This window comes from Streptomyces sp. NPDC127068 (genome assembly GCF_042724695.1).
Classification (GTDB): Bacteria; Actinomycetota; Actinomycetes; order Streptomycetales; family Streptomycetaceae; genus Streptomyces.
Genome location: NZ_JBHXEN010000026.1, coordinates 38,038 through 95,487, shown reverse-complemented (window position 1 = coordinate 95,487; position 57,450 = coordinate 38,038). Strand labels below are relative to the sequence as shown.

The 57,450-nt window shown below is 70.7% G+C and carries 47 protein-coding genes and 1 pseudogene (1 of these 48 only partly in view); 22 read left to right on the top strand and 26 right to left on the bottom strand.

What is annotated here, in order from left to right:
- Positions 1 to 167, top strand: the 3' end of a protein-coding gene (locus tag ACFWIA_RS18370; RefSeq protein ID WP_387006007.1) for an MFS transporter. The gene continues 1,108 nt to the left of window position 1, outside the view; the window shows 167 of its 1,275 coding nt (coding positions 1,109-1,275); the start codon falls outside the window, past its left edge; it ends in the stop codon at positions 165 to 167.
- A 41-nt stretch (positions 168 to 208) separates the two neighbouring features.
- Here the strand turns inward: ACFWIA_RS18370 and ACFWIA_RS18365 are convergent, their stop codons facing one another.
- Both ACFWIA_RS18365 and ACFWIA_RS18360 read right to left on the bottom strand, forming a co-directional pair.
- Positions 209 to 532, bottom strand: coding sequence for a hypothetical protein (locus ACFWIA_RS18365; RefSeq protein WP_387006004.1), 324 nt, complete (start codon positions 530 to 532; stop codon positions 209 to 211).
- Positions 533 to 593: 61 nt separating this feature from the next.
- A complete protein-coding gene (locus tag ACFWIA_RS18360; protein ID WP_387006001.1) occupies positions 594 to 1,475 on the bottom strand; it encodes an endonuclease/exonuclease/phosphatase family protein in 882 nt (293 codons plus the stop codon).
- A gap of 514 nt (positions 1,476 to 1,989) precedes the next feature.
- Between ACFWIA_RS18360 and htpG the strand changes: the two genes are divergently transcribed.
- Together htpG and ACFWIA_RS18350 are read left to right on the top strand one after the other, a co-directional pair.
- On the top strand, positions 1,990 to 3,819 hold the full coding sequence (gene htpG, locus ACFWIA_RS18355) for a molecular chaperone HtpG (RefSeq protein ID WP_387005998.1): 1,830 nt from the start codon (positions 1,990 to 1,992) through the stop codon (positions 3,817 to 3,819).
- Positions 3,820 to 4,180: 361 nt separating this feature from the next.
- On the top strand, positions 4,181 to 4,516 hold the full coding sequence (locus ACFWIA_RS18350) for an NIPSNAP family protein (RefSeq protein ID WP_387005995.1): 336 nt from the start codon (positions 4,181 to 4,183) through the stop codon (positions 4,514 to 4,516).
- 179 nt (positions 4,517 to 4,695) lie between these two features.
- On the opposite strand, the gene ACFWIA_RS18345 is transcribed toward ACFWIA_RS18350, so the two are convergent.
- Positions 4,696 to 5,874 (bottom strand): N(5)-(carboxyethyl)ornithine synthase, encoded by a 1,179-nt coding sequence (locus tag ACFWIA_RS18345; protein ID WP_387005992.1) that lies wholly within the window; start codon positions 5,872 to 5,874, stop codon positions 4,696 to 4,698.
- 479 nt (positions 5,875 to 6,353) lie between these two features.
- Between ACFWIA_RS18345 and ACFWIA_RS18340 the strand changes: the two are divergent.
- Positions 6,354 to 7,393 (top strand): annotated as a pseudogene (locus tag ACFWIA_RS18340) (vWA domain-containing protein).
- Positions 7,394 to 7,555: 162 nt separating this feature from the next.
- The gene (locus ACFWIA_RS18335) at positions 7,556 to 8,086 is read left to right on the top strand and encodes a hypothetical protein (protein WP_387005990.1); all 531 of its coding nucleotides are present in this window, start codon (positions 7,556 to 7,558) and stop codon (positions 8,084 to 8,086) included.
- Positions 8,087 to 8,297: 211 nt separating this feature from the next.
- Here the strand turns inward: ACFWIA_RS18335 and ACFWIA_RS18330 are convergent, their stop codons facing one another.
- Positions 8,298 to 8,720, bottom strand: a complete 423-nt coding sequence (locus tag ACFWIA_RS18330) for a secondary thiamine-phosphate synthase enzyme YjbQ (protein ID WP_387005987.1) — start codon at positions 8,718 to 8,720, stop codon at positions 8,298 to 8,300.
- Positions 8,721 to 8,952: 232 nt separating this feature from the next.
- On the opposite strand from ACFWIA_RS18330, the gene ACFWIA_RS18325 reads away from it, so the two are divergent.
- Positions 8,953 to 10,062 (top strand): NAD(P)-binding domain-containing protein, encoded by a 1,110-nt coding sequence (locus ACFWIA_RS18325; protein ID WP_387005986.1) that lies wholly within the window; start codon positions 8,953 to 8,955, stop codon positions 10,060 to 10,062.
- Between the two features lie 41 nt (positions 10,063 to 10,103).
- Here ACFWIA_RS18325 and mltG read toward each other — a convergent pair whose 3' ends face one another.
- Positions 10,104 to 10,958, bottom strand: a complete 855-nt coding sequence (gene mltG / locus ACFWIA_RS18320; RefSeq protein ID WP_387005983.1) for an endolytic transglycosylase MltG — start codon at positions 10,956 to 10,958, stop codon at positions 10,104 to 10,106.
- Between the two features lie 43 nt (positions 10,959 to 11,001).
- Positions 11,002 to 12,801: an ABC transporter ATP-binding protein gene (locus ACFWIA_RS18315; RefSeq protein ID WP_387005980.1), complete on the bottom strand. Its 1,800-nt coding sequence runs from the start codon at positions 12,799 to 12,801 to the stop codon at positions 11,002 to 11,004.
- 164 nt (positions 12,802 to 12,965) lie between these two features.
- Here ACFWIA_RS18315 and ACFWIA_RS18310 point away from each other — a divergent pair, with 164 nt between their 5' ends.
- Together ACFWIA_RS18310 and ACFWIA_RS18305 are read left to right on the top strand one after the other, a co-directional pair.
- Entirely contained in the window at positions 12,966 to 13,433 is a 468-nt protein-coding gene (locus ACFWIA_RS18310) for a MarR family winged helix-turn-helix transcriptional regulator (RefSeq protein ID WP_387005978.1), read from the top strand.
- Positions 13,434 to 13,627: 194 nt separating this feature from the next.
- Positions 13,628 to 16,567 (top strand): FAD-binding and (Fe-S)-binding domain-containing protein, encoded by a 2,940-nt coding sequence (locus ACFWIA_RS18305; RefSeq protein WP_387005975.1) that lies wholly within the window; start codon positions 13,628 to 13,630, stop codon positions 16,565 to 16,567.
- A gap of 27 nt (positions 16,568 to 16,594) precedes the next feature.
- Here the strand turns inward: ACFWIA_RS18305 and ACFWIA_RS18300 are convergent, their stop codons facing one another.
- Positions 16,595 to 17,356, bottom strand: a complete 762-nt coding sequence (locus ACFWIA_RS18300) for a L,D-transpeptidase family protein (RefSeq protein WP_387005972.1) — start codon at positions 17,354 to 17,356, stop codon at positions 16,595 to 16,597.
- A 255-nt stretch (positions 17,357 to 17,611) separates the two neighbouring features.
- Between ACFWIA_RS18300 and ACFWIA_RS18295 the strand changes: the two genes are divergently transcribed.
- Both ACFWIA_RS18295 and ACFWIA_RS18290 read left to right on the top strand, forming a co-directional pair.
- Positions 17,612 to 19,441, top strand: coding sequence for an ABC transporter transmembrane domain-containing protein (locus ACFWIA_RS18295; protein WP_387005970.1), 1,830 nt, complete (start codon positions 17,612 to 17,614; stop codon positions 19,439 to 19,441).
- A complete protein-coding gene (locus ACFWIA_RS18290) occupies positions 19,438 to 21,228 on the top strand; it encodes an ABC transporter ATP-binding protein (RefSeq protein ID WP_387005967.1) in 1,791 nt (596 codons plus the stop codon). The genes ACFWIA_RS18295 and ACFWIA_RS18290 overlap by 4 nt, the downstream gene beginning before the upstream one ends.
- A gap of 80 nt (positions 21,229 to 21,308) precedes the next feature.
- On the opposite strand, the gene ACFWIA_RS18285 is transcribed toward ACFWIA_RS18290, so the two are convergent.
- On the bottom strand, positions 21,309 to 22,103 hold the full coding sequence (locus ACFWIA_RS18285; RefSeq protein ID WP_387005964.1) for a metal-dependent hydrolase: 795 nt from the start codon (positions 22,101 to 22,103) through the stop codon (positions 21,309 to 21,311).
- Between the two features lie 213 nt (positions 22,104 to 22,316).
- Here ACFWIA_RS18285 and ACFWIA_RS18280 point away from each other — a divergent pair, with 213 nt between their 5' ends.
- Entirely contained in the window at positions 22,317 to 24,830 is a 2,514-nt protein-coding gene (locus ACFWIA_RS18280; protein ID WP_387005961.1) for a DEAD/DEAH box helicase, read from the top strand.
- Here the strand turns inward: ACFWIA_RS18280 and ACFWIA_RS18275 are convergent.
- Both ACFWIA_RS18275 and ACFWIA_RS18270 read right to left on the bottom strand, forming a co-directional pair.
- Positions 24,808 to 25,857, bottom strand: coding sequence for a DUF6397 family protein (locus ACFWIA_RS18275; protein ID WP_387005958.1), 1,050 nt, complete (start codon positions 25,855 to 25,857; stop codon positions 24,808 to 24,810). The two genes, ACFWIA_RS18280 and ACFWIA_RS18275, sit on opposite strands and share 23 nt — an antisense overlap.
- A gap of 141 nt (positions 25,858 to 25,998) precedes the next feature.
- A complete protein-coding gene (locus ACFWIA_RS18270; protein ID WP_387005955.1) occupies positions 25,999 to 26,412 on the bottom strand; it encodes a roadblock/LC7 domain-containing protein in 414 nt (137 codons plus the stop codon).
- A gap of 109 nt (positions 26,413 to 26,521) precedes the next feature.
- Between ACFWIA_RS18270 and ACFWIA_RS18265 the strand changes: the two genes are divergently transcribed.
- Positions 26,522 to 26,950 carry a PPOX class F420-dependent oxidoreductase gene (locus tag ACFWIA_RS18265; protein ID WP_387005952.1) on the top strand — a complete coding sequence of 143 codons (429 nt, stop codon included), beginning with the start codon at positions 26,522 to 26,524 and terminating at the stop codon, positions 26,948 to 26,950.
- 210 nt (positions 26,951 to 27,160) lie between these two features.
- Here the strand turns inward: ACFWIA_RS18265 and ACFWIA_RS18260 are convergent, their stop codons facing one another.
- Positions 27,161 to 27,343, bottom strand: coding sequence for a hypothetical protein (locus ACFWIA_RS18260; RefSeq protein ID WP_385493734.1), 183 nt, complete (start codon positions 27,341 to 27,343; stop codon positions 27,161 to 27,163).
- 109 nt (positions 27,344 to 27,452) lie between these two features.
- Positions 27,453 to 28,508, bottom strand: coding sequence for a fatty acid desaturase family protein (locus ACFWIA_RS18255; protein WP_387005949.1), 1,056 nt, complete (start codon positions 28,506 to 28,508; stop codon positions 27,453 to 27,455).
- A gap of 238 nt (positions 28,509 to 28,746) precedes the next feature.
- Between ACFWIA_RS18255 and ACFWIA_RS18250 the strand changes: the two genes are divergently transcribed.
- The 4 genes from ACFWIA_RS18250 (at position 28,747) to ACFWIA_RS18235 (ending at position 34,995) form a co-directional block, all read left to right on the top strand.
- Entirely contained in the window at positions 28,747 to 31,608 is a 2,862-nt protein-coding gene (locus ACFWIA_RS18250; protein ID WP_387005946.1) for an SNF2-related protein, read from the top strand.
- Positions 31,609 to 31,676: 68 nt separating this feature from the next.
- Positions 31,677 to 32,963, top strand: a complete 1,287-nt coding sequence (locus tag ACFWIA_RS18245; protein WP_387006061.1) for an SWF or SNF family helicase — start codon at positions 31,677 to 31,679, stop codon at positions 32,961 to 32,963.
- A 217-nt stretch (positions 32,964 to 33,180) separates the two neighbouring features.
- Positions 33,181 to 34,212 carry an acetamidase/formamidase family protein gene (locus ACFWIA_RS18240; protein WP_387005943.1) on the top strand — a complete coding sequence of 344 codons (1,032 nt, stop codon included), beginning with the start codon at positions 33,181 to 33,183 and terminating at the stop codon, positions 34,210 to 34,212.
- 183 nt (positions 34,213 to 34,395) lie between these two features.
- A complete protein-coding gene (locus tag ACFWIA_RS18235) occupies positions 34,396 to 34,995 on the top strand; it encodes an N-acetylmuramoyl-L-alanine amidase (protein ID WP_387005940.1) in 600 nt (199 codons plus the stop codon).
- 72 nt (positions 34,996 to 35,067) lie between these two features.
- Here ACFWIA_RS18235 and ACFWIA_RS18230 read toward each other — a convergent pair whose 3' ends face one another.
- The 12 genes from ACFWIA_RS18230 to ACFWIA_RS18175 all read right to left on the bottom strand — a co-directional run bounded on the left by ACFWIA_RS18230 (position 35,068) and on the right by ACFWIA_RS18175 (position 48,928).
- Entirely contained in the window at positions 35,068 to 36,447 is a 1,380-nt protein-coding gene (locus ACFWIA_RS18230; RefSeq protein ID WP_387005938.1) for an FAD-binding oxidoreductase, read from the bottom strand.
- Positions 36,448 to 36,594: 147 nt separating this feature from the next.
- Positions 36,595 to 37,509, bottom strand: a complete 915-nt coding sequence (locus tag ACFWIA_RS18225) for a LysR family transcriptional regulator (RefSeq protein WP_387005935.1) — start codon at positions 37,507 to 37,509, stop codon at positions 36,595 to 36,597.
- 75 nt (positions 37,510 to 37,584) lie between these two features.
- Positions 37,585 to 39,180 carry a polyamine aminopropyltransferase gene (locus ACFWIA_RS18220; RefSeq protein WP_387005932.1) on the bottom strand — a complete coding sequence of 532 codons (1,596 nt, stop codon included), beginning with the start codon at positions 39,178 to 39,180 and terminating at the stop codon, positions 37,585 to 37,587.
- Between the two features lie 7 nt (positions 39,181 to 39,187).
- On the bottom strand, positions 39,188 to 39,625 hold the full coding sequence (locus ACFWIA_RS18215) for a DUF350 domain-containing protein (RefSeq protein WP_387005930.1): 438 nt from the start codon (positions 39,623 to 39,625) through the stop codon (positions 39,188 to 39,190).
- A gap of 51 nt (positions 39,626 to 39,676) precedes the next feature.
- A complete protein-coding gene (locus ACFWIA_RS18210; protein WP_387005927.1) occupies positions 39,677 to 40,078 on the bottom strand; it encodes a DUF4247 domain-containing protein in 402 nt (133 codons plus the stop codon).
- Positions 40,075 to 40,575: a DUF2617 family protein gene (locus ACFWIA_RS18205; protein ID WP_387005925.1), complete on the bottom strand. Its 501-nt coding sequence runs from the start codon at positions 40,573 to 40,575 to the stop codon at positions 40,075 to 40,077. The genes ACFWIA_RS18210 and ACFWIA_RS18205 overlap by 4 nt, the downstream gene beginning before the upstream one ends.
- A gap of 227 nt (positions 40,576 to 40,802) precedes the next feature.
- Positions 40,803 to 43,541, bottom strand: coding sequence for a DUF5682 family protein (locus tag ACFWIA_RS18200; RefSeq protein ID WP_387006059.1), 2,739 nt, complete (start codon positions 43,539 to 43,541; stop codon positions 40,803 to 40,805).
- A 44-nt stretch (positions 43,542 to 43,585) separates the two neighbouring features.
- Entirely contained in the window at positions 43,586 to 44,698 is a 1,113-nt protein-coding gene (locus ACFWIA_RS18195) for an AAA family ATPase (protein ID WP_387005922.1), read from the bottom strand.
- A 10-nt stretch (positions 44,699 to 44,708) separates the two neighbouring features.
- The gene (locus tag ACFWIA_RS18190) at positions 44,709 to 46,169 is read right to left on the bottom strand and encodes a VWA domain-containing protein (protein WP_387005919.1); all 1,461 of its coding nucleotides are present in this window, start codon (positions 46,167 to 46,169) and stop codon (positions 44,709 to 44,711) included.
- Positions 46,166 to 47,584, bottom strand: coding sequence for a hypothetical protein (locus tag ACFWIA_RS18185; protein ID WP_387005916.1), 1,419 nt, complete (start codon positions 47,582 to 47,584; stop codon positions 46,166 to 46,168). Before ACFWIA_RS18185 ends, ACFWIA_RS18190 begins: the two co-directional genes overlap by 4 nt.
- Positions 47,554 to 48,057: a hypothetical protein gene (locus tag ACFWIA_RS18180; RefSeq protein WP_387005913.1), complete on the bottom strand. Its 504-nt coding sequence runs from the start codon at positions 48,055 to 48,057 to the stop codon at positions 47,554 to 47,556. Before ACFWIA_RS18180 ends, ACFWIA_RS18185 begins: the two co-directional genes overlap by 31 nt.
- A gap of 133 nt (positions 48,058 to 48,190) precedes the next feature.
- Positions 48,191 to 48,928 carry an SAM-dependent methyltransferase gene (locus tag ACFWIA_RS18175; RefSeq protein WP_387005910.1) on the bottom strand — a complete coding sequence of 246 codons (738 nt, stop codon included), beginning with the start codon at positions 48,926 to 48,928 and terminating at the stop codon, positions 48,191 to 48,193.
- A gap of 309 nt (positions 48,929 to 49,237) precedes the next feature.
- On the opposite strand from ACFWIA_RS18175, the gene ACFWIA_RS18170 reads away from it, so the two are divergent.
- Positions 49,238 to 49,666, top strand: a complete 429-nt coding sequence (locus tag ACFWIA_RS18170; protein ID WP_387005907.1) for an ATP-binding protein — start codon at positions 49,238 to 49,240, stop codon at positions 49,664 to 49,666.
- A 123-nt stretch (positions 49,667 to 49,789) separates the two neighbouring features.
- Here ACFWIA_RS18170 and ACFWIA_RS18165 read toward each other — a convergent pair whose 3' ends face one another.
- Complete coding sequence (locus ACFWIA_RS18165; RefSeq protein WP_385493757.1) at positions 49,790 to 50,143, bottom strand: ArsR/SmtB family transcription factor; 354 nt, start codon at positions 50,141 to 50,143, stop codon at positions 49,790 to 49,792.
- A 383-nt stretch (positions 50,144 to 50,526) separates the two neighbouring features.
- On the opposite strand from ACFWIA_RS18165, the gene ACFWIA_RS18160 reads away from it, so the two are divergent.
- Positions 50,527 to 51,009 carry a GNAT family N-acetyltransferase gene (locus tag ACFWIA_RS18160; RefSeq protein WP_387005904.1) on the top strand — a complete coding sequence of 161 codons (483 nt, stop codon included), beginning with the start codon at positions 50,527 to 50,529 and terminating at the stop codon, positions 51,007 to 51,009.
- A 651-nt stretch (positions 51,010 to 51,660) separates the two neighbouring features.
- Entirely contained in the window at positions 51,661 to 53,757 is a 2,097-nt protein-coding gene (locus tag ACFWIA_RS18155) for a SulP family inorganic anion transporter (RefSeq protein ID WP_387005901.1), read from the top strand.
- Positions 53,758 to 53,878: 121 nt separating this feature from the next.
- Here ACFWIA_RS18155 and ACFWIA_RS18150 read toward each other — a convergent pair whose 3' ends face one another.
- Positions 53,879 to 54,370, bottom strand: coding sequence for an ATP-binding protein (locus tag ACFWIA_RS18150; RefSeq protein WP_387005899.1), 492 nt, complete (start codon positions 54,368 to 54,370; stop codon positions 53,879 to 53,881).
- Between the two features lie 103 nt (positions 54,371 to 54,473).
- On the opposite strand from ACFWIA_RS18150, the gene ACFWIA_RS18145 reads away from it, so the two are divergent.
- The 3 genes from ACFWIA_RS18145 to ACFWIA_RS18135 all read left to right on the top strand — a co-directional run.
- Complete coding sequence (locus ACFWIA_RS18145) at positions 54,474 to 55,289, top strand: SAM-dependent methyltransferase (RefSeq protein ID WP_387005896.1); 816 nt, start codon at positions 54,474 to 54,476, stop codon at positions 55,287 to 55,289.
- 463 nt (positions 55,290 to 55,752) lie between these two features.
- Positions 55,753 to 56,913 (top strand): phosphodiester glycosidase family protein, encoded by a 1,161-nt coding sequence (locus ACFWIA_RS18140; protein ID WP_387006056.1) that lies wholly within the window; start codon positions 55,753 to 55,755, stop codon positions 56,911 to 56,913.
- Positions 56,914 to 57,010: 97 nt separating this feature from the next.
- A partial coding sequence (locus ACFWIA_RS18135; protein ID WP_387006053.1) for a response regulator transcription factor occupies positions 57,011 to 57,450 on the top strand: 440 nt, incomplete at its 3' end.

The following is a 57,450-nucleotide window of genomic DNA, read 5'->3' as shown; positions in this document are numbered from 1 at the left end:
GCTTCGCCCTCGCCTGGTCCGTCCTCGCCGCCCTCGCCGGAGCGGGCGCCGTCGGCGCACTCCTCCTGTGGCCGCGCCACGGTGGACAACGGGTGGCGACCGCGCCCTCGACGCACGACCGGCCCGTGTCCCGGATGGACAGGTCGGCCCTGTCCAAGGCCGCGTAAGTCGCCTGTACGGTCCGGGCCGCACGCACACAGGTTCCTGGTCAGGCGTCCGGAAAGGCAACGGCCGTGGCCGCCGCCCCGCTTCGTTGGGGCGGCGGCCACGGTTCTTTCTCGACGAAGCACCAGGCTGCGGGGGTGTGACGAAGGGGGGCGTGGGGTCGGGGTTCCAGCAGCATGTTCACGCGTTCACCATCGGCCACCAGGATGCGGATGCCGTAGCCCTCGTCCGGCCGGTAGAACAGCAGTGCCGGGCTGCCCCTCAGTGGGAGCGAGACGGACAGCGCAGCAGGATCCAGGAGGTCCGAGGAGGCTGCGCGTACCGATGTGCCTGCTGACGGGATGGCCGAGGTCACCATGCCGTTCACCCTGCCTCATCCGACTTCGGCCGCACCCAGCGGCCCCGACCCTCCCCCTTGCGTGAGGGGGCTAGCTCGGGGCCAGGTCCGTGTGCACCAGGTGGTGGTCCGAGATCGTGGTGGGATGCACGCCGTGTTCGCGCGGGGTGATGCCCCGCAGGAAGACGTAGTCGAACTTGCTCTGCCAGTCGGTGGTCGGCTTGCACGCACCGACGAGCGAGGGGCGGCACTCGGGGTCCACGTCCGCGGCCAGTGCCCACATGTCGGCGAGTTCGGGGGCGTCCGGCACGGCGTTGAAGTCGCCGAGCACGATCGCCCGCTCATGCCGGGCGACGTCCTCGGCGAGTACCTCGACCTGGTGCGCCCGGACTGATTCTTGGCGTCGTTGGGCGAGGTGGGTGTTGAAGACCCGAACGGGTTTGCCGCCCACCTCGGTGGTGACGGCCAGGTAGCCACGGTCTTCGGAACCGCCGTCCGGATACTCCGTCTTCACGCGGTCCGTCATCGGCGCCGCCGAGAGGATCGCCTGGCCGAAGCCCCCCGGATTCCACGGCATTCCCCCGCAGCGGCCTCGATGTTCGAGGACCGCTCCGTACTCGACGTGGTAGACCAGCCCGTACACGCCTTCCAGGTAGTCCCGGATCCTTTCGACGTCACGCACGCACGCTTCTTGCAGGCCGATGACCTGGGGTGCGTAGGTGGCGATGTCCGCCGCCCGGTCGACGTTGCCTTCTTTGCAAGGGTTGCAGAGGTTCCACGTCATGACCCGGTTCGGTACGACGTCCCGCACCGCTTCGGCGGGCAGCGACCTCGCGAAGAGGGCAGCACTCGGTGCGCTGGGGCCGACGAGCACCATGCAGGCCAAGGTCATGGCACCCGCGATCAACCACGTGCCCCGTCCGAACACCTTCGCCTCCTCCAAGTGGGTACGCATGGCATCTGATGTCTCCATGCACGAGGTCATGGGCGGAGTCGTCAGCGACACGTGCGGTACAGCGGATCCGTTGTGCCCGGACGGAAACCGTCAGCGGGGCCGTCGACCCGTGAGCGGACGGACCGGTCAACCGCTCCGAGTCGTCCCGGTCGCGACGCTCGACTCCGCTGACCTCCGTGAGGCAATCGTCAGCGTACTGGATCTCTTGCGAGGCACTCCGGTCCGCCCGAATGAGGCGGTACGTCGGCTTCGGCCCAGCTCAGCAAGGCCCGCCGGGGCCGAGGTCCCGGCAGGCCCGCTGCCCGCTCTCCGAGGACGACCCGGCCCGGGGCGTCCCGCTGGATCGCGCCTGCTGGAGAAGGCGCACCCTGTACGGGAAACGATCTTCAGTGCCCTGGAGCACATCACGTCATCGGTGCTCGCGAAACAGCCCGAACTCGCCCCGTACGAGCCGCGTACCTACATGTGCACACCTATCGTGGCCTCTGGAAGGGTAGGGCCGTCCTCAGGCCAACCGAACAGAAGGGAAACGATGAGCACCGAGACGCTGGAGTTCCAGGCGGAAGCACGGCAGTTGCTGGAGCTGATGGTTCATTCGATCTACTCGAACAAGGACATCTTCCTGCGGGAGCTCGTCTCCAACGCCTCCGACGCCTTGGACAAACGACGCCTGGCCGGCCTCAAGGACGAGGCGCTCAGGACGGACGATCTGCACATCGAGATCGAGACCGACACGGAGGCCCGCACGCTGACCGTGCGGGACAACGGCATCGGCATGTCCCGCGAAGAACTGGTGGAGTTGATCGGCACCATCGCCAGGTCCGGCACCGCCGAGACGCTGCGCCGTCTGAAGGAGAACAAGGAGTCCGCCGAACTGATCGGCCAGTTCGGGGTCGGCTTCTACTCCGTGTTCATGGTCGCCGACCGGACCACACTGCTCACCCGCAAGGCCGGTCAGGCAACGGGAGTGCGGTGGGAGTCCACCGGCGACGGTACGTACACCGTCGAAACCGTGGAGAACGCTCCGGAAGGCACCTCGGTCTGCGTGCACTTGCGGCCCGCCGACGAGGAGGACGCACTCTACGACTACACCGACGAACGAAAGATCCGGGAGATCGTCAAGCGGTACTCGGACTTCATCTCCTTCCCCGTCCGGCTCGGGGACGAGACCCTCAACTCCATGAAGGCGCTCTGGGCCCGTCCGCGCGCGGAGGTGAGCGACGAGGAGTACCAGGAGTTCTACCGGCACATCAGCCACGACTGGACCGATCCGCTCGACATCATCCAGATGCGGGCGGAGGGCACCTTCGAGTACGAGGCCCTGCTGTTCCTTCCCTCGCGAGCCCCGCACGACCTCTACCAGCGCGACACCCGCCACGGCCTACAGCTGTACGTCAAGCGCGTCTTCATACTGGACAACAGCCGCGAACTCCTCCCGCACCACCTGCGTTTCGTCAAGGGCGTCGTCGACGCCGCCGATCTGTCGCTGAACATCTCCCGCGAGATCCTCCAGCAGGACCGCCACATCCAGCTCATCCGGCGTCGGCTGGCGAAGAAGGTCTTGGCCTCCGTCAAGGACCTGATGAGCAAGGACGCCGAGAAGTACCGCACGTTCTGGCGTGAGTTCGGGCCCGTCGTCAAGGAGGGACTCCTCGACGCCTCCGAGGACCACCAGGCGATCCTCGACCTCGCCTCCTTCACCTCCACCGCCGGCGACGAGCCCACCACCCTTGCCGACTACCTCGCACGGATGCCGGAGGGCCAGGACAAGATCTACTTCATGACCGGTCAAAGCCGCGCACAGGTGGAGAACTCCCCGCACCTGGAGGCCTTCCGGGCCAAGGGGTACGAGGTCCTCCTCCTCACGGACCAGGTGGACGAGATCTGGGCCGAGTCGGTGCCGGACTACCGGGACACGGAGTTCCGGTCCGTCACCAGGGGCGTGCTCGACCTTCCTTCCGATGAGGAACCGTCCCCCGAACAGGTCGATGCCTACGCAGCGGTGCTGACCTGGCTCAACGAGACGCTCGACGACGTCAAGGACGTACGCCTGACGACCCGGCTCACCAGTTCCCCGGCATGCTTGGTCAGCGACACCGAGGGGCTCACCCCAGCGCTGGAGAAGATGTACAAGGCGATGGGCCAGGGGCTTTCGCCGGTCAAGCGCATCCTTGAGCTCAATCCGCAGCACCCGCTGATCAGTGGTCTGCGTACGGCCCACGACGAGCGCTCCGACGACCCGGCTCTCTCCGAGACGGCCGAGCTGCTGTACGGCACTGCCCTGCTTGCGGAGGGCGGGGACCTGACCGACCCGGCGCGCTTCGCCGCCCTGCTCGCCGACCGTCTGAGCAAGACGCTTTGACTCGCAGCTCGTTGAAGACCGGCTGCCGCGACCGTCCCCGCGGGTCATTGCCCGCCTGAGGCGTGGCGGGTCGAAGCAACTGTCCGACCATGCGCCCGGGAGCCGAGGCGTCGTCCTGCCGTCACCTTGCCCGCAGCGGAGAGCCCCCCGGGGGGGTCACGACGCGGGCGACGGCAGGACGGCTGCGGAGCCCTCGGGGGCTCCGTCGTGCTGCCTGAGGGGACACGTTCCCTCCCCGTGCGGCGGGATGTCCTCCGCCTCCCCGGCGCTCGTAAGCTCCGGATCGCGATGCCCGACCTTCGAGGGCTACTGGTCCCGGCGTTCGGAGACCCGACAACAGGAGCAGGGAAGAAGAGCACGCATGATCACGATTCATCTGAAGTACGAGATCGACCCCGACCGGATCGAGGACTTCGAGGAGTACGGACGCCGGTGGGTCGGCCTCGTCAACCGCTTCGGCGGCACCCATCACGGCTACTTCCTGCCGAGCGAGGGTGACAGCGACATCGCCTACGCCCTCTTCTCGTTCCCCGACTTCGCGCAGTACGAGCGGTATCGGGCGGACAGCGCCACCGACCCCGCGTGCCAGGCCGCATTCGAACTGGCCCGTCGGACGAAGTGCATCCGTCGCTACGAGCGCCGCTTCCTGCGCCCCCTCGACAGCTCGCCGACCTCTCGGGAACAGCCGTCCGTGTGAGGCGGTCCGGTCCCGCCCGTCGGGCCGGGCGGGACCGGACCGACCGTCCCGCTCGGACCGGGGCGACGATCCGACCTCCCGTGCACGGACGGCATCACGACGCCGCTGGCGTCGCCGGGTCCGGAGGCGGGCGGCGGAACGCCCGGGGCGGGCTCAGTTCACAGGAGTGGGCAGCCCCGTCACCTCGGCACGGCGCTGCTCAACCGGGTCAACGGGGGCTCGGAAGCGTGCGGGTAGGCGGCTGACCGGTGCTGGAAGGAGAGGATCTTGGGGTTTCGGACGACACCGTCGCGGATCTCGATGGCCCTTCCGATCGTGACGTCGGCGTCCCATGCCTCGGGACCGCTCATGACCGTGCGCAGGTACGGTAGGAGGGCCTCGCTGATCTCCCAGGTCGCGGAGTTCCACAGGTGCGACGGGCTGTGGTCCACCCCGTAGTAGTGGCAGCCCTGCCCCACTCCGAACACGGGTTCGTCGAAGGTCGTCGGGCGGGCCCAGGTGAAGCCCATGCCCTCGTCGCAGGCGACGTCGACGAAGAAGGTTCCCGGCCGGAAGTGGGGAAGGTCCTCGTCGGTGATGAACGTGAGCGGCGCGTCGGTGTCCTGCAGGACGCAGTTGACGATGATGTCGAACCCGGCCAGGTACTCCGCCATCGGTACGGAACCAGTCTCGGTGACCACGTCCAGGCGGGACGGATCGTCGTCCTGTTCCTCGAAGTGGCCCATCACGACCGAGGGCATCGGTGAGGCCACCGCCGCGGCGGCGCGCCGGGTGAGTACCGTGACGTCGGAAACCCCCATGGCGCCCAGGCCCGTGACCGCACCGCGCGCCGTGGCGCCGAAGCTGATGACCACGGCGCGCAGACGGCGTCCGTAGCTGCCCGTCAGCCCACCGAGTTGGAGGGCGTGCAGCACCGAGCAGTAGCCGGCGAGTTCGTTGTTCTTGTGGAACACATGGACACTGGACGCGCCGGCGGAGGTCCAGTGGTTCATGGCTTCCCAAGCGATCAGCGTCAGCCGTCGGTCGATGGCGATCTGGGTCATCTTCTCGTCCTGCACGCAGTGGGGCCACCCCCACAGCACCTGGCCCTCGCGCAGTTCGGCGACGTCGTCGTGCATCGGCTTCGGCAGCAACAGGACGTCGCACTCGGCCTGGAGTTCCGCGCGGGAGCGCAGGCCGGCCACGAGTGGGCGCAGCGCGTCATCGGCGATGCCGAACCGTTGGCCGTAGCCCTCTTCCAGGAAGATCTTTTCGCGTACGTCCGGGGCGATCCGGTCGAGGTGGCGGGGGTGCAGCGGCAACCGGAACTCGTTCTCCTTGCGGGAGGAAGCGAGTACTCCGAGGCTCATCGGACTCATGTGGGGCGGCTCATTTCCGACCGGGCGCGATGCGCTCCGGCATTGGCCGTGACCCGAGGGCGACGCCGAAACGGATGACGGCGTGCGAGGTGCGCTCGGTACCGCCACCGTACTACCGTCCCGGGCCGACGGGCTTTCACCGCTCGTTCGAGCGGGAACACCCCGCGGGCCCGGTCAGCCCGGCGAGGGTGATCGCGCCGGGAGCCACCCACCGCGCCGGACGGTCGCGGACGTCGTTCCGGCTCGTCCGCTGCCAGGGGGTCGGCGCCGTTTCGGCGCGTACCGCGCGAGGTCTCCCGCGTGGCGGGCCGGTCATCCGGTGGTAGTCGGCGACCCAGCTCACGAACCGTTTCGACCCGGACGACCTCGTGTCCGGGCCGGGAAGGGTGGGCTCGCCGTCCGGTCCGGGAGCCGGAATCGATTGTCAGTGGTGGGTGAGACGGTACGGAGCATCGACTCGTCACGAGGGGGAGCTGTCCGTGTCCGGAAGCCAGAACTACATCAATCACGTCGCTCTTGTGCTGGATGCCAGTTCGTCGATGTCGCACCTGAGCCGCAAGGTCGTCGAAGTGGCCGACCAGCAGATCACGTATCTCGCGCGCCGATCGAGGGAACTGGACCAGGAGACCCGTGTCACGGTGTACGTCTTCGCCGACGAGGTGGAGTGCGTCATCTACGACAAGGACGTGTTGCGGATGCCGTCGCTGAAGCAGCTGTACCGGGCCGGTGGCATGACGGCCCTACTGGCGGCGGCGCTGAAGTCGCAGCGGGAGCTGGCACAGACGGCTCAGTTGTACGGCGACCACAGCTTCCTGACGTTCGTGCTCACCGACGGGCAGGAGAACGCGAGTCATCGCTGCCCTGATGCCCCCAGCGGGAATCCCCAGGAGCTGGTCCAGGCGGTGACGGAGATGATCGAGGCGCAGAACGACAACTGGACGCTGGCCGTCCTGGTGCCGGACCAAGTGGGCAAGCGCGAGGCGATGCAGTGCGGTTTCCCGAAGGACAACATAGCCGTCTGGGACGCGACGACCACGCAGGGGCTGGAGGAGGCCGGCCAGGTCATCCGGGAGGCCACCGAGAAGTTCATGGTGGGCCGTACCAAGGGCATCCGGGGATCGCGGGCGGTGTTCTCCACGGGTACGGAGGCGGTCAACAAGGACACCATCCAGGCGGCCGGCCTCACCCCGGTGGACCCGTCGGCGTTTGTGCTGATCCCGGTGGACCGTGACACGGCGATCCGGAACGGGGTCGTCGAATCCGGGCACGCCTACCGTACCGGTGGTGCTTTCTACCAGTTGAGCAAGACGGAGAAGATCCAAGCCCGGAAGCAGATCGCGGTGCTGGAGAAGACGACGGACCGGGTGTACGCGGGGCCCGAGGCCCGAGCCCTGCTCGGCCTGCGGATGTGGAGGTCCGTATCAAGCCGGACCACAACGACGACTTCACCATCTTCGTGCAGAGCACCAGCGTGAACCGCAAACTCGTGCCGAACACACGGCTCCTGCTGATGCACTGACCCGCCCACGAGCCCCGCTTCCGTCCAGCGGCGCGGGCGCCGGCGCACCGCGCCCTCATCATCTCGGAGGCTGACCTTGCTCCGCCGCGGGGCGGAGGCGGGCGTGACAAGGCCAGCCTCCGAGTTGATCCGCGCCATCATGCCTCGTAGCAGGGTGGACGCATGACGACGACAAGCCGCCCCCACCTGGAAACCGAAGCGACGGGCCCCGCACTGCACAGCGTGCCCGCCTGGGCGGAGCGCGTCGCGCATGCCATCCCGCTCGTGGTGCTGCCCGTCGGCATCTGGCGGCTGCCGTTCGCCTTCGGGTACGGAATGGGCGGCGAGCCCCTGCCCCCTGCCTGGTACAACGCCCCTTACGTCTTCGGACTGACGATCCTCACCGAGATCCTCGCGCTGCTCAGCTTCGGACTGGTCCGTCGCTGGGGCGAGGTCGTTCCGCACTGGGTGCCGAAGCTGGGCGGGCGACGCGTCCCGCCGGCCGCCGCGATCATCCCCGCAACCCTGGGCGGCCTCTTCTTCACCGCGCTCGGCATCCACTGGTTGTACGAAGCCGCTACCGGCGGCACGGCCGCCTGGCCGTACGACGAGGGCTGGGATGTACTCGCGATGGCGATGAGCGGGCTGTTCAACCTGTGGGGCCCGCTGCTTCTGGCTCTCACGTATGCGTACTACCGACGCCGCCGGACCTGATCACCGTCTTCGGCGAGAACGCCTGGTGGCGGCGCCTCCAGTCGGACCGGCCGGGCCGGCGGGAGAGGTCGGTCAGCGGGGCCAGGTCGGCCGGTCCGGTGGAACGGCAGCGGTAGTGGGCGAGCCCGCCTCAACGAGATACACAGCGTCTCGCGGATCGCCGAACAGCTCGGCACCCCGCGCATGCGCATGCGCGGAGTACGGAACTCGATCAGCCCAGGAAGCTCAGCCGGACCTGACGGCGCGGGTTGTCGCGGTTGGTATCCACCAAACAGACCGACTGCCAGGTACCCAGGGCGAGTTCCCCGGCGACGACCGGCAGGGTCGCGTGCGGGGCCACGAGCCCCGGGAGGACGTGGTCGCGTCCGTGTCCGGGGCTGCCGTGTCGGTGCTGCCAGCGGTCGTCCGCCGGGAGTAGTTGATGCAGGGTGGCCAGCAGGTCGTCATCGCTGCCCGAGCCGGTCTCGATCACGGCGACGCCCGCCGTGGCGTGTGGGACGAAGACGTTGAGCAGGCCGTCCCGGCCCACCGCGACGTCCCTCAGGAAGGACGTGCAGTTCTCGGTGAGGTCCATGACCGTTTCGCCGGAACCGGTGGTGACGTCGAGTACGCAAGTGGTGAAGGTGTGGGACATGGTTCCATGCTGACCCAGGAGGCGTCCGGACCGTGGGATCACCGCTCCCATCCGGACGGGCGCGGACGGGGGAACCGTGGCCGACCGGGCGCGGGTCCTCGCGGGCGCGGCCGTCCTTCAGCGGGGCGTACCGGGCCTGCGGTGGGCATTTCGGGCTCCCGTGGTGTCCGACGTCACGGTCGGGAACTTGGCCGGGGGGAAGCTCCGACCCACCAAGCTGGTTAGTAGAAGCGTGAACGATATCGGGGACCTGAGCAGCGCCGAGGACGCCACCCTTCCGCAGGTGGACGTCGTGGTCATAGGCGCCGGGCAAGCAGGGTTGTCCAGCGCCTACCATCTGCGGCGCACCGGCTTCGTACCGGACGACGACTTCGTGGTGCTCGACCACTCGCCCGGGCCGGGCGGGGCCTGGCAGTTCCGGTGGCCGACGCTGACGTACGGCAGGGTGCACGGCATGCACGCGCTGCCCGGCATGGAGCTGACCGGCGCCGACCCCGACCGACCGTCCTCGGAGGTGATCGGCGCGTACTTCACGGCGTACGAGCGCGCCTTCGACCTGCGGGTTCACCGTCCCGTTGACGTGAGCGCAGTCCGGGAGGGGGAGGACGGCAGACTGGTGGTCGAGAGCACGTCGGGGCGGTGGGCCACCCGTGCTCTGATCAACGCGACCGGCACGTGGGACCGGCCCTTCTGGCCACGGTACCCGGGGCAGGAGACCTTCCGGGGCGAGCAGCTGCACACCGCGCAGTACCGGGGGCCGGACGGGTTCGCCGGTCGGCGCGTGCTGGTGGTCGGCGGTGGGGCTTCGGGAACGCAGCACCTGATGGAGCTGGCTCCGTACGCCGCCGAGACGTACTGGGTGACGCGACGGCCTCCGGTGTTCGTCGAGGAACCGTTCGACGCCGAGGCGGGACGGTCCGCGGTGGCATTGGTCGAGGAGCGGGTACGGGCGGGGCTGCCGCCACGGAGCGTGGTGTCGGTGACCGGTCTCCCGCTCACGGACGCGGTCAAGGCTGCGCGTGCCAGTGGGGTGCTGGAGCGGCTGCCGATGTTTGACCGGATCACGCCGGAGGGGGTGGTCTGGGAGGACGGACGGAGCATCGAGGTCGACGTCATCCTCTGGGCCACGGGCTTTCGTCCCGTGACCGACCATCTGGCCCCGCTGCGACTGCGCGGGCCCGGCGGCGGCATCCAGTTGGAGGGAACGCGGGCGGTCGCCGACCCCCGGGTCCACCTGGTGGGTTACGGGCCGTCGGCGAGCACGATCGGAGCGAACCGGGCGGGACGCGCCGCGGTGCGCGACATCCGACGGTTGCTGTCGGACTCGTTGGTGTCGGTGTGAGCCACTGGCCGTGCAGGGGCCGGGTCAGGGGGCTGTTCCCGTCATGGGGTGGGTGAGGGCGAGCGGGTGTCCGGGCTTCGGTTCTGGTTGAACTCGGTCACGTTGCGCTGGTGGTCCTCGTACTCCACGGTGAAGCGCGTGTCGCCGGGTTTCACGGTGACGAAGTACAGCCAGTCGCCCGGTGGCGGAGCGACTGCCGCGCGCAGGGCTTCGTCGCCTGGGCTGGCGATGGGGGTGGGGGGCAGGCCGGTGCGGGTGTAGGTGTTGTAGGGGGTGTCGACCCGGGCGTCGTCGTTGTTGCCGCTGTTCGATGTGCTGCGGTTGAGCACGTAGTTGATCGTGGAGTCCATCTGGAGGGGCATCCCCTGGTCCAGCCGGTTGTGGATCACTCGTGCGACCTTGCCCATGTCGGTCCTGTTGTCGGCTTCGGCCTGGACGATGCTCGCGATCGTCACCGTTTGATACAGGTTCAGCGTGCCGGCGCCACTGGCACCGGCGGCGACCGGGCTGGCGCGGAACCTCTTGTTGGCGTTGGTCACCATCGACGACAGCAGTGAGCGGGGTGTCGTCTCGCCGGTGACCGGATAGGTGGCCGGGAGCAGATAGCCCTCGGGGTTCCCCCGCGCGTCGGCGGGGAGCGCCAGACGCATGGTGGGCACCTCCTTCCTCGTGGTCCCGGCCCGGAGGGCGAGTGCCTTGTCGACCGCCGTGTACACCTGGTCGGCGCGCCAGCCCTCCGGCACGGTCAGGGAACGGGGTTCGGCGGGCTGCCCTCCGGACAGGGCCACGGGGACGGCGATCGAGGTGCCGACCACGACCGCTCCGGCAGCGACCAGGGCGATCCGGCCGCGGCGCGTGAGGCGGATCGGGCGACGACGCGGAGTCTCGGTCTGCATGGCGGCACGGTAACCCGACGAGGTCGACGAACCGCGCATATGGTTATCTTGCGGGCTCCAGTTCGGCGTCTTGATGCACCAGCGCGGCGTAACGGCCCTCCCGTGCGAGCAGTTCCTGGTGGGTGCCGCGCTCCACGATCCGTCCCTCGTCGAGAACCACGATGTGGTCGGCGCCCCTGATGGTGGAGAGCCGGTGGGCGATGGTGATGGTGGTGCGCCCCTCGGACACGGCGTCCAGGGCCGCCTGTACGGCGGATTCGGTGTGGGTGTCGAGGGCGCTCGTCGCTTCGTCCAGGACCAGCACCGGCGGGTTGCGCAGGATGGTGCGGGCGATGGCGAGCCGCTGCTTCTCGCCCCCCGAGAACCGGTACCCGCGCTCCCCCACCACCGTGTCGTAGCCCTCGGGAAGCGAGGCTATGTGGTCGTGTATCTGAGCCGAGCGAGCCGCTGCGACCAGTTCCGCGTCGGTGGCTTCGGGGCGGGCGAACCGCAGGTTCTCGGCGATGGTCGCGTGGAACAGGTAGGTCTCCTGGGACACCACGCCGACAGTGCGCGCCAGGGTGCCGAAGTCCACGTCCCGCACATCGACCCCGTCGATGGTCACGCGGCCCGCGGTCACGTCGTAGAGACGCGGCACCAGGTGGCCGAGGGTCGACTTCCCCGCCCCGGTCGCCCCGACGACCGCGAGGCTGCCACCGGCCGGGACGGTGAGGTCGATCCCGTCGAGCACCGCTCGGCTCCGGTCGTCGTAACGGAATCCGACCTGCTCGAAGGCGACTTCGCCCTTGACGTGGTCCAGCTGGACGGGTTCGGCGGATTCGGTGATGTCGGCGGGAAGGTCCAGGTACTCGAAGATGCGTTGGAACAGCGCGAGTGACGCCTGTACGTCCACCCCGGTGGACAGCAGGCTGACCGCGGGGCGGAAGAGCCCCTGCTGGAGCGAGACGAAGGCGACGAGGGTGCCGAGGGAGACGGCGGGCCCGCCGGACGCGGAGGTCATTCCCGCGGACCAGTACAGGACGGCGGGCATGGCCGACATGACGATGGTGATGACGGCCATGCGCCAGCGTCCCGCCGTGCTGGAGCGCACTTCGAGGTCGACCAGTCGCTCGGACTCCTTCGCGAAGGAGTCCGTGAGGGAGTCGGCCCGCCCCATGGTGCGGCCGAGGAGGATGCCGCTGACGGAGAGCGACTCGGTGACGGTGGCGGCCATGACGGCCATCTGCTTCTGTCTCTGGGTGGTGATCCGCTTGCGCTCCCGACCCACGCGGCGACTGATCCAGGCGAAGACGGGCAGCAGGAGCAGGGAGACCACGGTGAGCCGCCAGTCGAGCGCCAGCATCGCGACGATCGTGGCGACGACGGCGGTGAGGTTGGAGACCAGGGACGTGGCCGTGGAGGTCACCGTCGCCTGCATGCCGCCGATGTCGTTGGCGAGGCGGGACTGGACCTCTCCGGTCCTGGTCCTCGTGAAGAAGGCCAGGGACATGCTCTGGAGTCGCGCGTACACCGCGGTGCGGAGGTCGTGCATCACGCGTTGTCCGACGGTGGTGGAGATCAGGACCTGGAGGACACCGAGCACACTCGTCACCACGGCGCTGAGGACCATGCCGAGCGCCAGCAGACTCAGCAGGACCGTACGGCCCTCCGGGATCGCGGTGTCCACGATCGCCTTCAGCAGGAAGGGCGTCACCACCGAGGCCACCGAGGCGGCGGCGACGAGCAGACCGACCATGAGCAGCTTGCCGGTGTAGGGACGGAAGAGTCGCAGGATGCGGCGCAGTTGCCTCGCCCCCTCCGGTGCGGAGGGGGCGGTCGTCCGGGAGTTCACTTCGGCGGGCACGGGCCTCCTCCAGGGAGGGACGGATGGGGGGCGGCGTCTCTTGTTCAGGCGCAGGAACGACCGGGCCGGGAGGGTGCCCGGCACGGCGATCCGAAGCCGCTTCAGCGAGCATAGCTCATAGTTACCTACGCTCACAATGACATAGGTCCTGATACTGTTCCGACATGAACACCCCGGACGCTGACGGCATCCTCGCCGAGCAGTTGCTACGACTCACCCGTCGTGTGCACCGCATCCAGAAGCGGCACCTGGAGACCCGCGGGCTCGGCATCACCCCCGCCCAGTCCCGCCTGCTCAGGACGCTCTCCTTGTACGGCTCGCCGCCCCGCATGGCGGATCTCGCCGAGCGTCTGGAGGTCGTCCCCCGGGCCGTCACCACACTGGTCGACGGGCTGGAGGCCGCGGACCAGGTGCGTCGGGCGCCCGATCCGACGAACCGACGGGTGATCCGGATCGAGATCACCGACACCGGACGACGGACCCTGGACGAGCTCCGGTCCGTGCGCCGCGCCGCGGCGGAGGAGATCCTCGCCCCACTGACCGCCGGCCAGCGCGACGTCCTCGGCGCGCTGCTGATGGCACTGATCGACGGCCCGGACCTGACATCGGATCGGAGTCCCGAATCCCGTTAGGTCTCCCCACCGACCGTGACCGGGCGCAGCAGGGCCGGGCATCGCGTGGCGACTCCGGCGGCAAGGGCTCCGGTGGGCGTCGCGGGGTGTGCCCAGCGCACCTGGGGCGATCATGGAGGGAGCCCCGGTGCGCGGCGGTCAGCTCGGGCGTCTTCGAGTGGGCACGAGCGCGCACAAGGAACGAGGAGGACCACATGCCCCTTCTGGAGCCGGACCCGGACATCCTGCGCCCCGTTTCCCGCCCGGCCGCCCCCGCCCCCGACCGGGTGGGCGCCGAACTCGCCGACGGCACGCCCGAACCGCTGCGCGGCGAGCTCGTCGCCCTCCTCGGCGCGGACAAGGTACTCACGAAGGTGTCGGACCTGGTGCGCTACGCGTCCGACGCCAGCCCGTACCGCTTCCTGCCGCGGGTCGTCGTCGTCGCGCAGGACCTTGACGACGTCTCAGCCGTTCTCTCCTACGCGCACGGGAGGGGCCGGGAGGTGGTCTTCCGCGCTGCGGGCACCTCGCTCAACGGCCAGGCACAGGGCGAGGACATCCTCGTCGACGTGCGCAGGCACTGGGCCGGCATCGAGGTCCTCGACGACGGGGCCCGGGCACGCATCGGGCCGGGGACCACGGTCGTCCGGGCCAATGCCACGCTCTCCCGGTACGGCAGGGTCCTGGGCCCCGACCCGGCCAGCGCCATCGCCTGCACCCTCGGGGGCGTGGTCGCCAACAACGCCTCGGGAATGACGGCCGGAACCACCCGGAACTCCTACCGCACCCTGGCCTCCCTCACCTTCGTCCTCCCCTCGGGCACCGTCGTGGACACCGCCGACCCGGAAGCGGACGCACTGCTCGCCCTGGCGGAACCGGCCCTGTGCGAAGGGTTGTTGGGCCTCAAGGCGGAGATCGAGGCCGATCCGGAACTGGTCGCACGGATCCGCGCCAAGTACGAGATCAAGAACACCAACGGCTATCGCCTCGACGCCTTCCTCGACGGGTCAACGCCGGTGGAGATCATGCGCGGGCTGATGGTGGGTTCCGAAGGGACCTTCGGGTTCATCTCGGAAGTCGTCTTCGACACCTTGCCCTTGGACCGACACGTCACGACGGCGCTGCTGTTCTTCCCGTCCCTGCCGGCAGCGGCGGCCGCGGTGCCCTCGTTCAACGAGGCCGGTGCACTGGCCGTGGAACTGATGGACGGGAACACCCTGAGGGCGTCGGTGAGCGTGGAGGGCGTGCCCGCCGACTGGGCGACGCTGCCCCGCGACACCACGGCGCTCCTCGTCGAGTTCCGGGCTCCGGACACCACGGCCCAGGAGGCGTACGAAAGGGCCGCGCGGGCGGTGCTGACCACACTGGACCTGGTACGGCCCGTCGCCTCGGTCACCAACGACTTCACCCGCGACCCGAAGACCATCGGCGGGTACTGGAAGGCCCGCAAGGCATTCGTCACCGCGGTCGGGGGTTCGCGCCCCTCCGGTACGACCCTGATCACGGAGGACTTCGCCGTACCCCCGTCGAGGCTCGCCGAAGCGTGCGAGTCCCTGCTCGAACTCCAGACCCGGCACGGCTTCGATGCCGCCGTCGCGGGCCACGCAGCCCACGGAAACCTGCACTTCCTGCTCGCCTTCGACGCGGGAGACCCCGGTGACGTGGAGCGGTACGCCGCCTTCATGGACGAGTTCTGCCGACTCACCGTGGAGCGCTTCGACGGTTCCCTCAAGGCCGAACACGCCACCGGTCGCAACATCACGCCCTTCTTGGAAATCGAATGGGGCGAGCGGGCGACCGGGTTGATGTGGCGCGTCAAGCAGTTGATCGATCCGGACGGCGTCCTGGCCCCCCGCATCGTCCTCGACCGCGACCCGAGGGCCCATCTGCGGGGTCTCAAGACCATCCCCAAGGTCGAGCTCATCGCCGACCCCTGCATCGAGTGCGGCTTCTGCGAGCCCACCTGCCCCAGCCAGGACGTCACGACCACGCCCCGGCAACGCATCGTGCTGCGCCGCGAGATGACACGTCAGCCCGCGGGCTCCCCCGTCGAGGAGAGGCTCCTGGACGCCTACGGCTACGACGCCGTGGACACCTGCGCCGGTGACTCCACCTGCAAGCTGGCGTGCCCGGTCGGCATCGACACCGGGGCGATGATGAAGGACTTCCGGCACGCACGCCACTCGCCTCGCGAAGAACGCGTGGCCGCGTTCACCGCCCGGCACTTCGCGGTGGTCGAGGCGTCCGCGCGTCTCGCCGTGGCGGCCGCGGACCGCATCAGCGACCGGCTGCTCACCGCGGTCACGCGCGGGGTGCGCAGAGCGGTCCGTCCCGACCTCGTTCCGGAATGGCTGCCCGGCATCCCGGGGGCGGCCCCCCGTACCTTGCCCCGCACCAGCCGGGCCGGCGCCACCGCCGTGTACTACCCCGCGTGCGTCAACCGCATCTTCGGCGGGCCCGACGGACAGCGGAGTCCGTCGCTGCCCGAAGCCGTGGTCGCGGTGTCCTCCCGTGCGGGCAGACCGGTGTGGATTCCCTCCGACGTATCCGGAACCTGTTGCGCCACCATCTGGCACTCCAAGGGGTACGAGTCCGGCAACGCCGTGATGGCGAACCGGATCGTCGAGGCGGCATGGGCCTGGACGGAGGGCGGACGGCTTCCGCTGGTGGTGGACGCCTCCTCGTGCACGCTCGGCATCGCCCATGAGGTCGTGCCGTACCTGACCCCCGCCAACGGGGCGCTCCACCGGGAGCTCACGATCGTCGACTCCGTCGTGTGGGCCGCCGAAGAGCTCCTCCCGCACCTCACGATCCACCGCACCGTCGGTTCGGCGGTGCTCCACCCGACCTGCTCGATGCGGCACCTGGGCGACGAGGCCCCACTCCGTACCGTGGCGGAGGCGTGTGCCGACGAGGTGGTGGTGCCCGAGGACGCCGGTTGCTGCGCCTTCGCGGGCGACCGGGGGATGCTGCACCGGGAACTCACCGAGTCCGCCACCCGCAAGGAGGCCGCGACGGTGACCGCGCGCGACTTCGACGCGCACCTCTCGGCGAACCGGATGTGCGAGGTCGGCATGGACCATGCGACGGGTCAGCGCTACCACTCGGTCGTGTGGGAGCTGGAACGCGCCACGCGGCCCGGTCCGCCTGACTGAGCCGACCGAACCGCCGGTCGGCAGCGGCTACGCGCCCAGTTGCGCCCGGTCCCCCATCACGACGACGGGTCGCAGATCGGGGTCGAGGGTACGGAGCAGGTACTCCATGCCGGACTTCGACAGGCTCACGCACCCCGACGTCCCGCTGCCGTGGTCCAGGTGGAACCAGATGCTCCCGCCCTTGGACCGACCCAACGGACGGGTCGGGTCGTTGGGTGCGGTGCCCTTCACCCGGTTGTAGTCGATGGCGATCACGTAGTCGAAGTCGTTCCAGTAGCGCTCGGCCCAGTAGCGCGGTGCCTGGAAGGCGTCGGAGTGCGCGTACGGGAGCTTGCTCCCCGGGTCGGGCAGCACCCCGCCCGCGTCGGACAGCGAGAACACGCCGACCGGGCTGCGCTTGTCGTTCTCCCGGTGGTCGGGGGTCCACCCCTTCCTCCCGTTGTGCGCGGGCCAACTGCGCGCCACCCGCCATTCGGTGGCCTGTTTCGTGTACAACACCACGGTCGATTTCGCGGAGTCGGCGTGATCTCCGTACACCGCGACGACCTGCCGTGTTGTGGCCGGAATGCGGTTGCCGATCCGGTCGCCGACGCCGGGTATCCTGTCGAAGCGAGCCGGGTGGGGACCGGAGCGGGGTTCGGGGCGGGCCGGTGCAGAGACGCCGTCCTGGTCACTTCCTGCTCGCTCGCTCGGGGGGCCTCCACTCGTTCCGCAGGCGCCCAGCAGGGTGAGGAGAGTGGCCCAGACCACAGCGAAGGTCAGGGGCCGTGACGCGGCGACAGTAGGCATGCGCCCCATGTTCGCACCGCGTGGACGAGTGCTGGCGGCCGTCGTGCGAAGTGCGCAGCGGGGTCCCGTCGGTTCCTCGCCGGACCTGGGCAATTCGTTTGCTTGACCGAGGGGAGGAGGGTGAGGCTTTCACGGTTGGTCGCTCCCAAACCGCGCGCGCGGTTCTGACAGCACACGCTCAGGTCCGTCGTCCACTCGGACGACTCCTCTCCACCCTCCACCTACCCTCTGTCCACATCCGAGTCCTGGGACACCATGCACATCCAAGACCTCCCGTACGCCGACCCCGGTGTGCCCGACGTGCGATCAGGCCCCCGGTTCCTTTTCTGGCTCGGGCGGAACCAGTTAGGCGGCCAACTCAAAGCCCTCATGTGGGGGTTGATCCACCTGATGGCCGTGGCCGGCTTACCGTTCGCCGTTGGTTTCGCCGTCGAAGCAGTCGTCGACCGTTCGGGGACCCAACTGGCCCTCGCGGGTGGGGCGCTCGCCCTGCTCGGGCTGAGCATCGCCCTCGGCGACACCATGTTGCACCGCGTCGCCATGAGCAACTGGATCACCGCTGCGGCCCGGGTCCAGCAGTTGTTGGTCCGCAAGACCGCCCTGCTCGGGGCCGCGCTGACACGACGCGTGGCCGCCGGCGAGGTCGTCGCCGTCTCCACCTCGGACGTCGAGAAGATCGGCTGGTTCGTCGACGTCCTCTCCCGCTTCGCCGCCGCAGTCGTGACGGTCCTGGTCATCTGCGTCGGCCTCGTCGTCTACGTGCCCGAGCTCGGTGTCATCGTGGCGGTGGGCGCCCCCGTCCTGGTGCTGGGCGTCCTCCCGCTGCTGCCCGTCGCCGCCCGCCACGCCGATGCGCAGCGCGACAAGGCGGGGTACGCCACCGAGTTGGCCTCCGACACGGTCGCCGGTCTGCGGGTGCTGCGCGGCATCGGCGGCGAGGAACAGTTCCTCAGCCGCTACCGCTCGGCCTCCCAGGCGGTTCGCGGGGCCGCCGTCCGCACGGCCCGCACCTGGTCGCTGATCTCCGCTATCCAGGTCTTCCTGCCGGGCGTCCTCCTCGTCGCCGTGGTGTGGCGCGGGGTGCTGCTCGTCCAGGACGGCAGCATCTCCGTGGGAGCCCTGGTGACGGTGTACAGCGCAGTGACGCTGTTGAACCTTCCTCTGCGGCACTTCGAGGAGTTCGCGATGGCGTACTCCTTCTCCCGGCCCGCGGCGGTCCGCGCCGCACGGGTCCTCTCGTTCGAGCGGGCCGTGGAGGCGCCAGACCGTGGCCCCCGGTCCGACGGGGACGGTCCGGACGCCCCGTCCACCGTCGGCGTCGGGGGGACCGCCGAGCAGCGCGTCGCGCCGGCGGACGGTTCCCTCCCGGCCGGCGACCTGTACGACCCGACCACTGGCCTCTTGGCCCCGTCCGGACGGCTCACCGCCGTGGTGTGCGGGGACCCGGACGTCGCGGGCGAACTCGCCGAGCGCCTCGGGGGGCACGTGGCCACGGACGACGATCCGGGCCCGTCCGTGCTCCTGGGCGGCACGGCATTGGACGACCTGTCGCTCGGCGCGGCCCGCACGGTCGTCCTGGTGCAGGACAAGGAGCCCGTGCTGCTCTCCGGCACCCTGCGTGACCTGATGGACGTCCCCGCCTCGGGGAAGGTGTCGGCCGAGCAGGCGTTGGAGGCCGCCCAGTGCGCGGACGTCATGACCGCGCTGGCCCAGAGTTCGGGCGAGACGGCGGACCCGTTCGACGTGCGGATCACCGAGCGCGGCCGTTCCCTCTCGGGCGGGCAGCGCCAGCGGCTGGCTCTGGCGCGCTCGCTGATCACCGACCCGGACGTGCTCGTGCTGGACGAACCGACCTCGGCCGTGGACTCCCACACCGAGGCCCGGATCGCCGCCGGTGTCCGCACGGTGCGGGACGGGCGCACCACGGTGGTGTTCACCTCCTCCCCGCTGCTGCTCGACCGGGCCGACCGGGTGGCCCTGGTGCACGAGGGTGCGGTGGCGGCCGTCGGCACGCACCGGGAGCTGTTGGACGGGGAACCCCGGTACCGGGCCGTGGTCACCCGCGAGATGGAGGAGAAGGCATGATCGGCGTCGCGCCCCCCAGCCATGACCCCGCTGCTCCGACGACGGCGAGCACCTTGCCGGTCGGCGGGCCCAGCACCGTACGTGCCTACGTCGGCGAGCTGGCTCGCCGGCACCGCGTGGCGTTCCTGGTCCTCGTCACGGTGAATTCCATAGCGGTGATCGCCTCGATGGTCGGGCCCTATCTGCTCGGTTCGCTGGTCGAACAGCTCTCCGAGGGCGGCGCCACGTTGCAGGAGTTGCGGGTCGGCCCGACGGTGGGGCTCTTCGCCCTCGCGCTCCTCGTCCAGGCGCTCTTCATCCAACAGGTCCGGCTGCGCGGTGCGGTCCTCGGCGAGCGGATGCTCGCGGACCTCCGGGAGGACTTCCTCGTCCGGGCCGTGCGGCTGCCGCCCGGGGTGCTGGAGCGGGCGGGGACGGGTGATCTGCTGTCACGCATCACCACCGACATCGACCGTCTCTCCAGCGCGATGCGTGAAGCGGTTCCCCAGCTCGCGATCGGTGCGGTCTGGGTGGCACTGCTGCTCGGTGGGTTGGCCGTCACCGCTCCCCCGCTGGCTCCGGCGGTTCTCCTCGCGGTGCCCCTGTTGGTCGTGGGGGCCCGGTGGTACTTCAAGCGGGCCCCGCAGGCGTACCGCTCGGAGGCCGCCGGCCTCGCGGCCGTCGCCGGCGCCCTCGCCGAGACCGTCGACGCGGGACGCACCGTGGAGGCGCACCGTCTGGGCGGACGGCGGGTGGAGCTGTCCGACCGCCGGGTCGCCGAGTGGACCGCGTGGGAGCGCTACACGCTGTGGCTCCGCTCGATCCTGTTCCCGGTCATCAGCCTGACGCACATCACCGTGCTGTGCTCCGTGCTGATGGTGGGCGGCGTGTTCGTCCTCAACGGTTGGATCACGGTCGGGCAGCTCACGACCAGTGCGCTCCTCGCCCAGATGATGGTGGACCCCGTCGCGCTGATCCTGCGCTGGTACAACGAGCTCCAGGTGGCCCAGGTGTCGTTGGCCCGGTTGGTGGGCGTGCGGGACATCGAGCCCGACGCGGGCGACGCCTCGGTGGTTCCCGGGGGCCGTACGGTCCACGCCGACCACGTCCGGTTCGGGTACCGCGAGGGGGTCGACGTGCTCCGTGACGTGTCGATCAAGGTCGAGCCCGGTACCCGGGTGGCCCTCGTCGGACCGTCGGGGGCGGGCAAGTCCACCCTGGGCCGGTTGCTGGCGGGCATCTACGCGCCGGGCGCGGGCGCGATCACCCTCGGGGGGGCCGAGTTGTCCCGGATGCCCGCGGAGCGGGTGCGTTCCCATGTGGCCCTCGTCAATCAGGAGCACCACGTCTTCGTGGGAACGCTCCGCGACAACCTGCGGCTGGCGCGTTCCGGTGCGCAGGACGACGAGTTGTGGTCGGCCTTGGAAGCCGTGGACGCGGACGCATGGGCCACGTCGCTGTCGGACGGACTGGACACCGAGGTGGGCTCGGGGGGCGTGGCGCTGACTCCGGCGCAGGCCCAGCAGGTCGCGCTGGCCCGACTGGTGCTGGCCGACCCGCACACCCTGGTGCTGGACGAGGCGACCTCGCTGATCGATCCACGGTCCGCACGTGACGTGGAGCGGTCGCTGGCCAATGTGCTGGAGGGCCGGACGGTCGTGGCGATAGCCCACCGGCTGCACACGGCGCACGACGCCGATGTGATCGCCGTGGTGGAGCAGGGCCGGATCGCGGAGCTGGGCAGCCATGACGAGCTGGTCACCGCGGGCGGCACGTACGCGGCCCTGTGGCGTTCCTGGCACGGATGACGGTGTGGGGCACCGCGCGGTGCCCGTCCGTCGGTGCGCCGGTCCTCCCGATCTTCGGGGGGGGGCCGGCGCACCGGCTGTCAGATGACGTTCAGCGCCACGGCACCGCCCACGCCACCGAGCAGCATGAACGCGGGCATGAGCACCTTCACCTCGACCCAGCTGCCCGCCCGGAACCGCATGAACCTCGGCGGGCCCAGTGGGTACCAGCGCCTCCCGGCTATCGGGAGCGGCCACAGGACCGGGCAGCCGGACACGGTGAGCGCGTCGCCGAGGTCGTGGACCAGCGCGCCGAGCACGATCGGCAGCCCGAGCCACAGGTACTCCTGGCCGGGGGTGGTGAACAGCCAGTCCGCGCCGTTGCCCGGGCGGTCCAGTACGCCGGCGAGGATCCAGGAGCTCGTTGCCGCGAGCAGCCATACGAGGACGTCGGCGCCCTGGCCGCGGGTGGCCCGCCAGAGCAGGCCCTCGATCGCGAGGACCAGGTGGACGAACAGCAGGGCGAGGACCGCCCACCGTCCCCCGGTGATCGCGAGCGCCGAGGCGCCTCCGCCGATCAGGACGGCCCAGAGCCAGGTGTGGGTCAGGGTTCGGTGCCCGCCGGAGCGCCGGGGGTCACCGGGCTTGCGGGTGCCCTTGTAAACGGCGTAGGAGAGCCGGTCGACGATCTCGCACAGGGCCCGGGAGACCGGCCCGAAGGCGCGCGATATCGTCGCGGCCTTGTGGTCGAGGTCCGGGGCGAGCGCGGCGCCCGCGCAGATCAGTGCGCCGGTGAGGAGGACCGGCCAGGGCATGGTGTGACCCACCGCTGCCGCCGCTGCTCCCACCCCCAGCCAGGCTGCCGCTCCTGACAGGGAGTGTGCCGGTCCCATCATGGTGGTGCCCCGCCCCTTTGTTCCTGTTGTTCGTGGTTCTCGTGTGCCGCGGGCTCGTGCCCGGGGGTTCTCCCGGATCCGGACGGTCCCTTCCTGAGCGGGAGGGGCCGTCCGCGGGCGCTGACGTCGTGTCGGCGCATCAGCGTAGCGTCAGCGATCTTCGTACGGTCATCCGATTCCGTGATCGGGGTCGGAGCCAGGCAAGATAGGCGTGTGACCCTCATCGCTCAGCTGCCGCAGTCCGCCGACCCCGACGCCCTCTACGAAGCATTCGAGTCGTGGGCAACGACGCGCGGGATCACGCTCTATCCGCATCAGGAGGAGGCCCTGATCGAGGTCGTCTCCGGGGCGAACGTGATCGTGTCGACGCCGACCGGGTCGGGCAAGAGCATGATCGCGGCGGGCGCGCACTTCGCGGCGCTGGCGCGCAACGAGGTCACTTTCTACACGGCGCCGATCAAGGCGCTCGTTTCGGAGAAGTTCTTCGAGCTGTGCAAGATCTTCGGCACCGAGAACGTCGGCATGCTGACCGGTGACGCTTCGGTCAACTCCGACGCTCCGGTCATCTGCTGCACGGCGGAGGTGCTGGCCTCGATCGCGCTGCGCGACGGCAGGAACGCGGACGTCGGCCAGGTGGTCATGGACGAGTTCCACTTCTACGCCGAGGGCGACCGCGGCTGGGCGTGGCAGATCCCCCTGTTGGAACTGCCGCAGGCGCAGTTCGTGCTCATGTCGGCGACCCTCGGCGACGTGTCGATGTTCGAGGAGGACCTGACCCGTCGGACGGGTAGGTCCACGGCAGTGGTCCGGTCGGTGACGCGCCCCGTGCCGCTCTCGTACGAGTACCGTCTGACCCCGCTCACGGACACCCTCACCGAGTTGTTGGCGACGAAACAGGCGCCGGTGTACATCGTGCACTTCACCCAGGCACAGGCGGTGGAGCGGGCACAGGCCCTCATGAGCATCAACATGTGTTCGCGTGAGGAGAAGGACCGGATCGCCGAGCTCATCGGGAACTTCCGGTTCACGACCAAGTTCGGCCGCAACCTGTCGCGCTACGTTCGGCACGGCATCGGGGTGCATCACGCGGGGATGCTGCCCAAGTACCGGCGGCTGGTGGAGAAGCTGGCCCAGGCGGGCCTGTTGAAGGTGATCTGCGGTACGGACACGCTGGGTGTCGGAGTGAACGTGCCCATTCGCACGGTCCTGTTCACCGCGCTCACCAAGTACGACGGAAGCCGGGTGCGGACGCTGCGCGCGCGGGAGTTCCATCAGATCGCGGGCCGCGCCGGGCGGGCGGGCTTCGACACGGCCGGACTCGTGGTGGCCCAGGCTCCGGAGCACGTGATCGAGAACGAGAAGGCGCTCGCGAAGGCGGGGGACGATCCCAAGAAGCGCCGCAAGGTGGTGCGCAAGAAGGCGCCGGAGGGGTTCGTGGCGTGGACGGAGGCCACCTTCGACAGGTTGGTAGCCGCGCAGCCCGAGCCCTTGACCTCGCGTTTCCGTGTGACGCACACCATGCTCCTGTCCGTGATCGCCCGTCCGGGCAACGCCTTCGACGCGATGCGGCACCTGCTGGAGGACAACCACGAGCCCCGTAAGCAGCAGCTGCGGCACATTCGGCGTGCCATCGCGATCTACCGGTCGCTGTTGGACGGCGGCATCGTGGAGAAACTGGACGAGCCGGACGCGGAGGGTCGGATCGTCCGGCTGACCGTCGACCTCCAGCAGGACTTCGCGCTCAACCAACCCTTGTCCACGTTCGCCCTCGCCGCGTTCGAGCTGCTTGACCCGGAGTCGCCGTCCTACGCGCTCGACATGGTCTCCGTGGTCGAGTCCACACTCGATGACCCCCGGCAGATCCTCGCCGCGCAGCAGAACAAGGCCCGCGGTGAGGCGATCGCCGCGATGAAGGCGGACGGCGTGGAGTACGAGGAGCGCATGGAGCGGCTCCTCGACGTGTCGTACCCCAAGCCGCTCGACGAGTTGCTCTTCCACGCGTACGACACCTACCGGCTCAGCCACCCGTGGGTGGGTGATCACCCGCTGTCGCCGAAGTCGGTGATCCGTGACATGTACGAGCGGGCCCTCACCTTCACGGAGTTCGTGTCGCTGTACGAGTTGGCGCGCACCGAGGGCATCGTCCTCAGGTATCTGGCGAGTGCGTACAAGGCGCTCGACCACACCGTGCCCGACGACCTGAAGTCGGAGGATCTTGAGGATCTCATCGCCTGGCTCGGTGAACTGGTCCGTCAGGTGGATTCCAGCCTGCTCGACGAGTGGGAGCAGCTGGCCAATCCGGAGGAGATGACGGCGGAGGAGGCGCAGGAGCGTGCCGATCAGGTGAAGCCGGTGACGGCCAATGCGCGGGCGTTCCGGGTGCTGGTGCGCAACGCCCTGTTCCGTCGCGTGGAGCTGGCGGCCCTCGACCACGTGGACGAGTTGGGTGCGCTGGATGCGGACTCGGGTTGGGACGCGGATGCCTGGGGCGAGGCGATGGATCGCTACTGGGACGAGTACGACGATCTGGGTACCGGACCCGATGCGCGGGGGCCGAAGCTGTTGTCGATCGAAGAGGACGTCCAGCACGGGCTGTGGCGGGTTCGGCAGACCTTCGCCGACCCCAACGGCGATCACGACTGGGGCATCAGCGCCGAGGTCGACCTGGCCGCCTCCGACTCCGAAGGCAGGGCCGTGGTCCGGGTCACGGGTGTCGGACAGTGGTGAGTGGCCCGAGCGCAGGGCGGGTCCTTCGCTTCTGACGGCCGAGCGACGAAGCGGTGGGCCGCGGCGGTTCCGACCCGGTGTCGCGGCCGGACGACGAGCTGCCGACAACGGTCGTGGCCCGGAGCGTGCGACACGGCCTCGGCCCGTGTGTCACTGGTGGGTCTGAGTCCGGACAGCCGGGGTTCCGCTCGCGGGCGGCTCGGAGGCAGAGCCGGAGGTGGGCTTGGTACCCGCGGATCTCGTCCTCGGTCTCGGCGGTCGTGAGGTCGGGGGAGCGGGAGGCCGCGTACCGGTTTCCCGTCGTGGTGGCGGGGCGCCTGGGCCGCAGGTCCTGGAGGCGTGCTCGCTCGTCGGGGTCCGGGACCGTGTCCGCGATCTGTGCGTCGTCCAGGAAGGCGGCACTCGCCGCCGCGCTCTCCCAAGGGCCGTTCGCGAGTCGCAGGAGCATTTCGTGGCAGCGGGCTCGCCAGTTGCGGGCCCGGGAGTCCAGTCCTCCGTCCAGCTGTCGCTTGAGCGGGACGGGTGTCCGACCGGTGAGGAGGGCGCGGCACTCGGGGTGGGCAGCGAAGTCTTCCACTTCCTCGGCGAGGTAGCGCCAGACGACCACCCGGTAGCGGTTGCGGTAGTGGAGTACGGGCGTGAGCCTGCCCAGTCGGGCGAGCCGGGTGAAGCGGGCGGTGGTGATGCCGAGGAGGGTCGCCGCCTCCGATGTGCCGACCGTCTTGACCTGGTTGCGCAGGGCATCGGGGAAGCCGGGTTGCGTGCGTACGCGGTCGATTTCCGCGCGGGTGACCCGCCGTTCTCCGGGACCGCCCCCGCGCACCGTGTGGATCCGGCCGAGCCGCACCGCGAGTTCGAATTCGGCGCGCAGGAGGGCGAGTTCCCTGGCGGCGTGCGTCGGTGCGAGCGTGGGAGGTTCCTGCTTGCCGGCCCGGGGTGCGATCGATGCCGGTGCCGGTGCCGGCGCACCGAGCAGAACGCGTCCGAACGGTCGGTCGGCGATGGGTGTCATGACGTTCAGCTTCATGTGGCACTTCCCCCGTGAAGTGGTGCTGGTGTCTCGGGAGAAACCGTAGCTCGAATCGCCCTCATCCCGCTGGGCCTGTGGATAACTTCGCTGGAAGTTGACTCTTCGCAGGTCAGAGGGGGTCTTCGCGAAGCTGCGCGCTCATCCGTCGACTATCGACGTGCGCTCCGGATACCGGGCGCCCACCCCGAGGTGCTCCCCGACGCGGTTCACGAGCAGCGTCATTTCATAGGCGACCTGACCGATGTCGACCTCGGCCGTGCTCAGTACGCAGAGGCAACTGCCTTCCCCCGCGGCCGTCACGAACATCACCGCTCCGTCGAACTCGATCATCGTCTGGCGCACCCGACCGGCCCCGAAGTGCCGGCCCGAACCCTTGGCCAGGCTGTGCAGACCGGATGCCACCGCGGCGAGGTGTTCGGCGTCCTCACGAGGTAGCGCGGTGCTGGCACCGGTGACCAGCCCGTCGCTGGAAAGGACCAGCACGTGTCTGACGTGTTCGACCCGGTCGATCAGGTCGTCCAGCAGCCAACTCAGTCCCGTCTTCTGGCCCATCGTCACGCTCTCCCCGCTCCCCATGCTCCCGGCCTTCCCACCCGCCGACCGGAGACTCCTTTCCGCAAGCCTTCCCCACCCTTGGCCCCTGGGCAAGCAGGATGGCCACATGGCACAGAAGATGACCGACGAGCGGTGGAGGGCCTTCGTTTCGCAGGGCACGCGCACCGGGAAGCTTTCAACGGTTCGGGCTGACGGAAGCCCGCACATCGCACCGATCTGGTTCGTCCTGGACGGCGACGAACTGGTCTTCAACACGGGGAAGGAGACTGTCAAGGGGCGAAACCTGGCCAACGAGAAGCGTGTCGCGCTGTGTGTGGACGACGACCGGCCTCCGTTCGCCTTCGTCATCATCCAGGGTCGCGCCAGCCTGTCGGAGGACCTGGACGAGGTGCGCCACTGGGCCGGGCGCATCGGTGGTCGCTACATGGGCGCGGATCGTGCGGAGGAGTTCGCTGCCCGGAACGGCGTGCCCGGAGAACTCCTGGTCCGATTGCACATCGAGAAGGTGATCGGCTACGAGGGCGTGGCGGACTAGCTGATCCCGGGGCGCACGCCAGGCGGTGTGCGCCCCGTCAGCCGCTCGTGTCCGGCCGCGCCGCCGGTCCCGGCCGGGAGACCGGGCTGACCCCCGAGGTCTTCTCGCCCCGGGGCGAGCGACCGCTCAGCGGGCCACGACCGGGCGAGGTCCCCGAACGTGCCACGGCCCCGGGGCACGGGGCCGGACGTCGCGGTCCCCCTCGGCGGCTCAGCGCCCCAGCTCCTTGCGACTCACCCGTCGCAGCCTGCGTCGCTGAGAGGGATCCAGCGCCAGGTACGCGGCGGCGGGAACTCCCAGGACGATCAGGAGGACCGCCCAGAACGGCAGCCAGATCCACAGGATGAGTCCGACCGCCACACCACCGGCTGCGATCTTCGCTCGCTTCGACATCCGTGTCGCCTCCTTCTTCACAGCGCCCGTCGATTCCTACAGAACAGAACGACCTGATCGTCCGTGCAGTTCCGTCCCCCGACCCTGAGCCACCCCTGAGGCGCAACCCTCATCCGACCCTGAGGGGCTCGCCCACGTCGTGCATGTGGCGCAGGGCCTGGCGGTAGGACGCGAGGAGCCCGGTCTCCACGTAGGGGATGCCCACCCGCTGGCAGTGCTCCCTGACGAGGGGCTGGGCGAGCTTCAGGTGCGGGCGGGGCATGCTGGGGAAGAGGTGGTGCTCGATCTGGTAGTTCAGTCCGCCGAGGAACCAGTCGGTGAGCGGGCCGCCCCGGACGTTGCGGGAGGTCAGCACCTGTCGGCGCAGGTGGCCCCAACGCTCGCCCTCGGGGTCGGGCATCTCCATCCCCTTGTGGTTGGGGGCGAACGCCATGCCCAGGTGCAGGCCGAACAACGCCTGGTGGACAGCGGCGAAGGCCAGGGCCTTGCCCGGCGGCATGGCGCCGAACAGGAGCGCTGCGTATCCGGCGACGTGCCCGATGAGCAGCGCCCCCTCGACCCGACGCTCCCGGGTGTTCTGCCGCCGCAGGTCCCGGAAGCCGGACACCTTGAGGGCCAGCCCTTCGAGGAGGGTCAGCGGAAAGAAGAGCCAGGCCTGGTGGCGGGTGAGCCAACGCCGGAACCCCACGCGCAGCCTCGCTTGGTGGCGGGTGAAGACCAGGACGTCCGCGACCACGTCGGGGTCCTTGTCGATGTGGTTCGGGTTGGCGTGATGCCGGTTGTGCTTGTCGTTCCACCATGCGTAGCTCATGCCCAACATGAGGTTGCCGTGCACGAGGCCGATGGCCCGACCGATGCGCTTGTCGGAGGATATCTGGGCATGGCCCGCATCGTGGCCGATGAAGGCCGTGCGGGCGGACGCGAGCGCCAGTGCGGGCGCGAACGCGAGGCTCCACCAGGAGTCCCCCGTGACGATCACGCCGGCGACGACGGCACCGAACAGGAGCGCGTTGACCACGATGGCCACCGTGTACCACCCCGTGCGGCGGTCGAGCAGTCCCTGTGCCCGGACGTCACGGAGCAAGGGGGTGAACTCGCTGGGTTCGGATTTCCGGTCGGGTGCGCCCGACTGCGGTTCCACGACGGGTGCAGCGGCCTCGGGCATGGGATTCTCCGGTCTACGAAGGGTTGACCTGGTGAAACGTACGGTTCACCCCCTCCGGGGAACCATGCGGCCAGCACCCGTCCGCTCCGGGGGGAGTTCCCTCCGACCGTAGGGGGGTTGACCACACCCCCACCCACTACGTGACGCATACCACTATTGACATTCGAGCGCATTGTCGTTTGGTGATCTACAATGGGCCGCTTGCCCTCTAATCAAATTTGAGGAGTGTGCCTTAGCAGTGCAGAGCATCCCCTCGACATCGGGGGACGTGACCTCCGGTCTCGCTCGCCTGACCGCGGTGTTCGTCCCCTCCGACCTTCCTGGAGCGCAGCGGGTCGCCTTCTGGTGCCCTTCGGGGGACCCGCTGCCGGACACGCACCCGGGACGGATCGGGGACCTGACCGTCGTGGTACCCCACGAGGGCGGTGTCGCCACGGTCGACGTACCCGCGTGCCTGCTCCCCGTCCCCGCGGCACTGCCGTTCCTCACCCGCGCCCGCGCCCTGGACACCGCACACCCCACCACGGCCTTCTGGGGCAGCGCGATCCTGTTGGCCCTCCACTTCGCGGCCCGGGGCCTCCTGCTGCCCGGCCTGGACGCGGACGATCACGACGCATGGCGGTTCGGCCCGCTCGGCGCCCAGGACGCCGAGCGGGTGCGGGAGTTGGCCGCCTCGATGCCGCCGGCCGCCCATGCCCTGCCGGTGCACACGGGCGGGGCACTGCACCTGCCCGAGCCCGAGGAGCACCTGTGGGCCTTCCTCGGTGCGGTGGCCGACGCACTCCCCCGCTCCCCCGCTGCCGTGTTCGCCGCCGGTGCGGCGCCCTTCGCGGCTCCCGAACGCCACCGGTTGCCCGAGCTTCGGAACTGGGCCGCGGACGTGGCGGCAGGACATGACGCGGGGGTCCGCATCTCCCTGAGGGTGGAGGTCCCCGGACTGACGCCCACCGACCCCGACACGGCTCCCGTCTCGTTCCGTGCCGTGCTCCAGGCGCACAGCGCCAGCGACCCCACCGCGGTCGTGGACGCGGCCGACATCTGGTCGGCCACCAGCGGATCCGCGGTCCTCGGCCCGCAGGCCCGGATGGACGTGCTGCTGGCACTGCGCCGGGCCACGCGTGCCTGGACTCCCCTCGCTCCGCTCCTGTCGGCGAGCGTGCCGGACGCCGTCGAACTCATGGACGAGGAGGTCATCGACCTGCTCGGCGCCGGGGCGCGTGACCTCTCTCTCGTCGGGGTGGAGGTGCACTGGCCGCGGGAGCTGGCGCACCGACTCACCACGCGTGCCGTGATCGGTCCGCCGGTGGACGCCACGGGCCGGGGGCACGGCGAGTCCGGCGCCCCGTCCTTCCTGTCCGCCGATGCCCTGCTCGCGTTCGACTGGCGCTTCGCCCTGGGCGACCGTCCGTTGAGCAGAGCGGAACTGGACCAACTCGCCGAGGCGAAGCGCCCGGTGGTGCGGCTCCGTGACCAGTGGGTCCTCGTCGACCCCGTCGAGGCCGGTCGTGCTCGGGCACGGCAGGACCGCAAGGTGTCCCCGGTGGACGCGCTCAGCGCCGTTCTGACGGGTGCCACGGAGGTCGACGGGCAGACCGTGCGGGTGGAGGCCACGGGCTGGCTCAAGGGTCTGCGTGAACGGCTGTCCGATCCGGAGGGGATGACCCCTGTGGACCCGCCCGAGGCGCTCGCGGCCCGCTTGCGTGACTACCAGCTGCGGGGGCTCACCTGGCTGGCCCACATGACCTCACTGGGGTTGGGGGCCTGCCTCGCCGATGACATGGGGCTGGGCAAGACGATCACCGTGATCGCGCTGCACCTGCACCGCCAGCGGGAAGCGGAGTCCGCGGCCCCCACGCTCGTGGTCTGCCCGACGTCCCTGATGGGCAACTGGCAGCGCGAGATCGAGAAGTTCGCACCCGGCACCCCCGTGCGCAGGTACCACGGCGCCCAGCGCTCGTTGGACTCGCTCGCGAACGGCGAGTTCGTGCTCACCACCTACGGGACCATGCGCCTCGACGCAGCGCGGCTCGGCAGCATTTCCTGGGGGCTGCTCGTCGCCGACGAGGCACAACACGTGAAGAACCCGTACTCGGCGACCGCCGGGGAACTGCGCACCATCGGCGCGGGCGCGCGGGTGGCACTCACCGGCACCCCGGTCGAGAACAACCTCTCCGAACTGTGGGCGATCCTCGACTGGACGACTCCCGGTCTGCTCGGTCCGCTGGCCACGTTCCGCAGCCGCTACGCCCGTGCGGTGGAGTCCGGTGTCGACCCGCAGGCAGCCGAACGGCTCGGGGCGCTGGTGCGGCCCTTCCTGCTGCGCCGGCGCAAGTCCGACCCGGGCATCGCCCCGGAGCTCCCGCCGAAGACGGAGACCGACCGTGCGGTGTCCCTCACCCCGGAACAAACGGGACTGTACGAGGCAGTGGTGCGCGAGGCACTCGCGGAGATCGCCAGCGCCGAGGGCATGGCCCGTCGGGGGATGATCGTGAAGCTGCTGACCGGGCTGAAGCAGATCTGCAACCACCCCGCCCAGTTCCTCAAGGAGGACGAGCCCCGCATCGAGGGGCGCTCCGGCAAGCTGGAGCTGCTGGACGAGCTGCTCTCCTCGATCGTGGCGGAGGGTGCGGGCGTTCTGGTGTTCACCCAGTACGTGCAGATGGCGCGGCTCCTGGAGCGGCATCTCGCGGCGCGTGGGGTGGCCACCCAGTTCCTGCACGGAGGCACCCCGGTGGCGGAGCGCGAGGCCATGGTCGCCCGGTTCCAGGAGGGCGCGGTGCCGGTGTTCCTGTTGTCCTTGAAGGCTGCCGGTACCGGCCTCAACCTGACGCGCGCGGAGCACGTCGTGCACTACGACCGGTGGTGGAACCCCGCCGTGGAGGCGCAGGCCACGGACCGCGCGTACCGCATCGGGCAGACCCGGCCCGTACAGGTGCACCGGCTGATCGCCGAGGGCACGATCGAGGACCGGATCGCGCGGATGCTGGTGCGCAAGCACGAGTTGGCGGAGTCGGTCCTCAGCGGCGGCGAATCGTCCCTGACCGAACTCTCCGACGCCGCGCTGGCGGATCTGGTGACCTTGCGGGGAGGTCCGCATTGAGTTCCGCCGGGGGCTTCGACGGGGCGTACGGGACGGGCAGTCAGCACGAGGACGAGGAGGCGGACGGTATGCGCGCGAGCGAGGACGGGGTCTCCCCGGCGGACGGGGAGGAGCGGACGTTCGCCACGCTTCCCCCCACCCGGGGCAGGGGCTTCGCCCTGACCTGGTGGGGCCAGGCGTGGCTGCGGGCCCTGGAGGACACTGCCCTGGACCTGGGGCAGTTGAAGGCCGGGCGGGCACTCGCGCGCGCTGGTGCCGTGGGCGCGGTGACCGTGCGCCCGGGCAGGATCATCGGCGTGGTGCGGGATCGCGACGGCACCGCCCACCGGTCGGACGTGCTGATCCAGGAGCTCCGGGACGACGAGTGGGACCGGCTGCTGGACATGACGGTGGACCGGGCCGCGCACATCGCCGCCCTGCTCGACCGTGACATGCCACCTCACCTGGTCGAGGACGCGGCGACGGCGGGGGTGGAGCTCCTGCCGGGCATCGGCGATCTGGAGCCGGAGTGCGACTGCGGCGCGTGGGACCAATGTGCTCACACGGCCGCGCTGTCGTACCAGATGGGGCGGATCCTGGACGAGGACCCCTTCGTCTTGTTGCTCCTCCGCGGGCGCGGGGAGCGCAGGGTGTTGGACGAGTTGCAGGTGCGGAGCGTCCTGCGCGCAGCGGCCGAGGACCCGGGGGAAGACACGGACGCCGCGGTGGGCGTGGACGCCGTCGAGGCGTTCGCGGCGGGCTTCGTCCTGCCTCCGCTGCCCGAGCCGCCCGGCCTGCCCGCCGCCCCGGGGTCGCCGCCCGCCCTGGACGTCGAGACGAGCCCCGCGCCGGCCGTCCGGCCGGAAGCCCTGGAGTTCCTCGCGCTCCAGACGGCCCGTGAGGCACACCGGCTGCTCGCTGAGGCGCTGTCACCCCACCACGCGGATCGGCCGGTCCCGACCACGACCCTGGAACAGGACGCCGTGCGACTGGCTGCGGGTGAGCCGGGCAGGGAGGCGCTGGACCGCCTGGCGACGGCTTCCGGTCGCACCGACGAACAACTGGCACTGGCGGTGCGTGCCTGGAGCTATGGCGGCGCCGAGGCGGTGACCGCTTGGGAGCGGGAGCACACGCTCACGCCCGAGGCACGTGCTCGGGCGGCGGCGACGGTGGACTCCGCGTGGGAGGAGGACGAGCGCCCCGCGCTGCGGAACGAGGGCAGCCGCTGGACCACTGCGGACGGACGCGCGCAGCTCCGGGTCGACGGATACGGCCGGTGGTGGCCGTTCCGGGAGGAAGGCGGTCACTGGGTGCCTGCCGGAAGCGCGGCGAAGGACCCCGCGACGGCCCTCGCGGCGGCGCTCGGTACCGAGTGACGCCCCGCGCCGAGCCCTCCTGGACACCGAGGCGTCGGTGTGAGGCGCGAGGCGTGGGCCGCCTCATTCACTCTTTAGAGTGCCGGAGTTATCCACATTTTCATCAACGCTCACAGATGTCCCGTCGGGGCTTCCGCTCCGATCTTCGGGAGTCGTACCTTTGCAGCACACGAGGCAGCCCCTTCGGCCCTCGCAGAGCAAGAGGAGCACCGCCGCGATGAGCGACCCCCGGATGATCACGGTCCGTCCCGAGCCGGGCGACTACGCCTGGACGTTCGGTGGCGCCGCGCCGTTCGCGCGCATCACCCCCGGAACGGTACTGGACCTCTTCACCGAGGACTGTTTCGGCGGCCGGGTGCGCTCGGACAAGGACCTCGTCTCCCAGGTGTGCGAGTTCCCCTACCTCAATCCGCAGACCGGTCCCTTCTACGTGGAGGGTGCCGAGCCCGGCGACACGGTGGCGGTGCACTTCGTGTCGATCGACCCCGCCAGGGACTGGGCGGCATCGACGACGGTGCCCCTGTTCGGAGCGCTCACCTCCACGTCCTCGACGGCCTCGTTGCAGGCGCCGTTGCCGGAGACCGTCTGGATCTGGGAGCTCGACCGGGCCCGGCGGACCGCACAGTTCCGGGCCAAGGACAGCGACATCGCGATCGCCCTGCCGATGGACCCCATGCACGGCACCGTCGGGGTCGCACCCGCCCATCTGGAGGTGCGCTCGGCCCTGGCTCCGGGCGCGCACGGTGGGAACATGGACACCCCGGAGATGCGCGCGGGCGTCACCTGCTACCTCGGGGTCAACGTCGAAGGTGCGCTGCTGAGCCTCGGCGACGGGCACGCCCGACAGGGGGAGGGCGAGACCTGTGGGGTCGCCGTCGAGTGCGCCATGAACACGGTGGTCATCGTGGAACTGCTCAAGGGGGTGTCCACTCCCTGGCCGCGCCTCGAATCGGATTCGCACCTGATCTCGACCGGCTCGGCCCGGCCGCTGGAGGACGCCTTCCGCATCTCCCAACTCGACCTGGTGCAGTGGCTGGTGCGGGACTACGGATTCAGTGAACTCGACGCGTACCAGTTCCTCACCCAGACGGTCGAGTCGCCCGTGGCGAACGTCTGCGACACCAACTACACCTGCGTCGCGAAGATCCGCAAGGAGTGGCTGCCGGTGCGGGAGACTCACCGGGGTCTGCACACCAGACTGCGGGAGATAGCCGCCACCCTCCCCCGCTCCGACCGTTCGATCCACTGACCCGAAGGCATCCGGCTCGGTGCCCCCCGCCGTGCACCGCATTCCCGTCGCCGCGTACGGGGCTGACGCACCGTCAGGGGCTCGGCCGCTGCCCTCAGGGTGGTCACACGTGGGCCGTCGCCCACGCACCGCCCGTCCCCGCTCCCCATCCATGCTCACCGCAACCGCAGAGACAGGAGAGTCATGCAACGGCCCCCGGGTGAGCCGAGCCGACGCCGCCTACTGAACCGAGCCGCCCTCGCGGCGATCCCCACGACCCTGCTCCCCTCGTCCCGTGCCTTCGCGCGTCCCCAGGCAATCGACTACCCGACGGCGCAGCCGGCGCCCGCGAGTACCTCCAACTACACCGCGTCGAGCCGCCCCAGCAGCTACGCCATCGATCGGGTCGTCGTCCATGTGACCCAGGAGACCTGGCTGGACACGCTGACGATCTTCCAGAACCCCGCGAAGAAGGTGTCCGCCCACTACGTGGTGCGCTCCGAGGACGGGCACGTCGCGCAGTGCGTCCGCGAACGCGACATCGGCTGGCACGCGGGGAACTGGACCTACAACACACGGAGCATCGGCATCGAGCACGAGGGCTGGGTCGACCAGCCGGAGTACTTCACCGACGCCCTCTACGAGAGTTCCGCCGTGCTCACCGCAACCCTCTGCGCGAAGTACGGCATCCCGCGGGACAGAAAGCACGTCATCGGCCACAACGAGGTGCCGGGAGCAGACCACACCGACCCGGGGCCGCTCTGGGACTGGTCACGGTACATCCGACTGGTGCAGTCGGTCTGATCTGCGTCGAGCCGCCCACCGGTGGCGGAACCGGCTCGATCCAGCGGGAGGCCCGTCGCACGGACCGGCGGGTCACACCGCCGGCTCGATGTTCTGGTTGCGGCGGAAGACGTTGGCGGGATCGTAGACGGCCTTCAGTGCGGCGAGACGGTCGAGAACCGGCTTCTCGTAGAACTCGGACCGGAACTCGTCCGCGGCCCGCTCTCCGTAGACGAAGTTGAGCGAGCGGCCCAGCGTCCAGGGCCGGACCGCGTCGTCGAGGAGTTGGTGCACGGCACGTACGTCCGCGAGGTTCTGCCCGTCCGGTACGGACAGGATCCGCAGGACGTACGCGGCGTCCCGGAAGCTCAGGGCGCTCGGCGTCTCGGGTTGACGCGCCAGGGCTCCGCCCAGGTGACGGAGGTCCACGATGCACCCCACGGGGGCGTCCGCGCCCGCCAGTTGACGGACCGCTTCGAGGACGGCCGGGTCCAGCTCGCTCAGCAGCACGCTGTTGCCGTCGTAGGGGTGGCTGAAGTCCGGTTCCCGGTAGATGGAACCCGTTTCCCGGTAGGGCAGCTCACCGAGGTGTTCGAGGAGCACGGGAGCGACGTCCAACCAGGGGCGTACCAGATCCGGACCACCGGTCAGGTCGGTCGTGGTGAACCGTACGTGCAGCACGTGCCGACCGCGCAGGACCTCGGGCAGGGAGGGCATCGGCGGGTAGCCGATCATGCCCAGGGAAGCGGTCATGCTGTCCGGGACTCGGGACGTCCACTCACGGAAGAAGGACATCACCGCCACGGCGTGCTCGGAGTCGAAGAACACCCCACCCCCGTAGACACGGGAGACCGATTGGAGGTCGATTTCCAGGCTGGTGACGATGCCGAAGTTGTCGCGCCCGCCGCGGAGCGCCCAGAACAGGTCGGGCTGCTTGGCGGCCGTGACCTCGCGCAGTTCGCCGTCGGCGGTGACGACGTCGAGCGCGCGCACGTGGTCGGCCGCGTAGCCGAACTCACGGGCCAGCAGGCCCATGCCTCCGGCGAGGGTGTAGCCCACGACACCGACGTGTCCGGCTGAGCCGCTGGGCGGGGCCAGTCCGTACGGTTCGGCCCGATCGACGACGTGGTGCCAGCGCGCTCCGGCGTCGATCCGCGCGCGCCGGGTCTCCGGATCGACGGTGACCTCCGTCATCCGGTCGGTCTTCAGGAGCAGGCCGCCGCGGTCGACCACCGTGAGTCCGTGCCCGGTCGACTGCACCGCCACCGCCATCCCCCGTGCGGCGGCGAACCGTACGGCGGCCTGTACGTCGTCGGCGCCGAGCGCACAGACGATGACCGCGGGGTGGTGGCTGAACCCGGCCTGGAATCCGCGCAGTTCTTCGTCGTACCCGTGCGCACCGGGGAGGAGCACATTGCCGCGGACGTCGTCCGCCAGGTCGGAGAAGGGATGCGGAATGCTGTCGGTGGGCATCGTCTACTGTCCTCGTCCTCGTACCGTCCAGGAGCCGTTGGACCCGGGCTCCGCTGCCTCGACCATCCTCGGCGGGAAGGTGATCAGAAGTCCAAGAGCTGGTCCTGCTCGCTGCCAGAAGCGATCCTGCTGGACGAAGGGGGACGGTCAGTCGTCGGCGCGCCCACTGCTGGGGGCGGAGTCCGCCCAGGTCAGCCGGGCATGGCGGAGGAACGCCTTGGCCGCGGGGCCGATCGGCCCGCCCGTGCGCCAGGCGATCGCCATGCGTCCCCGCAGTCCCGGGGGGTCGAAGCCGATCGTTTCGAGTGCTCCGACGTGTTCGGCGGCCAAGGACTCGGGCAGTACCGCGGGTCCGAGGCCACGCGCGGCGAGTTGGGCCAGCACCCCGGGATCACCCGTCTCCAGGGCGATGCGGGGCTCGAATCCCGCGGCGCCGCACGCCTCGTCCAGACATGCGCGTATGCCGGTGCCCCTGGGCAGGCTGATCAGGGGCCGGTCGCGCAGGGCGTCGATCGCGACCGTGCGCCGGCCGGCCAACGGATCGTCGGGGCGGACCGCGATGACGAGCGGTTCGTCCACGAAGACGTCCAGTTCCACGTCCGGTGGGGTGGTGGCGGTCAGGGCCACGACCGCCACGTCGAGCCGCCCGGTGTGGAGGCCCTCCAGCAGGGAGTCGGAGTCGTCCTCCAGCAGGGTGATCTCCACGGCGGGATGGGCCTGGTGGAAGTCCGCCAGCACGCCGGGCGTGCCGAGCCCCGGGCACGAGCGCACCGTCCCCACCGAGACACGTCCCCGCACCAGCGCCGCGAACTCGTCGGAGACGAGCCGCACGGCGGCCACCCCGCCCAGTACCGTACGGGCGTGGGCGAGGACCGCCGCGCCCACCTCGGTCAGGCGCACGGTCCGCCCCGAGCGGTCCAGGAGCTCGTGGCCCAGCTCCCGCTCCAGTCGCCGCACCTGTGCGCTGACCCCCGACTGCGCCACGTACAGCCGTGCGGCCGCCTTGGTGAAACTCGCTTCCTCCGCCACCGCGACGAAGTACTCCAACTGCCGCAGCTCCATGACGGACAGGCTAGTACGACCGGAACCCCGTCCCGTCATCACCGGTGGCGGCCACGGCGAACGGGGCGGGAGGAACTAGTAGTTCCGCCACTCGTGGCGGGTGTACTCCAGGACCGCGGGGTCCATCAGTGTGCTCGCCCGCACCTCCTGGCGACGGCGGTCGACCGGGAAGACGGCGGAGGCACGGAGCACGGAGCCGTCCAGGAACCTCAGCCCCGGGGCGTCCGCGGCCAGGCGCAGCGGCGGTGGGGTGTCGGTGTCCGCGGTGGCGAGGAGGAAGCCCCAGTTGCCGAAGCTGGGCACGTCGACCTGGAAGGGCGTGGTGGTGTAGCCGGCCTCGGCGAGCGTTTCGGCGATCGACCAGTAGGTCTTGGGGGCGAAGAACGGGGAGCCGCCCTGGACGAGCACCTGACTGTCCGGGTGCAGGACCTTGCCGAGCAGGTGGTAGAACTCCACGCTGTAGAGCTTGGCCAGTGCGGCGGTGTCCGGGTCGGGGAAGTCGATGAGGACGGCGTCGTAGCGTCGGGTGGCGTCCCGCAGCCAGTTGAAGGCGTCGGCGTGCACGGCCGTGACCCGCGGGTCGTCGAAGGCTCCGTCGTTCAGTTCGGCGAGCGGCGGGAAGGTGCGGGCCAGCCGGGTCATCGCCGGATCGAGGTCGACGAGCGTCACGTCCTCGACGTCGTCGTAGCGCAGGACCTCCCGCAGGGCGAGCGCGTCACCGCCGCCGAGGATCAGCACCGACGCGCGCTTCTTCGACAGGGCGGGGTGGACGAGCGCCTCGTGGTAGCGGTACTCGTCCACGGAGGAGAACTGGAGGTCGCCGTTGAGGTACAGGCGGGTGTCCGGGGACCCGGTGAACGCCCGGGAGCGGGTGATCACGATGTCCTGGTAGGGCGTGGTCTCCGCGTGGATGATCGGGTCGCGGTAGAGCTGTTGCCGGGCGCTGACCTCGATCTCGTCGGCCAGCACGTACACCGTGCCGAGCACGCCGAGGACGGCCGTCATGCCTGCGAGCAGACCGATCCGCACGAGGCGGCGCATCTCGTGGCGGAAGATCCACAGCACGACGGCGACACCGGCGGTCGCATTGACGGCGCCCACGACCAGCGCGCCCTGGAGTTGCCCGAAGGCCGGCAGGAGCAGGAACGGGAAGGCCAGTCCGCCGACCAGGGCGCCGATGTAGTCGACCGCGAACATGTCGGCGACGGCGCTGCCCGCCTCCTGCCGTTTGATCCGTTGCAGGAGCGTCATCAGCAGCGGGATCTCGGCGCCGATGAGCAGTCCGACCGCGAACGACACCACCACCATGGCGGGCATGTAGATGCGCAGCCAGGCGAACGACACGTACAGGATGAGCACCGACAGGCCGCCGACGAGGGCAAGGGTGCCCTCGATCAGTGCGAAGCCGCCGACCGCTCGTTTCTGGAGCGGTTTGGCGGCCAGCGAACCGACGCCCATGGCGAAGACCATGACGGACAGGACCACGGAGGTCTGCATCACGGAGTTGCCGATGAGGTAGCTGCCGAGCGCGGTGAGCGCCAGTTCGTAGGTCAGGCCGCAGGCAGCGCAGATGAACACCGCGAGCAGCAGCAGGAACCGTGCCCCCCGTGACGGGGGCCCGTGCGCGGGGGGCGCGGGCTGGGACGTCCGGGGGGCTGTGTCGGTACTCATGGGGTGGTCAGGAGACGGCCGCGCCGACCATGAAGGCCGTACCCAGGTACATCGCGGCCTGGACCCAGGCCGCGGGGTGCGGGCGGTCGCCGGTGTCCTCCAGGACGACGGCGCCCAGGCGGCCCGGGGTCAGCAGACCCACGACGAGGGAGATGAGCGTCATGACGGCGACCCCGGCGAGCCCGTAGAGCAGGGTGCTGGCCAGTCCGTGCCCGAGGCCCTGTTCGGATTCGCTGGCCCGGATCGACTGTTCGATGACCAGGCCGATGGCGATCGTCTGGCCGGCGAGGAGGACGGCCGCCCCGCGGTTGCGTTCGGTCCACACCACGTGGAACAGCTTGCCGGGGGTGACGAGGTCGAGGGCGATGAAGCCCACCGCCATCACCACGAAGCCGACGAGGCCGTAGAGCAGGGCGATGCCTGCCGACTCGAAGATCTCTGCCACGGTGGTGCCTTTCGCTGGGGTCGTTGAGGGGCTCGGACGGGCGGCGGTGGGCTACTTGCCGGCGCCGGGGCCCCCGCCGCGGAATTCGTTGCTGTCCGGGTGCGGCCACTGCGAGGGCAGCTTTCCGCTCCACCGCTGGTATCCGGTGCGATAGTCCGCGATCTCGATCTGACTGCCCCGCTGGTAGGGGGCGACGGCGACGATGTCGTCCCGGTAGCGGAGGAAGACCGTGTCACCCGTGGTGTCCACGTCCTGTGCCGAGGTGTGGTCGTCTATCTCGTCGGCGACCTCCGACGGCAGGTCCTGCTTGTCGACGTAGCCGACGGGCACCAGCGTGTACTGCTGGGTGATCCATTGGTACGGGACGGCGTTGGTCGGCTCCGAGCTGTCGGAGCAGGCGGCGAGGGCCACCGTGGCGAGGAGCGTCGCGCTGATGCGGCGTGCGGTCTTCATCGGGCCTCAAGTCGGGTGTGCGTCGCCACGATCCGGCGGCTTTGCGGATAGGTGTGCCAGGTGCGCCAGCTCAGTCCCGCGGCGAGCGGGTCCACGACCAGTGCCGTGACTGCTTCGGTGGCGCCGGGGAAGATCCCGTACAGCGCGCGGGGGTGGGTGTCGGACATCCGGCGGACCCAGGCCACCTCGTCGCTGAACTCCTCCGGGGTGAAGTCCCGCACCCGGGCGCCGAATCGGTACTCCCAGCCGTCGAACGCGCGCACCGTGTCGGGCAGGCCCCCCGTGGCACCGGGCAGGCAGGCCACGGTCTCCCGGACGGGGCCGGCGAACACCTGGTGGGACGCGCCCAGCAAGCGGAGGTGCACCTCGATGCCGCTGACCGTGAGCTCGCGCACCGCGAGGGCGTCACGTGGACGCTGGTCGAGGGAGAAGCAGAGCTGGTCGGCGTCGGTGTCCAGGTACGGGGTCGTCAGGGCTATGCCGGAACCGTCACTCATCCGGCGCGGTCCCGCCGCACCGGTGGCACGGGTCTGTGGCGTCCGGCGCCTCCCCCGCGCACGTCCCTCAGGACGGCAGCCTCGAACGTCACAGTGGCCCCCCGCATTCACGGTCGTGTCGAATTCCCGCTGAGTATGCTACAAATCTCGGCCGCCGCCGGACGGCGGGGCCGGGTCCCCCCACTCGACCCCCCGCCGCGCATGTTCCGGCGTCGCCAGCGCCGCTCTCAGCCGGTCGTCAGCAACGCTCCCAGCGCCTTCGCCGTGTCCGGGTGACGGGCGATGAGCTCCGCTCCGGCGGGGTCGGCCGGCTCCCACGGCCCGTCGCAGCCCAGGAGTGCCGCGATCGCGGCGCAGGTCGCCGGGTGGGCGGTGAGCAGGGATGCCCCGCCGTGCGGCGGCGGCAGCACGGGTGGGGCCGCCGGAGTGCCCTGCCACGGCGGCACCCAGGCGTCCAGGGCGGAGAGTTTGCCCGGAAAGGTCCGCCCCGCCTCGCGGATCAGCAACGGCGCCAGTTCGGTGCCGCCCGCGCGCAGGGTGCTGATCAGGGTCGGTAGCCAGGGCAGGAGCACCGGGTCCGGTAGCCGGGCGAACGCGTTCGACACCGCCTCGACGACGAAGTCGGCGAGCTGCGGCACGGGTTCCAGTGCGTGCAGGAGCCCGCTGAGGTAGTGCGGGTAGGACGGCACCACCAGCGGGTTGTCCAGCAGGCCGTCGCAGCGGGCGCGCAGTTCGGCCCGGGAGGTCCGCCCCAGGTGCACCTCGGCCGCCCACAGCAGCGCCACCTTGGCGGGCTCCTGCGGATGGGACTGGGCGATCGCCAGCTCCAACTGGTGGCGGTCACAGCCCAACGAGAGGGCGAGGCCCTCCATGCCGAACAGGAAGCCCAGCATCGCGGAGACCTGCCGGACGGTCGCGTCCTCGGCGGTGGACGCCGTGGGCAGCAGGGTGCAGTAGTGGGCGTAGCCCGTGGTGACGAAGGACTCGATCCACGGCGGCAGCGTCGGGCGGGCGGTCCGGTAGTGCCCGAGGAGGCGACGTGTCCGGCGCAGTACCTCCGGTGCGCCGTCGACGCTGCGCTCGGTCGCCAGGACTTCCAGGGCACGCCGACCCAGTTCGTCGGCGAGCCGGTGGCCGGGCAGGTACAGCGTGGCGTCCTCGACGGCTTCGAGGACGGTCGCCGTGGTGGCCTGCGGGTCGTGGGCGACGCGGCGGAGGCGTTGTTCCAGGACCTGCTCGATGCTGACGCCCTCGTAGCCGAGTTGGATCAGTGCCCGCTGATGGGTGCCGAGGGCGAGGTCCCAGGACTCCTGGATCGGTCGCTCGCCGAGGCGGCGCTCGCCCATGATCGGTCGGGCGGCGCCCTGCGGCATCAGTCGGTGCAGCATCCACAGCACGTCGGAGCACCGTTCCAGCTCCGGCCGCGCGGTCATGTCCAGCAGGGCCCGTTGCACTCCGCGGCGTTCCGGTTTCAGCCCCAGGGGGGCGAGCCGGTCGTGGACGTCCCGGGCGAGCGGCGGCAGCGCGTCGTAGCCGACCCGGCCGATCCGGTCGCCGCCCATGAGGATCTCCACCAGGCGGCGCACGTCGCGCCGCCCGGGCACCATGTCCTTCTCGATGCAGGTGATCGCCGCGTCCTGGAAGTCGTAGGGCGTGGGTCTGGCCCGGTCGCGCATGCCGGCGAGCAGGATCGAGGTCTCGAACACGGCGATGGCGTCGGCGGTGGAGGCGAGGTATCCGTTGCGGCGTGCGGAGCGCACGATCTCCACGGACCAGCCGAGCAGTTCGGCCTCGTCGAGTCCGTCGAGGACGGGCGGGCGCCGGAGGAAGCCGGAGAGCTGGTCCGGGAGCGCGTCGCCGGCTCCGGGGGTGGTCGGTGGCGGCTTGCGGGGCTGCCCCGGTTGTCGGGGTCCCGCCTGTCCCGCCAGCCGGAAGGGACGGACCCGGGTGCGGCGGAGGTTCTTGGCCCACTGGGTCGCGGCGATCGACACGGAACCCGCGGCGAGCCCGAACTGGGCCTCGATCGCCGCGTGGCTGGACGGGATGAGGCCGTAACTCCACGGGGTCGCGGTGCGGGGGCCGATCTCGAAGCCGTCGGCGCCGTGGACACCGAACTCCGCGACCCGGCTGGCCGCGTGGAAGGCCCCGCAGACGTAGAGGCAGTCCGCGGGATCGGTCCCGGAGGCGGCGAGGTGTGCGCGCATCCGCGTCCACATGTACCGTTCGCGGTCCTCGTCGACGCGCAGCCGCTCCGGATCGCCGGGGGCCAGCCGGCGGAACAGGCTGCCGATCAGGAACATGACCTGGCGGTAGGTGTGGTGATCGCTGTCGCCGAGCGGCACCTCGACGTACTGGTGCCACCACTCCGACCAGTGGCGTACCCGCCCGTGGTGCAGCAGGTGCTCCTCCAGTTCGGCGAAGCGCGGACGGAGGTCGCCGATCTTCACCCCGACCGCGTCACCGTGCAGCGCGGCCTCCTCGTCGGCGGGTGAGGCGTCGGCGGGGCCCGGTCCCGGGGTGCGGTGGTCGCGGGCCTGCCACTGGTACACGTGGTCCGAGGAGCGGTCGACCAGCACCAGTTCGACGTCGGGTGTGTCCAGCGCGTAGGCGATCGCCTGGTACTCGGCCGACGCCTCGGTGAGCGGGGCGACCACGGACAGCGGTGCCCACGCGGCGGGGAAACCGTCCACTTCGCTCGCGAACGCCTGCACCGCGACCGGCAGCGTGCAGTTGCGCAGCTCGGTCAGGAGGGGGGCCATGTCCTCGCACAGTTCCACGTACACGACCCTGGGCTGCTTCTCGCGCAGCCGCCGGGCCATCGCGGTCGCGGAGGCCGGCGAGTGGTGGCAGACGGGGAAGACCTCCAGTGGTTCGCGGACCGCGCGGTCGACGTCGTCGACGATTCCGAGGAGGATGCCCTCCAGGGCGTCGGGGCCGTCGGCGAAGGCCGCAGCGGCCTGCTGCATCTGGGTGCGCAGCGCGTCGAATCCGGTCCCCTCGTGTGCGGGGATCACGACAGGGTGGCGATCGCGTCGCGGCCGCCCTCCAGGAACGGGCTCCACTGGCCGCCCTCCTCCTTGCTGCGCGGCTCCACGACTCCGTGCAGGTACTTGTTGAGGATGGCCAGGTCCTCCGGTTCGCGTCGGGCCAGCGAGCCCACGAGCGAGGAGGCGAGGGTGCGGGCCGTCAGTGCGCGCTCACCGAAGAAGGTGCCGTGCAGGACGGCGTCCTCCAGTACGCCGATCTGTTCGGCGGTGGACAGCGCGGACTCCAACCGCTCGTCGTCGCTGGCCGCCGCGGCGGAGGCGGCGCGCAGGTCGGCGAAGCTGCGCAGCAGCACGTCGAGCAGGGTGGGCGGCACCTCCAGCTCCAGTTGGTGGCGGCGCAGCAGTTCCTCGGTGCGGAAGCGGACGATCTGCGCCTCGCTCTTCTTGTTCGTCACCACGGGGATGCGGACGAAGTTGAAGCGGCGCTTGAGCGCGGAGGACAGGTCGTTGACTCCGCGGTCGCGGCTGTTGGCGGTGGCGATCACGGAGAAGCCGGGCTTCGCGAACACGATGTTGTCGCTGTCCAGTTCGGGGACCGACAGGTACTTCTCCGACAGGATCGAGATCAGGGCGTCCTGCACGTCGCTGGTGGAGCGGGTCAGTTCCTCGAACCTGCCGATCGCGCCGGACTCCATCGCGGTCATGATCGGCGAGGGGATCATCGACTCCCGGGACTGGCCCTTGGCTATCACCATGGACACGTTCCAGGAGTACTTGATGTGGTCCTCGGTGGTGCCGGCCGTGCCCTGGACCACCAGGGTGGAGTTGCGGCAGATCGCGGCGGACAGCAGTTCGGCCAGCCAGCTCTTGCCGGTTCCGGGGTCACCGATCAGGAGCAGGCCGCGGTCGGAGGCCAGCGTGACGATGGACCGTTCGACGAAACTGCGGTCCCCGAACCACTTCGGGGAGATCTCGCGGTCGAGGCCGTCGGAGCGCTCGGACCCGAGGACGAACAGGCGGACCATCTTGGGTGACAGGCGCCAGGTGAAGGGCTTGCGGCCGTCGTCGACGGACTCCAGCCAGTCCAGCTCCTCGGCGTACTTGATCTCGGCGGGGGCGCGCAGCAGGTCGGACATGGATGCCTTTCTAGGCGAGGAACGTCTTGAGCTCGTGGACGAGCTTGCGGATGTGGCCGGAGAGGACCGGTGTGCCGAGGTCTTTGAAGCGTGCGCGGAACCACGGGTTGACGCTGCCGCGACCGGAACTGCTGACCGAGCCGACCGGGATGAACTTGACTCCCGAGCGGTGGAGGGCGGTCATGCTCTCGAACAGCGGCTCGGCCTGCCACTCGTAGAAGTCCGAGATCCACACGACGACGGTGTTGCGGGGTTCGGCGACCTTCGGGCCGGCCAGTGCCATGGCGACCGTGCCGTCGGTTCCGCCGCCGAGTCGGGTGCGCAGCAGGGTTTCGAACGGGTCGTGGACCCAGGGGGTGAGGTCGAGGGCCCGGGTGTCGTAGGCGATCAGGTGGACGTCCACCTTGGGCAGTCCCGCGAAGATCGACGCCAGGATGGTGCAGTTGACCATCGCGTCGACCATGGAGCCCGACTGGTCGACCACGACGATCAGTCGCTGGGGCGTGGTCTTGCGCGCGGTGTGGCGGTAGTAGAGCCGGTCGACGTAGAGCCGTTCCTCTTCGGGGCTCCAGTTGGTGAGGTTCTTCCAGATGGTGCGGTCGAGGTCCAGGTTGCGGAACACCCGCTTGGGTGGGACGGACCGGTCCAGGGCGCCGACGGTGGCCTGGGCGACCTGGGTGCGCAGCACCTCGGCGACCTCGTCGACGAAGCGGCGGATCAGGGACTTGGCGTTGGCCAGTGCCACGCCGGAGAGGTTGTCCTTGTCGCGCAGCAGCTGCTCGATCAGGGACATGCTCGGGGTCAGTCGCCCGGCGAGCCGGGGATCGGCGAGCACTTCGCGCAGCCGCATGCGCCGTACGAGCGCGGCTTCGATCGCGCCGAGTTCGGGTCCGATCTCGGGGATCAGACGGCTGGGGTCGGGGGTGGTTCCGGCGCTGTCGGTGCCGGTCGGGCCGACCCCCGTTCCGGGTCCCCCCGCGGCTCGGCCGGCGCGCAGTTGGCCGGGGGCGCAGCCGAGCGCGCGCTCCAGCCAGCCCGCGTCGGACTGCCAGCGGGCGAGTTGCTGCGCGGTGACCGGCCCGGTGCCGGAGGAGTAGACGTTGAGGAGGATCTTGGACACCAGTGCCGCGCGCCGTACCTCCGCGGCCCGGTCACGGTCGTCGCCTCGGTCGTCGCGGTCGCCGTCGCCGTCGCCACCGTCGTCGTCCGGGGAGCCGGTTGCCGGCCCGGGTGCGGTGAGCATCAGGCCGTCGAGTTCGGCGGCGAGCTCGGGGTGGCGCTGGACGACCGAGTCGACGGAGACCTGCGGGTCGAGGAGCGTGGACGGCAGTCCGATGTCGTCGACCACGGCGAGGCTCGCCGCTTCCAGTGCGGGCTGTTCCTCGGGGTCGAGGAGTCGGGCGAGGAGTCGCCAGTACAGGACCTGCCGGCGGTTGTCGTGGGAGGTCGCTCCCGGGGTGGGTTCGGTCATGTCCGCAACAGCTTTCCGGCGCGCTCGCGCAGCACGGCCACGGCGTCCGTCGCGGCCTTCTCGGCCCTGGCGCCGACCTTGTCGCTGGTGCCGCCGGCCCAGGCGCCGGCGTGGACGGCGACGGTCTTCTTCCGGACCGCGGTCTCGACGGCGAGCGGCTGCACGCGGTACGTGCCGTCGTCCCAGCGGAGCAGGCCGATGCACGCGTTCGATGCCGCGACGGCCTCGGGGGTGAGCGGTCCGGCGATCGGCACGCGGTCGGTGGCGACCGCGAGTCGGTGTCCGGCGAGGGTGAAGGTCGGCTCGGCGGCGTCCTGTTCGACGGTGTAGCCCTGCAGGAGGACGGGGACGGCGATGCCCGCGGGGTGTCGGTCGAGGGGCGCGGTCGCCGCACGGGTCGCGGTGGGCAGGACCACCCGGGCCGTGGTGAAGGGGGCGGCGGGTTCGCCGGCGCGGGCCTGTTCGTCGTTCCAGATCAGGTCGCCCCCGGCGGTGAGCGGCATCGCGGAGAGGTCCATCGCCCGGCCCTCGCTGACGGCGTTCAGCAGCGACAGGTGCGGGCGGAGCAGTTGCCACGCTCCGGCGCCCACGACCGTGTCGGGTTTCGGTGCTGACGCGGCGGCGCGGACGAGCCGCGGTGGGCTGCCGTCGGCGGGTTCGAACACCGCGTGGACCTGGGCCTGTACCGCGGTCGCGTGTTCCTGGAGGTCGATCCCGAGGGGCAGCAGCCGTCCGGTGGCGGGGGTGGTCGCCGGTGGGGTGAGCGCGCCGGGCAGGGTCAGCAGCACGGCGCGCGACCAGAGGTCGGCCCAGCGTCGGACGGGTACGCGTTCGAGGGCGGTTCCGGGGCAGGAGGCGGCGAGTTCGGCGGCGAAACCGTCGAGGAGGGTCGCCAGGCGCCGTAGGCCAGGGACCGGCAGCATCGCGGAGACGATCGGGGCGGCGCCGGAGACCGTCTCGTGGTCGATGCCGGTCCATCCGCCGCGGGCCAGTTCGGACAGCCAGGAGCGGGCCGCTGCGAGGAGGTTCGCCGCCAGCGGTTCGCCCGGTGCCGGGAAGGAGCTCTCGCCGGTGGGCCGTCCGATCGCTTCGTCGACGCGGCTGGTGAGTGCGTCGTGGACGGAGCCGAGCAGTGCGCTGCGGGCGGCGGCCAGGGTGAGGAGGTGTTCCTCGTCGGCGGCTCCGGCGACGGTCTTGGCGGCGGCCTCGGTGACGCGCGCGGCCAGTGGCGTCCCGCCCAGGGCGTGGGCGAGAGCCGTCACGCCGGCGGCCCGGTCGGACGGCGGGCGGAGCAGGCCGGCGACGAGGGCGCGATCGAAGCCGTCGACGGCGGTGAGGGCCTCGTCCAGCCCGGCGATCGGTTCGCTGAGGACGTCGACACGCATCACGCCACCGCCCTGGTCGGCGGGAACCACTGCATCTCGGGCACCGGGACGGTGGTCGGATCGAGTTCCAGGTAGGCGAGGTGGCGCAGGAAGCGGCTGAAGACCGGTGCGGCGGCCGTGGTGTCGCCCTGCGGGGGGCGGGTGCCGCTCATCGCCGTGGTGAGGGTCTGTGCGGTGAGCTCGTCACCGGTGGCGTCCACGCGCAGGTAGCGGGCGACGCGTTCGGCACCGTACTGGAGCACGGCCTCGACCAACAGCGCGCGGATGTGGTTGCAGTAGGTGCCGCGCGCCCCGCCGCAGGGCCGGTTGTTGTTGGTGCTACAGGCGAACGCGTAGGTGCCGGCCGTGACCGACGAGACGTACACCCGCCCGATGTCGGAGCCGCTGGACACCACGCCCTGCACGCGTCGGTCGGCCAACTCGACGAACGGCACCTTGGCGAGCTTGCGCGGCCGTGCGGGCGGCACCACCCGCGCCGTACTCGACCTCTCCCGATCTGACAACGCGCCATCTCCTCCGCACACCACAGGGACGTCCGCGCCGGATCGGCGGGACGGGTACGAACCTAGGTGCGAGCACTGACAACGCGGGTCGGGCGCCCGTCGGAACGGGCGCGGAGGGGGCGGTGGCCGCTGCTCAGTCCGAGGTGCGGCGCAGCACCAGGCTGAGGAAGCCCCAGGTGTCCCGGTAGACGCGCAGCCATTCCGCGCGTCGGGTGGCCGCCGTCGCGAGGGCCTCGGCGCCGTCGGGGTGGTCGGGGTGGTCCAGGCCCCACGCGGCCAGCGTCCCCCAGCACGCCCACTCGTAGTCGTCGAGTTCCCGACGGGTGCTCACATGGCCGTGCACGGGTGTCCAGCCGTCGGCGGTCACCAGGTCCACCGTGGTGGCCAGGTCGGCGAAGTCCCCGAGCATCTCGATGGCCTCCCGGGTGGGTTCGCTCTGCCAGATGCCGTCCCCCACCAGCACGTGTCCGCCGGGGGCGAGGTGTTCGCGCGTGGCGGCGAGGGTGGGGAGGAGTCCGCCGAAGGCGTGGGTGGCCCCGACGCTGAGCACGACGTCGAAGGGGTGGTCCGGGGCGAACTCCTCGGCTGGCCTGCGGTGCAGGGTCAAGCGGTCCTGTACGCCGAGGTCGGCGGCGGCGGCACGGGCCTGGGCGAGCGCGTCGGCGGAGACGTCGACCCCCTCGGCACGCAGTCGGGGGCGGCTGGCCAGGGCGCGCAGCAGCCACTCGGCCGGGCCGCAGCCGAGGTCGAGGACCCGGGCGTCCTCGCGGGGGATCGCGCGGTCCAGGAGCCGGTGCACCGACTCGTCGTCGAGCGGGGCCTTGACCGGGTGGTGGGTGTGGGCGATCCGGGAGATCTGTTCGTGGTTCATCGGCGCAGCCTGGCACCGACCTGTTGCCTCTCGCACCCATTTTTCGGGTGCCCCGCTGCGGTCGGCGCCCGGTGACGGCGGACGGGGCGTCCCGTGGTCGACGTGTGTCCCGGCACGGCCGGTCCGGGAATTGCGGAGTTCTGCAATTGTCTACATCATGGCTTCCCTGCCGTACAGGACCGGGCTGCCGGGCCGGATTCCACGAGGCGGCCGGGGCCGCCCTCGTGTGGCCTGCGGCCCCTGCGACCTCGACGAGGAGGGCACTGTGACGATGCCGGGCCCGCGGTGCCCGTGCCGGACGGCGGAACGGTGAGGACCACGCCTCCCGAGCACTGGCCGCTGCGGCACGTGCTGGTGCTGCCCACGACGGGCGAATCGGTGCGGACGGTACGCGAGATGACCGAACTGGTGCTGGTGGAGTGGGGCATCGACTGCCGTCATCCGAGCGTCGACCCGGCGCTGCTGATCGTGTCCGAACTGGTCACCAACAGCGTTCGACACGCCGCCGCGCTCTCACCGACGGTGACGGTCACCTACGTGGCCAGCGCCGATGCCCTGGCCTTCGCCGTCCATGACCGCCACCCCTATCAACCTGCCCTGTACGGTTCGCTCGCCGGTGGTCCGGGCAGCGGTCTGGCGACCGTCGTGGAGCTCACCATGGGCCTCGGCGGCACGGCGGTGCTGCGCGGCGACGCCGACGGGCGGGGCAAGAGCATCTGGATCACCCTCCCCCTCTAGCGCTGCGCCGGGAGGCGGCGTCGGGGCCCGCCGAGGCCGGTGGACGGCGTGGAGGACCGGCCCGGCTGCCGGATGAACGGGACTTCGCGCAGGTCCTGGAGGGGCACCCCGGCGAACCGGCAGTCAGGGAACGTCCGTCCGCACCTCGGCGGCGCGTAGCTCGGTCAACAACTCGTGCTGCCCGGCGAGCATTTCGGTGAGGATGCGGCGGGCCGCGCGCATCAGGTCGGCCACGTCCCCGCCCGCCAGCGCGTAGACCACCGTGGACCCCTCGCGGGTGGCCGTCACGATGCCGGAGCGCCGGAGGACCGCCAACTGCTGTGACAGGTTGGACGCTTCGATCTCGATCTCACCCAGCAGTTCGCGAACCGGTTTGGGCCCGTCCTGGAGCAGTTCCAGCACCCGGATGCGCACCGGGTGCCCCAACATCCGAAAGAACTCCGCCTTCGCCTGATACAGCGGTACTGCCGCGTTCACCGCCCGCTCACCCCGTTCTCCGTGTCGCCCGTACTGGTGCCATGCTCGCATGCGGGCCGCATGACGTCCCCGACTCCCCGCAGCGGGGAGATCCCGCGGAGGCACCGTGGGACGTGCCGGAGCCGTTGTTGCCCGGGGAGACGGAGACGGGGCGAGGCGCCCGTCCGGCCCGGGAGACGACTGAACGGCGGCGTACGGTTCCGGGTATTGACGTGTTCGGAACACGCGCCGGCCGCTACGATGCGCAGCATGGAGTGCTTCGACGCCTGGCGTACGCGTCACTGAGGAGGCCGGCTCACCGCCGATCCCGTGGCAGGGAGCGGGCCGACCGATGCCCCCTGTCCCGCCCGGGTATCACGCCCTCAGCCCGAGAGGCACGCTCCGTGCTCATCCGCGCATTCACCCAGCACGACCTGGCACCACTCACCGCACTGACCATCGACACGTTCCGGCCGTTCTACGAGGAGTCCTTCCGTCCCTCGGTGGGCGAGGCCGTCTTCGCCGTTCAACACGGCACCTGGCGCGACGACTACCGCGCACAGGTCGCCGGACTCCACGCACCCGAACGACACGCGTACGTCGCCGTCGCCGAAGTCGGAGCCGACATCGCGGGCTACGTGGCGTGGAACGTCGACCCGGCCCGCAAGAAGGGCGAGGTGACGCTCCTCGCCGTCGTGGCCCGGCACCGGCGCCACCGCATGGGCACGGCACTGTGCGCGCACGCCTTCGACCGGATGCGCGACCTCGGCGCCGAGGTCGTCGAGATCGGCACCGGAGGAGACCGGTTCCACGCACCGGCCCGAGCCCTGTACGAGGCGCTCGGGTGCACTCCCTACCCGTTCACGGTCTACTTCCGTCAGCTCTGACCCTCCCGGGCGGGGTGCCCCCGGGCGCCCCGCCCGGGCCGACAGGCGGCTTCACATCCGCTTCCGCAACAGACTCCAACTAGTCAATTGCAAAATTCTTCATATCTACGAATCGGCGTGCCCGGCGGTTTCTGCGGGGGCATCCCTGGCTCTCGGGACGCGCGGCGCGAGCCCGTACCGGGGCGAACATCAGGGCTGTGACCAGGCACGACGCTCAGGGAGTCGACCGTGCGCTTCGCCTTGTGTGCGGGAGGCGGCAGCACACCGGGCGGGGGTGAACCCGCGGCCCCATGAGGCCGCTCTCACCGTGATCTCACCGACGGCTCACACCACCGGCGCATGATCCGGCCCGAGGTGCCCGTCCGGACGCCTCAGGAACCCCAGTTGTCCCAGCCGCTCGACAGGGAGCGCGGCGTGCGGCGACCACCGGTCCGCCCCGGAGGACCGGAGGCGTCACCGCGGGCGGGCCCGACGTGGTCGACGGGCCCGCCCGGCGCCCTCCTCGACGACCTCAGACGCCCACGGGAAGGGCGAACCCTGCGGGGCGGCAGCGGAAACGCACTCCCTCCCACCCATGCGTCCGCGCACCCGGCACGAGCCCGGGGGAGCCGCACGGCTCGTCGACGTGCACGACGCAGCGAAAGGAACACGGTGTCGTCAAAACGAACACGTCCCGGTGCGGGACGGCACGCGCGCAGGAGCGGCGGATCGACCGCGGGCGATCCGTCCGGGTCGTTGTCCCCGGCCGCCCTCGGCGCGGACCTGATGGCGTCAGTGGTCGTCTTCCTGGTCGCGCTGCCGTTGTGCATCGGCGTCGCGGCGGCGTCGGGCGTACCCGTGTCCCTGGGCATCATCTCGGGCATCGTGGGCGGCCTGGTGGTCGGTTTCCTGCCCGGCAGCACCTTCCAGGTGAGCGGACCGGCCGCCGGACTCGCCGTACTGGTCCTGGAGTTCACCACGGAGCACGGGGTCGGCCTGCTCGGCGTCGTGGTGCTCGTCAGCGGCGTCCTCCAGATGGCGCTCGGGCTGTTGAAATTGGGCCGGGTCTTCCAGTCGATCTCACTGTCCGTGGTGCAGGGCATGCTCGCCGGCATCGGTCTGCCACTGATCCTCAGCCAGACCTACGCCCTGGTCGACTCCAAACAACTCGGCACCGCCCTCAAGAACATCGCGGGGCTCCCCGACCTCGCTGCCGACGTCCTGGGGGACTCCCGCAAGGGCGCGGCGCTCGCCCTGGGCGCGATGGCCGTGGTGATCTGCTTCCTCTGGAAGAAGGTTCCCGACCCGCTCGGCAAGGTGCCGGCGCCGCTGATCGCGGTGGTGCTGGGCTCGGCGGTCGCCGCGCTGCCCGGGTTCGACGTCAAGAAGGTCCAAGTCGGCAATCTGCTGGACGCGGTGGACTTCGTGGGGCTCGCGGACTTCCACGGGCTCACCGACCCGAAGGTCCTGACGATGGTCGTCACCTTCACCGTCATCGCCTCGGCGGAGAGCCTGTTCAGTGCCGCGGCCGTCGACCGCATGCACACCGGCCCGCGCACCAAGTACAACGCCGAACTCTTCTCCCAGGGCGTCGGCAACACCCTCTGCGGATTCCTCGGCGCACTCCCCATGACCGCGGTCATCGTCCGCAGCGCCGCCAATCTCCAGGCCGGCGCCACCACCAAGGTCTCCCGGATCCTGCACGGCGCCTGGCTGCTCGGCTTCGGGCTGCTGCTGCCGGGCCTGCTGGGGTTGATCCCGGTCACGATCCTCGCCGGCGTGCTCCTCCACGCGGGCTGGAAGCTCTTCAACCCGCCGTCGTTCCTGAAGATGTGGCGGACCGACCGGGGCGAGGGTCTGGTCATGTTCGTCACCACGGGCGCCATCGTCGTCACCGACCTGCTGGACGGTGTCATCGGTGGTCTGGCCGTCGCCATCGTGCTCACCGCCCTGCGCATGTCCCACCTGTCCGTGCGCAGGGTCAGCGAGGGCGACGCGACCCGTCTGGTGCTCAGGGGCAACGCGACCTTCCTGCGGCTGATCCGGCTGATCCGTGCGCTGGACTCGGTCGTGGGCGATTCACGCGTCGTGGTGGACGCCCATGCCGTGACCCACCTCGACCTGGCGTGCCGGGCCCAGATCGAGGAGTGGGCGGAGCAGCAGCGCAAGTCGGGTGCCGAGCACATCGAGGTGCTGCTGCCCGGCGACGGGCCGGCCGCGGAAGCCGAGCCCCCGTCCGGCGGAAAGGCCGACGGAAAGGCCGACGGAACCGGTTCCCGGGCCGGGGACTTCATCACCGAGTCCGATGCTCCGGCCACCGGGCAGCCCTGGCCCGCCGAGCAGCCCGGCACCTCCGCGCCGTACGGGGCTGCCGGCACCACCGCACCGCAAGCGCCGGCCCACGGCTACGTCCAGGGGGCCGGCCACGAGGCCGCACCGGCTCGCCCGCACCCGTACGCGCAGCCGCACTCCGGGATGGGTGGTCAGGTCTACGGGAGGGCGGCGTACCAGCAGCACGCGGTGCAGCACACCCAGGTGCACCTCGCGCACCCGGCCCACAGTCACCGGTGGCAGGGTCCCCTGGAACCCCAGGCCGCGGCACCGTCCCAGGAGTACGGGCACGAGGAGCCGATGCCCCCGGGCGGCCCCGGCGAGGAGTACGGTGCCGGCTCCGCGCACTTCCCGCTCCACCCCGACGACCCGTACCCCTCCCATGGGGGCGACGGCGGCTGGACGGACCCCCGGTACGGCGGAGGGCAACCCGGCTGAGCCCGGCACGCCCTTTCTTCTGCCCACGAATTGCAGAAGTCTTCAATTCCGCATATGCCATGTTGACCGTGTCGGCACTCCCTGGCCGGCACGGTCCGTGCAGGGCGTCGGGCAGCCCTGCCTAAAACTGGGCCCACACCGTCTGGCCGGAGTCGGTCTGGCGGGCGCCCCAGGCATCGGACAGGGCCACCACGACCTCCAGTCCCCGGGCGTATTCCCGCAGGTCACGCACCGGGTCACCGCCGCTCTCGGCGCTGGCGGCAGGACGGGGACCGGGCAGGCAACTGCACGGCGGTCCGTGGACGGTGACGCGGACGACGCCCCGCTGCCAGTGTTCGACCTGGCAGCGGACCCGCTCGACTGCGGCGCGCCCCGGTACGGCGCCGGAGTGCAGGACCGCGTGCGTGACGATCTCGGAGGCCACCAGGGTCGCCGTTTCGGTGACCGTCTGGTCCACGTGCCACCGGGCGAGCGCCGCGCGGACGTGCGCCCGTGCCTGCCGGGGGCCCTCCGGGCCCGCCTGCACATATCTGGCGAGCGTGCGCGGCCGGTCCGCCGGGCGTCCGCCCTGCTGAGGGCCCGACCGGGACTCGGGGCGCTCCTGGTCGGCCATACCTCCACGATGCGCGCAAGTCGTACGGCCCGCAATATGGCTGCATGAGGTGATGTCCGGCGCACGTGAGGAACGAGCGGCCGCCGCCCCGAGGAGCCGCACCATGACCGAGCCCGTTCCGCCGCGCGAGGCACCGACCGGCGTCGACACCGGCGTCCCGCACTCGGCGCGCATCTGGAACTTCTGGCAGGGCGGCCACCTCTTCTACGAAGCCGACCGGGTCGCCGGAGAGGCGTTCGCGGCGGAGGTGCCGGAGATCCGGGAGCTCGCCCTGTCGAGCCGTCAGTTCCTGCGGCGCTCGGTCCGGTGGGCGGTGACCGAGGCGGGTCTGCGCCAGGTGCTGGACCTGGGCGCGGGGTTGCCGTCCGAGCCGAACGTCCACGAGATCGCCCAGGCGGCCGACCGCACGGCCCGCGTGGTGTACGTGGACAACGACCCCCTGGTCACCGTGCACCAGGCGGCGTACCTGGACAGCACCCCGCAGGGTGCCACCGCGTACGTCCACGCGGACGTCCGCGATCCGGAGCGGGTGCTGACCGAGGCGGCCCGCACGCTGGACCTCGCCCGGCAGCCGACGGCCCTGGTGTTCAGCGACATGCTCGGCCACATCACGGATCTCGACGAGGCGTACGCGCTGGTGCGGCGGCTGGTCGACGGGGTCGCCCCGGGCAGCTGTCTGGTGCTGAGCCACACTGCGCCCAGTTCCCGGCTGCCGGCACTGGCCACGGCCAACGACCACTACGCCGCGGCCGGCGGCGTCCCGTACCTCCTGCGGACGCCCGAGCAGATCGCCGGCTTCTTCGAAGGGCTGGACCTGGTGGCGCCCGGGCTGGTCCCGATGCCCCGTTGGCGGCCCGACGGCAGCACCCTCGGCATCGCGGCCGACGTGGGGTGGGGTGCCGTGGCCCGCATCCCCTGACCGTCCCACCGCACCGCGCGACCGCAGCCGACCGCCGCTCCCCCGTCCGATCGCCGGCAGGAGGGAGGGCTGGAGCGGTGGAGGGTGCCCCCGAAGCACCCGAAGGAGTGTGTTTTCTGATCCGTTCGCGTAGCGCGGGGAGGTGATCCCCCACTGTCACCGACCCTTCTGATGGACTCGCTCACCGACCGAAGCCCGTTCCACCGGGCGGAAGTTGGACGGGTGACCAGCGAAGGGAGCACGCGCAGTGACAGAACGCGGTACGGGACGGGCGACCGGACCCCGCCGACGGCCTCGCGCCGAACGGTCCGGGTCCGCCGGAGAGCGCGCCCGGGTCAGGGCACTGTGGACGGCGTACCTCGCCTGCACCGCGCTGACCGCCACTGCCCTGTCCGCCGCGGCTCCGGCCAGCGGCGCCCAGGCCGCGGACCGGGCGCCGTCGAAGAGGGCCCTCGCGGGCGCGGTGCGCGGCGCGCCGCCCGGGGCCCACGGTTCGCTGGGGGTGACCCAACGCGTCGCCGGCGGGGTGACGTACCGTCACTACGACATCGAGACCCCGCGCGGGGTGACGCACGGACACCTGGTCACCGTGGACCTCGGTGCCCCCGGGGTCAGTGTCGGGCTGCTGTACCCGTCGGTGGTCGGCGCCCGGGCCACCGTGTCCTCACTGGCGAACACCGCGGGCGCCGTCGCCGGGGTCAACGGCGACTTCTTCAACATCTCCGAGGCCCAGCATCCGGGCGTGTCACCGACCTACGCACCGGTCGGCCCGGCCATCGCCCAGGGACGGGCCCTGAAGGCCGCGGTCCCCCGCAAGCAGCGCTTCGGACCGTCGTTGCCGTCCGGCACCAGCCCCGAGGACGTGCTCGGTGTCGACACCACGGGCCGGGCCCGGCTGGACCGGCTCCGGCTGGACGGGGCGTTCACCACACCGGACGGCACGGTGAAGCTGCACGGACTCAACCAGTACGCGCTCAAGGTCGGCTCCGTGGGGGCCTTCACCCCCGACTGGGGCAGCCGCTCCCGACTCCGCGCGACCTGCGGCAGCGACACCAGTCGGGGCGCGCCGTGCAGCGAGGACACCCATGAGGTGGCGGTGCGCGGCGGCGAGGTCGTCAAGACCGCCGACGTGCCGGGCAGCGGACGCGTTCCCGAGGGAACGACGGTCCTGGTCGGACGGGAGGAGGGCGCCGGGCGGCTGCGGAAGCTGTCGGTGGGCGACGCGGTGACGGTACGGCACCGACTCGTCCCGTCGGTGGCGGACGTGTCGTACCGGTTCGCGATCGGCGGGTTCCCGGTCCTGCGCGGCGGCACTCCGCTCGCCGGGCTCGACACCGCGGCCTCGGCGGTGCGCACGGCGGTGGGCATCGCCGGCGGCGGGCGCAAACTGCTGTTGTTCGCCGTGGACGGGGCGACGGCCTACCGCAAGGGCCTGACCGTGGCGGAACTGGCCCGGGTACTGCGGGACGCGGGCGCCGAGGACGGGTTCAACCTCGACGGGGGCGGCTCGACGACCCTGGCGACCCGGGCCTCGGGCGCGAGCAGGACGTCGGTGCGCAACCATCCCACCGACGGTTCCGAGCGCATGGTCGCCAACGGGATCGGCGTGTTCGCCGCGGAGTGACGACGCGTCCCCGGTCGGTCGGTCGACGAGTGAGCGGGGAGCGCACCGGTCCGATCGTCGTACCTCCTCTACGATCATCGACGTGTGCGCAGAAGTCATGGTCGCCGAAGATGACGACAAACAGGCCGAACTGATCCGTCGCTATCTGGAACGCGAGGGACACACCGTCACGCACGCCCGTGACGGTCTGTCCGTCCTGGAACGGGTCCGGCAGCACGAGCCGGACCTGCTGATACTCGATGTGATGATGCCGAGGGCCGACGGCCTCGACGTCATACGGGTGCTGCGGGCCGAGTCCCGTGAACTGCCGGTGCTGATGCTCACGGCCCGCAGCACCGAGGACGACCTGTTGCTCGGGCTCGACCTCGGCGCCGACGACTACATGACCAAGCCGTACAGCCCGCGCGAGTTGATGGCCCGGGTCCGGACCCTGCTGCGCCGGGCGCGGGCCCCGCCCGGGGGCGGGGCCGCGCCGCCGCCCGGAACCGGAACCCCGCGGAGGGGGGGGGCGGGCGCCGGGGCCCCCCCGCCCCCCCA

Excerpts from the sequence above, each read along its gene's own strand:
- ACFWIA_RS18220 (WP_387005932.1), bottom strand. The coding sequence starts at position 39,180 with ATGAGTACCGACACAGCCCCCCGGACGTCCCAGCCCGCGCCCCCCGCG.
- ACFWIA_RS18345 (WP_387005992.1), bottom strand. The coding sequence starts at position 5,874 with ATGAGTCCGATGAGCCTCGGAGTACTCGCTTCCTCCCGCAAGGAGAAC.
- ACFWIA_RS18350 (WP_387005995.1), top strand. The coding sequence starts at position 4,181 with ATGATCACGATTCATCTGAAGTACGAGATCGACCCCGACCGGATCGAG.
- ACFWIA_RS18330 (WP_387005987.1), bottom strand. The coding sequence starts at position 8,720 with ATGTCCCACACCTTCACCACTTGCGTACTCGACGTCACCACCGGTTCC.
- ACFWIA_RS18255 (WP_387005949.1), bottom strand. The coding sequence starts at position 28,508 with ATGCCCGAGGCCGCTGCACCCGTCGTGGAACCGCAGTCGGGCGCACCC.
- ACFWIA_RS18290 (WP_387005967.1), top strand. The coding sequence starts at position 19,438 with ATGATCGGCGTCGCGCCCCCCAGCCATGACCCCGCTGCTCCGACGACG.
- ACFWIA_RS18265 (WP_387005952.1), top strand. The coding sequence starts at position 26,522 with ATGGCACAGAAGATGACCGACGAGCGGTGGAGGGCCTTCGTTTCGCAG.
- ACFWIA_RS18190 (WP_387005919.1), bottom strand. The coding sequence starts at position 46,169 with ATGACCGAACCCACCCCGGGAGCGACCTCCCACGACAACCGCCGGCAG.
- ACFWIA_RS18225 (WP_387005935.1), bottom strand. The coding sequence starts at position 37,509 with ATGGAGCTGCGGCAGTTGGAGTACTTCGTCGCGGTGGCGGAGGAAGCG.
- ACFWIA_RS18275 (WP_387005958.1), bottom strand. The coding sequence starts at position 25,857 with ATGAAGCTGAACGTCATGACACCCATCGCCGACCGACCGTTCGGACGC.
- ACFWIA_RS18200 (WP_387006059.1), bottom strand. The coding sequence starts at position 43,541 with ATGCAGCAGGCCGCTGCGGCCTTCGCCGACGGCCCCGACGCCCTGGAG.
- ACFWIA_RS18205 (WP_387005925.1), bottom strand. The coding sequence starts at position 40,575 with ATGAGTGACGGTTCCGGCATAGCCCTGACGACCCCGTACCTGGACACC.
- ACFWIA_RS18285 (WP_387005964.1), bottom strand. The coding sequence starts at position 22,103 with ATGATGGGACCGGCACACTCCCTGTCAGGAGCGGCAGCCTGGCTGGGG.
- ACFWIA_RS18210 (WP_387005927.1), bottom strand. The coding sequence starts at position 40,078 with ATGAAGACCGCACGCCGCATCAGCGCGACGCTCCTCGCCACGGTGGCC.
- ACFWIA_RS18145 (WP_387005896.1), top strand. The coding sequence starts at position 54,474 with ATGACCGAGCCCGTTCCGCCGCGCGAGGCACCGACCGGCGTCGACACC.
- mltG (WP_387005983.1), bottom strand. The coding sequence starts at position 10,958 with ATGCAGACCGAGACTCCGCGTCGTCGCCCGATCCGCCTCACGCGCCGC.
- ACFWIA_RS18150 (WP_387005899.1), bottom strand. The coding sequence starts at position 54,370 with ATGGCCGACCAGGAGCGCCCCGAGTCCCGGTCGGGCCCTCAGCAGGGC.
- ACFWIA_RS18240 (WP_387005943.1), top strand. The coding sequence starts at position 33,181 with ATGAGCGACCCCCGGATGATCACGGTCCGTCCCGAGCCGGGCGACTAC.
- ACFWIA_RS18310 (WP_387005978.1), top strand. The coding sequence starts at position 12,966 with ATGAACACCCCGGACGCTGACGGCATCCTCGCCGAGCAGTTGCTACGA.
- ACFWIA_RS18195 (WP_387005922.1), bottom strand. The coding sequence starts at position 44,698 with ATGTCCGACCTGCTGCGCGCCCCCGCCGAGATCAAGTACGCCGAGGAG.
- ACFWIA_RS18245 (WP_387006061.1), top strand. The coding sequence starts at position 31,677 with ATGCGCGCGAGCGAGGACGGGGTCTCCCCGGCGGACGGGGAGGAGCGG.
- ACFWIA_RS18300 (WP_387005972.1), bottom strand. The coding sequence starts at position 17,356 with ATGCCTACTGTCGCCGCGTCACGGCCCCTGACCTTCGCTGTGGTCTGG.
- ACFWIA_RS18305 (WP_387005975.1), top strand. The coding sequence starts at position 13,628 with ATGCCCCTTCTGGAGCCGGACCCGGACATCCTGCGCCCCGTTTCCCGC.
- htpG (WP_387005998.1), top strand. The coding sequence starts at position 1,990 with ATGAGCACCGAGACGCTGGAGTTCCAGGCGGAAGCACGGCAGTTGCTG.
- ACFWIA_RS18175 (WP_387005910.1), bottom strand. The coding sequence starts at position 48,928 with ATGAACCACGAACAGATCTCCCGGATCGCCCACACCCACCACCCGGTC.
- ACFWIA_RS18235 (WP_387005940.1), top strand. The coding sequence starts at position 34,396 with ATGCAACGGCCCCCGGGTGAGCCGAGCCGACGCCGCCTACTGAACCGA.
- ACFWIA_RS18230 (WP_387005938.1), bottom strand. The coding sequence starts at position 36,447 with ATGCCCACCGACAGCATTCCGCATCCCTTCTCCGACCTGGCGGACGAC.
- ACFWIA_RS18335 (WP_387005990.1), top strand. The coding sequence starts at position 7,556 with ATGACGACGACAAGCCGCCCCCACCTGGAAACCGAAGCGACGGGCCCC.
- ACFWIA_RS18270 (WP_387005955.1), bottom strand. The coding sequence starts at position 26,412 with ATGGGCCAGAAGACGGGACTGAGTTGGCTGCTGGACGACCTGATCGAC.
- ACFWIA_RS18360 (WP_387006001.1), bottom strand. The coding sequence starts at position 1,475 with ATGGAGACATCAGATGCCATGCGTACCCACTTGGAGGAGGCGAAGGTG.
- ACFWIA_RS18295 (WP_387005970.1), top strand. The coding sequence starts at position 17,612 with ATGCACATCCAAGACCTCCCGTACGCCGACCCCGGTGTGCCCGACGTG.
- ACFWIA_RS18260 (WP_385493734.1), bottom strand. The coding sequence starts at position 27,343 with ATGTCGAAGCGAGCGAAGATCGCAGCCGGTGGTGTGGCGGTCGGACTC.